This window comes from Chlorogloea sp. CCALA 695, assembly GCF_003003885.1.
GTDB lineage: Bacteria > Cyanobacteriota > Cyanobacteriia > Cyanobacteriales > Chroococcidiopsidaceae > Aliterella.
This window is the reverse complement of sequence record NZ_PVWN01000021.1, coordinates 1-57,671: the sequence shown is the minus strand read 5'-3', so window position 1 is coordinate 57,671 and position 57,671 is coordinate 1. Positions and strand designations below refer to the sequence as shown.

Annotated in this window: 55 protein-coding genes, 1 other RNA gene and 3 pseudogenes (1 of these 59 running past the window's edge); 35 read left to right on the top strand and 24 right to left on the bottom strand. The window is 42.7% G+C overall.

Going from position 1 to position 57,671, the window contains the following annotated elements; genetic code table 11:
* A protein-coding gene (gene hisD / locus C7B70_RS12905; protein WP_106369443.1) for a histidinol dehydrogenase crosses the window boundary here: on the bottom strand, positions 1–640 show its start. The gene continues 677 nt to the left of window position 1, outside the view; the window shows 640 of its 1,317 coding nt (coding positions 1–640); the start codon lies at positions 638–640; the stop codon falls past the left edge of the window.
* Positions 641–674: 34 nt separating this feature from the next.
* The gene (locus C7B70_RS26340) at positions 675–818 is read right to left on the bottom strand and encodes a hypothetical protein (protein WP_158260488.1); all 144 of its coding nucleotides are present in this window, start codon (positions 816–818) and stop codon (positions 675–677) included.
* Positions 819–861: 43 nt separating this feature from the next.
* Between C7B70_RS26340 and rpsT the strand changes: the two genes are divergently transcribed.
* From rpsT to C7B70_RS12875, 7 genes are all read left to right on the top strand, one after another.
* On the top strand, positions 862–1,167 hold the full coding sequence (rpsT, locus tag C7B70_RS12900; protein ID WP_106369442.1) for a 30S ribosomal protein S20: 306 nt from the start codon (positions 862–864) through the stop codon (positions 1,165–1,167).
* Between the two features lie 54 nt (positions 1,168–1,221).
* Positions 1,222–2,007, top strand: a complete 786-nt coding sequence (locus tag C7B70_RS12895) for a TatD family hydrolase (protein WP_106369441.1) — start codon at positions 1,222–1,224, stop codon at positions 2,005–2,007.
* Between the two features lie 124 nt (positions 2,008–2,131).
* The gene (locus C7B70_RS28340) at positions 2,132–2,257 is read left to right on the top strand and encodes a hypothetical protein (protein WP_255409333.1); all 126 of its coding nucleotides are present in this window, start codon (positions 2,132–2,134) and stop codon (positions 2,255–2,257) included.
* 186 nt (positions 2,258–2,443) lie between these two features.
* Positions 2,444–5,776, top strand: a complete 3,333-nt coding sequence (gene rpoB / locus C7B70_RS12890) for a DNA-directed RNA polymerase subunit beta (protein ID WP_106369440.1) — start codon at positions 2,444–2,446, stop codon at positions 5,774–5,776.
* 78 nt (positions 5,777–5,854) lie between these two features.
* Positions 5,855–7,723 (top strand): DNA-directed RNA polymerase subunit gamma, encoded by a 1,869-nt coding sequence (locus C7B70_RS28335; protein ID WP_106369439.1) that lies wholly within the window; start codon positions 5,855–5,857, stop codon positions 7,721–7,723.
* A gap of 56 nt (positions 7,724–7,779) precedes the next feature.
* Entirely contained in the window at positions 7,780–11,811 is a 4,032-nt protein-coding gene (locus tag C7B70_RS12880) for a DNA-directed RNA polymerase subunit beta' (protein ID WP_199192243.1), read from the top strand.
* 136 nt (positions 11,812–11,947) lie between these two features.
* Positions 11,948–12,550: a tetratricopeptide repeat protein gene (locus C7B70_RS12875; protein ID WP_106369437.1), complete on the top strand. Its 603-nt coding sequence runs from the start codon at positions 11,948–11,950 to the stop codon at positions 12,548–12,550.
* Positions 12,551–12,630: 80 nt separating this feature from the next.
* Here C7B70_RS12875 and C7B70_RS12870 read toward each other — a convergent pair whose 3' ends face one another.
* Complete coding sequence (locus C7B70_RS12870) at positions 12,631–13,947, bottom strand: GIY-YIG nuclease family protein (protein WP_106369436.1); 1,317 nt, start codon at positions 13,945–13,947, stop codon at positions 12,631–12,633.
* 184 nt (positions 13,948–14,131) lie between these two features.
* Here C7B70_RS12870 and deoC point away from each other — a divergent pair, with 184 nt between their 5' ends.
* From deoC to C7B70_RS12850, 4 genes are all read left to right on the top strand, one after another.
* Positions 14,132–14,809, top strand: coding sequence for a deoxyribose-phosphate aldolase (gene deoC, locus C7B70_RS12865; protein ID WP_106369435.1), 678 nt, complete (start codon positions 14,132–14,134; stop codon positions 14,807–14,809).
* Positions 14,810–14,868: 59 nt separating this feature from the next.
* Complete coding sequence (gene recO / locus C7B70_RS12860; protein ID WP_106369434.1) at positions 14,869–15,768, top strand: DNA repair protein RecO; 900 nt, start codon at positions 14,869–14,871, stop codon at positions 15,766–15,768.
* A 230-nt stretch (positions 15,769–15,998) separates the two neighbouring features.
* Positions 15,999–17,351, top strand: coding sequence for an MFS transporter (locus C7B70_RS12855; protein WP_199192241.1), 1,353 nt, complete (start codon positions 15,999–16,001; stop codon positions 17,349–17,351).
* Positions 17,352–17,435: 84 nt separating this feature from the next.
* Entirely contained in the window at positions 17,436–18,575 is a 1,140-nt protein-coding gene (locus C7B70_RS12850) for a glycosyltransferase family 4 protein (protein WP_106369432.1), read from the top strand.
* Positions 18,576–18,614: 39 nt separating this feature from the next.
* Here C7B70_RS12850 and C7B70_RS12845 read toward each other — a convergent pair whose 3' ends face one another.
* The 4 genes from C7B70_RS12845 to C7B70_RS12830 all read right to left on the bottom strand — a co-directional run bounded on the left by C7B70_RS12845 (position 18,615) and on the right by C7B70_RS12830 (position 23,153).
* Positions 18,615–19,382 (bottom strand): peptidase, encoded by a 768-nt coding sequence (locus C7B70_RS12845; protein ID WP_106369431.1) that lies wholly within the window; start codon positions 19,380–19,382, stop codon positions 18,615–18,617.
* 3 nt (positions 19,383–19,385) lie between these two features.
* Entirely contained in the window at positions 19,386–19,619 is a 234-nt protein-coding gene (gene secG, locus C7B70_RS12840) for a preprotein translocase subunit SecG (protein WP_009634152.1), read from the bottom strand.
* Between the two features lie 95 nt (positions 19,620–19,714).
* Positions 19,715–21,310 carry a 2,3-bisphosphoglycerate-independent phosphoglycerate mutase gene (gene gpmI, locus C7B70_RS12835; RefSeq protein WP_106369430.1) on the bottom strand — a complete coding sequence of 532 codons (1,596 nt, stop codon included), beginning with the start codon at positions 21,308–21,310 and terminating at the stop codon, positions 19,715–19,717.
* 157 nt (positions 21,311–21,467) lie between these two features.
* Complete coding sequence (locus C7B70_RS12830) at positions 21,468–23,153, bottom strand: ABC-F family ATP-binding cassette domain-containing protein (RefSeq protein ID WP_106369429.1); 1,686 nt, start codon at positions 23,151–23,153, stop codon at positions 21,468–21,470.
* Between the two features lie 300 nt (positions 23,154–23,453).
* Here C7B70_RS12830 and C7B70_RS12825 point away from each other — a divergent pair, with 300 nt between their 5' ends.
* The 10 genes from C7B70_RS12825 to C7B70_RS12780 all read left to right on the top strand — a co-directional run bounded on the left by C7B70_RS12825 (position 23,454) and on the right by C7B70_RS12780 (position 29,972).
* On the top strand, positions 23,454–24,884 hold the full coding sequence (locus C7B70_RS12825; RefSeq protein ID WP_106369428.1) for a form I ribulose bisphosphate carboxylase large subunit: 1,431 nt from the start codon (positions 23,454–23,456) through the stop codon (positions 24,882–24,884).
* Positions 24,885–24,976: 92 nt separating this feature from the next.
* A complete protein-coding gene (locus C7B70_RS12820) occupies positions 24,977–25,384 on the top strand; it encodes a chaperonin family protein RbcX (protein WP_106369427.1) in 408 nt (135 codons plus the stop codon).
* A 124-nt stretch (positions 25,385–25,508) separates the two neighbouring features.
* The gene (locus tag C7B70_RS12815; protein WP_106369426.1) at positions 25,509–25,832 is read left to right on the top strand and encodes a ribulose bisphosphate carboxylase small subunit; all 324 of its coding nucleotides are present in this window, start codon (positions 25,509–25,511) and stop codon (positions 25,830–25,832) included.
* Positions 25,833–25,975: 143 nt separating this feature from the next.
* Complete coding sequence (locus C7B70_RS12810) at positions 25,976–27,322, top strand: AAA family ATPase (protein ID WP_106369425.1); 1,347 nt, start codon at positions 25,976–25,978, stop codon at positions 27,320–27,322.
* A 54-nt stretch (positions 27,323–27,376) separates the two neighbouring features.
* Positions 27,377–27,473, top strand: an RNA gene (gene ffs, locus C7B70_RS12805) — signal recognition particle sRNA small type.
* A gap of 26 nt (positions 27,474–27,499) precedes the next feature.
* On the top strand, positions 27,500–27,868 hold the full coding sequence (locus tag C7B70_RS12800; RefSeq protein ID WP_106369424.1) for a phasin family protein: 369 nt from the start codon (positions 27,500–27,502) through the stop codon (positions 27,866–27,868).
* A gap of 103 nt (positions 27,869–27,971) precedes the next feature.
* Positions 27,972–28,370 (top strand): hypothetical protein, encoded by a 399-nt coding sequence (locus tag C7B70_RS12795; protein ID WP_106369423.1) that lies wholly within the window; start codon positions 27,972–27,974, stop codon positions 28,368–28,370.
* Between the two features lie 67 nt (positions 28,371–28,437).
* Positions 28,438–28,809, top strand: coding sequence for a preQ(1) synthase (gene queF / locus C7B70_RS12790; protein WP_199192240.1), 372 nt, complete (start codon positions 28,438–28,440; stop codon positions 28,807–28,809).
* Positions 28,810–28,833: 24 nt separating this feature from the next.
* Positions 28,834–29,289 carry a hypothetical protein gene (locus tag C7B70_RS12785; protein ID WP_106369421.1) on the top strand — a complete coding sequence of 152 codons (456 nt, stop codon included), beginning with the start codon at positions 28,834–28,836 and terminating at the stop codon, positions 29,287–29,289.
* A gap of 50 nt (positions 29,290–29,339) precedes the next feature.
* A complete protein-coding gene (locus C7B70_RS12780; RefSeq protein ID WP_106369420.1) occupies positions 29,340–29,972 on the top strand; it encodes a glutathione S-transferase family protein in 633 nt (210 codons plus the stop codon).
* A 99-nt stretch (positions 29,973–30,071) separates the two neighbouring features.
* On the opposite strand, the gene C7B70_RS12775 is transcribed toward C7B70_RS12780, so the two are convergent.
* The 8 genes and pseudogenes from C7B70_RS12775 to C7B70_RS12745 form a co-directional block, all read right to left on the bottom strand.
* On the bottom strand, positions 30,072–31,478 hold the full coding sequence (locus C7B70_RS12775; protein WP_106369419.1) for a cytochrome c biogenesis protein: 1,407 nt from the start codon (positions 31,476–31,478) through the stop codon (positions 30,072–30,074).
* Positions 31,479–32,207, bottom strand: a complete 729-nt coding sequence (locus C7B70_RS12770; protein WP_106369418.1) for a cytochrome c biogenesis protein CcdA — start codon at positions 32,205–32,207, stop codon at positions 31,479–31,481.
* Between the two features lie 73 nt (positions 32,208–32,280).
* Positions 32,281–33,462, bottom strand: a complete 1,182-nt coding sequence (locus C7B70_RS12765) for an FtsW/RodA/SpoVE family cell cycle protein (RefSeq protein ID WP_106369417.1) — start codon at positions 33,460–33,462, stop codon at positions 32,281–32,283.
* 152 nt (positions 33,463–33,614) lie between these two features.
* A complete protein-coding gene (locus tag C7B70_RS12760) occupies positions 33,615–33,818 on the bottom strand; it encodes a phycobilisome linker polypeptide (RefSeq protein ID WP_009634167.1) in 204 nt (67 codons plus the stop codon).
* A gap of 244 nt (positions 33,819–34,062) precedes the next feature.
* A complete protein-coding gene (gene apcB / locus C7B70_RS12755) occupies positions 34,063–34,548 on the bottom strand; it encodes an allophycocyanin subunit beta (protein WP_009634168.1) in 486 nt (161 codons plus the stop codon).
* Between the two features lie 44 nt (positions 34,549–34,592).
* Complete coding sequence (apcA, locus tag C7B70_RS12750) at positions 34,593–35,078, bottom strand: allophycocyanin subunit alpha (RefSeq protein ID WP_009634169.1); 486 nt, start codon at positions 35,076–35,078, stop codon at positions 34,593–34,595.
* A 379-nt stretch (positions 35,079–35,457) separates the two neighbouring features.
* Positions 35,458–35,943 (bottom strand): annotated as a pseudogene (locus C7B70_RS27725) (phycobilisome rod-core linker polypeptide); the annotation flags it as partial.
* A gap of 222 nt (positions 35,944–36,165) precedes the next feature.
* Positions 36,166–38,856, bottom strand: a pseudogene (locus C7B70_RS12745) (phycobilisome rod-core linker polypeptide); the annotation flags it as partial.
* 425 nt (positions 38,857–39,281) lie between these two features.
* Between C7B70_RS12745 and C7B70_RS12740 the strand changes: the two are divergent.
* On the top strand, positions 39,282–39,488 hold the full coding sequence (locus tag C7B70_RS12740) for a hypothetical protein (RefSeq protein ID WP_106369415.1): 207 nt from the start codon (positions 39,282–39,284) through the stop codon (positions 39,486–39,488).
* A 35-nt stretch (positions 39,489–39,523) separates the two neighbouring features.
* Here C7B70_RS12740 and C7B70_RS12735 read toward each other — a convergent pair whose 3' ends face one another.
* Complete coding sequence (locus tag C7B70_RS12735) at positions 39,524–40,801, bottom strand: glycosyltransferase (RefSeq protein ID WP_106369414.1); 1,278 nt, start codon at positions 40,799–40,801, stop codon at positions 39,524–39,526.
* Positions 40,802–40,867: 66 nt separating this feature from the next.
* On the opposite strand from C7B70_RS12735, the gene C7B70_RS12730 reads away from it, so the two are divergent.
* The 9 genes from C7B70_RS12730 to C7B70_RS12690 all read left to right on the top strand — a co-directional run bounded on the left by C7B70_RS12730 (position 40,868) and on the right by C7B70_RS12690 (position 48,153).
* Positions 40,868–42,079, top strand: a complete 1,212-nt coding sequence (locus tag C7B70_RS12730) for a class I SAM-dependent methyltransferase (protein WP_106369413.1) — start codon at positions 40,868–40,870, stop codon at positions 42,077–42,079.
* Positions 42,080–42,255: 176 nt separating this feature from the next.
* Entirely contained in the window at positions 42,256–42,606 is a 351-nt protein-coding gene (locus C7B70_RS12725; RefSeq protein WP_106369460.1) for an ATP synthase subunit I, read from the top strand.
* A gap of 60 nt (positions 42,607–42,666) precedes the next feature.
* Positions 42,667–43,425, top strand: coding sequence for a F0F1 ATP synthase subunit A (gene atpB, locus C7B70_RS12720; RefSeq protein ID WP_369831862.1), 759 nt, complete (start codon positions 42,667–42,669; stop codon positions 43,423–43,425).
* A gap of 83 nt (positions 43,426–43,508) precedes the next feature.
* The gene (gene atpE, locus C7B70_RS12715; protein ID WP_106369412.1) at positions 43,509–43,757 is read left to right on the top strand and encodes an ATP synthase F0 subunit C; all 249 of its coding nucleotides are present in this window, start codon (positions 43,509–43,511) and stop codon (positions 43,755–43,757) included.
* 156 nt (positions 43,758–43,913) lie between these two features.
* Positions 43,914–44,339, top strand: coding sequence for a F0F1 ATP synthase subunit B' (locus C7B70_RS12710; protein WP_106369411.1), 426 nt, complete (start codon positions 43,914–43,916; stop codon positions 44,337–44,339).
* Between the two features lie 62 nt (positions 44,340–44,401).
* Positions 44,402–44,968 (top strand): F0F1 ATP synthase subunit B, encoded by a 567-nt coding sequence (locus C7B70_RS12705; RefSeq protein ID WP_106369410.1) that lies wholly within the window; start codon positions 44,402–44,404, stop codon positions 44,966–44,968.
* On the top strand, positions 44,968–45,528 hold the full coding sequence (gene atpH, locus C7B70_RS12700) for an ATP synthase F1 subunit delta (protein ID WP_106369409.1): 561 nt from the start codon (positions 44,968–44,970) through the stop codon (positions 45,526–45,528). The genes C7B70_RS12705 and atpH overlap by 1 nt, the downstream gene beginning before the upstream one ends.
* Before the next feature lie 93 nt (positions 45,529–45,621).
* Positions 45,622–47,142, top strand: a complete 1,521-nt coding sequence (gene atpA, locus C7B70_RS12695) for a F0F1 ATP synthase subunit alpha (RefSeq protein WP_106369408.1) — start codon at positions 45,622–45,624, stop codon at positions 47,140–47,142.
* A 63-nt stretch (positions 47,143–47,205) separates the two neighbouring features.
* On the top strand, positions 47,206–48,153 hold the full coding sequence (locus tag C7B70_RS12690; protein ID WP_106369407.1) for a F0F1 ATP synthase subunit gamma: 948 nt from the start codon (positions 47,206–47,208) through the stop codon (positions 48,151–48,153).
* A 203-nt stretch (positions 48,154–48,356) separates the two neighbouring features.
* Here the strand turns inward: C7B70_RS12690 and C7B70_RS12685 are convergent, their stop codons facing one another.
* The 3 genes and pseudogenes from C7B70_RS12685 to C7B70_RS27720 form a co-directional block, all read right to left on the bottom strand.
* Positions 48,357–48,746 carry a type II toxin-antitoxin system VapC family toxin gene (locus tag C7B70_RS12685; RefSeq protein ID WP_106369406.1) on the bottom strand — a complete coding sequence of 130 codons (390 nt, stop codon included), beginning with the start codon at positions 48,744–48,746 and terminating at the stop codon, positions 48,357–48,359.
* The gene (locus tag C7B70_RS12680; RefSeq protein WP_106369405.1) at positions 48,736–48,945 is read right to left on the bottom strand and encodes a hypothetical protein; all 210 of its coding nucleotides are present in this window, start codon (positions 48,943–48,945) and stop codon (positions 48,736–48,738) included. The genes C7B70_RS12685 and C7B70_RS12680 overlap by 11 nt, the downstream gene beginning before the upstream one ends.
* A gap of 369 nt (positions 48,946–49,314) precedes the next feature.
* Positions 49,315–49,539: pseudogene (locus C7B70_RS27720) on the bottom strand (glycosyl hydrolase family 57); the annotation flags it as partial.
* A 184-nt stretch (positions 49,540–49,723) separates the two neighbouring features.
* Between C7B70_RS27720 and C7B70_RS12665 the strand changes: the two are divergent.
* Together C7B70_RS12665 and C7B70_RS12660 are read left to right on the top strand one after the other, a co-directional pair.
* On the top strand, positions 49,724–50,401 hold the full coding sequence (locus C7B70_RS12665; RefSeq protein WP_106369404.1) for a TrkA family potassium uptake protein: 678 nt from the start codon (positions 49,724–49,726) through the stop codon (positions 50,399–50,401).
* Between the two features lie 5 nt (positions 50,402–50,406).
* Positions 50,407–50,949, top strand: a complete 543-nt coding sequence (locus C7B70_RS12660; RefSeq protein ID WP_106369403.1) for a DUF3124 domain-containing protein — start codon at positions 50,407–50,409, stop codon at positions 50,947–50,949.
* Here the strand turns inward: C7B70_RS12660 and C7B70_RS12655 are convergent.
* Together C7B70_RS12655 and C7B70_RS12650 are read right to left on the bottom strand one after the other, a co-directional pair.
* Complete coding sequence (locus tag C7B70_RS12655) at positions 50,946–52,493, bottom strand: sodium:proton antiporter (protein ID WP_233220917.1); 1,548 nt, start codon at positions 52,491–52,493, stop codon at positions 50,946–50,948. The two genes, C7B70_RS12660 and C7B70_RS12655, sit on opposite strands and share 4 nt — an antisense overlap.
* 77 nt (positions 52,494–52,570) lie before the next feature.
* Positions 52,571–54,031: a glycosyl hydrolase family 57 gene (locus C7B70_RS12650; protein WP_106369401.1), complete on the bottom strand. Its 1,461-nt coding sequence runs from the start codon at positions 54,029–54,031 to the stop codon at positions 52,571–52,573.
* An 80-nt stretch (positions 54,032–54,111) separates the two neighbouring features.
* On the opposite strand from C7B70_RS12650, the gene C7B70_RS12645 reads away from it, so the two are divergent.
* Entirely contained in the window at positions 54,112–54,687 is a 576-nt protein-coding gene (locus tag C7B70_RS12645) for a zeta toxin family protein (protein ID WP_106369400.1), read from the top strand.
* Positions 54,680–54,871, top strand: coding sequence for a hypothetical protein (locus tag C7B70_RS12640; protein ID WP_106369399.1), 192 nt, complete (start codon positions 54,680–54,682; stop codon positions 54,869–54,871). The genes C7B70_RS12645 and C7B70_RS12640 overlap by 8 nt, the downstream gene beginning before the upstream one ends.
* 82 nt (positions 54,872–54,953) lie before the next feature.
* On the opposite strand, the gene C7B70_RS12635 is transcribed toward C7B70_RS12640, so the two are convergent.
* The 3 genes from C7B70_RS12635 to C7B70_RS12625 form a co-directional block, all read right to left on the bottom strand.
* Positions 54,954–56,300: an OB-fold nucleic acid binding domain-containing protein gene (locus C7B70_RS12635; protein ID WP_106369398.1), complete on the bottom strand. Its 1,347-nt coding sequence runs from the start codon at positions 56,298–56,300 to the stop codon at positions 54,954–54,956.
* Positions 56,293–56,631: an LAGLIDADG family homing endonuclease gene (locus C7B70_RS12630; RefSeq protein WP_106369397.1), complete on the bottom strand. Its 339-nt coding sequence runs from the start codon at positions 56,629–56,631 to the stop codon at positions 56,293–56,295. Before C7B70_RS12630 ends, C7B70_RS12635 begins: the two co-directional genes overlap by 8 nt.
* 234 nt (positions 56,632–56,865) lie before the next feature.
* Positions 56,866–57,525 carry a group II intron maturase-specific domain-containing protein gene (locus C7B70_RS12625; protein ID WP_339376714.1) on the bottom strand — a complete coding sequence of 220 codons (660 nt, stop codon included), beginning with the start codon at positions 57,523–57,525 and terminating at the stop codon, positions 56,866–56,868.
* Positions 57,526–57,671: the final 146 nt, after the last annotated feature.

Here is a 57,671-nt window from a genome sequence, read left to right as displayed (position 1 = left end):
TTCCTGGCCCTGTAATTACATTTACTTTGGGAATTGTCTCGGTTCCGTAAGCTAAAGCCGCGATCGCTTGCGCTCCACCGACGCGATAAATTTCTTGTACTCCTGCCTCTTGCGCCGCTACTAATACTGCGGCGTTGATTGTTTTCCCTATTCCTGGCGGCGTAACAATTACTCGCCTAGAAACTCCGGCTACCTTCGCTGGAATCGCATTCATTAATACCGTACTAGGATAAGCTGCTCTACCCCCAGGCACGTACAAACCTGCTCGATCTACGGGGGTATAACGTTTACCCAATACCACGCCCTGCCCAAACTCTACCCACGACTTAGGGACGCGCTGACGATGGAATGCTTCGATATTTTGACAAGCTAGGCGAATTGCCTCTAGCAACTCCTTTGATACTTGCTGATAAGCCGCATCTAATTCCGAGCCACTGACACGCAAATCTTCTACCAAAAGTTCTTGGTTGTCAAACTCGGCTGTATAGTGCAGTACAGCTTTATCCCCCTGGCGTTTTACTGCCTGGAGAACTTCTCTTACTGTCGCCTCTTTATGTTGCACCTGGTCGTCTTGGGTGCGATCGCAGATCCTTTGTAGTTCTGCTTGTACCTCGCCTTGCTGAGTAATAATTCGCAGCATGAAGTTCGCAATACAATCAATTTTGGATTTAGTGCTAATAGTCGCAAGTTTCGCGCCCTTGTTCGTCAGTTATTGACGCTTCAAGTTTGCCGATTCTTGCTACCCATACATAGCTTAACGCGGATTTTTCTTTTATATCTCTACCAATTGTGGCAATATTGATGCTATATTGGTACATCTAGTATTTTGTCTATATAACCGTAGTTTTTCCTTAATTAATTGTGGCAAATATCAAGTCTGCTATCAAGCGCATCCAAGTCGCGGAAAGAAATCGCTTGCGTAATAAAGCTTATAAGTCAGCCGTCAAAACACTGATGAAGAAGTACCTCACCGCCGTAGATAGCTACGCGGCGAATCCTACTCCTGAAGCCAAGCAAGAAGTAGACCAGCATCTGTCGGTAGCGGTGAGTAAAATTGACAAAGCCGTGAAATGCAAAGTTTTACATCGCAACAATGGCGCAAGGAAAAAAGCACTCTTAGCCAAGAGTTTGAAAAGAAAAGAAGCCAGCCTCATCAACGCCAAGTAAACGCATCTTTAGCGTTAGAATGCTCCAGCAACTAAGGACTAACAGCTAAAAAAAATGAAGCTGATTGACTCTCACGTTCATCTAAATTTTGATGTATTTGAGCAAGATTTAGAGTTAGTGCGATCGCGTTGGCAAGAAAACGGTGTAGTCAAGCTTGTACACTCTTGCGTACAGCCTGATGAATTTACCCGGATTCAACAGTTAGCTAACACCTATCCTGAAATTAATTTTGCCGTGGGTTTACATCCCTTAGATGCAGACAAATGGACAGAAGCAATGGCTGAGGAAATTACGGCGTTAGCTAAGTCTGATACCAAAGTAGTAGCGATCGGCGAAACCGGGTTAGATTTTTACAAGGCAGATAATGAAGCCCAGCAGCGCCTAGTGTTTGAATCTCAACTAGAAATTGCTTATTCATTAAATCTTCCTGTAATTATCCACTGTCGGGATGCGGCGGTGCAATTAAAACAAATTTTGCATTCCTTTCAAGCCAACCACTCCGATCAAATCCGGGGTGTAATGCACTGCTGGGGGGGATCGCCGGAAGAAACTCAATGGTTTTTAGACTTGGGCTTTTATATTAGTTTTAGCGGTACAGTGACTTTTAAAAATGCTCAACAGATTCATCAAAGCGCTCAAATTGTCAGCCTCGACCGTTTATTAATCGAAACCGATTGCCCTTTTTTGGCTCCCGTACCTAAAAGAGGGACTAAACGCAACGAACCAGCTTTTGTACTGCACGTAGCTGAAGCTATTGCTCAATTGCGCGGTGAAACGGTAGAAAAAATTGCTCAAATAACGACAGCTAATGCTTGCAAACTTTTCAATCTCTCAGTTTAAGTTTAAAGCAACGCCTAGAGGGGAAAAAAGTCATAATAGTTAAAAGTCGGGCAATAGAATCAAATTTTGCTAGGAAAATTTTAAAACGTACCAATTCAAACCCTTAAAGCTCTACAACCAAGGGATGCAAGAGCAAAACAGTAATGGCGATAAATTGCCACTTCACAAAAACGTTGAGGGGCAAAAATTAAGTACGCGATCGCCTAAGCGGATAGCAGCTAAAACCACCGTCGCAAAAGTTACACCCTAAAATGACAATACTATGAATCATTGCCTAAGTATAGAGCGTCAGAATTTACCAATTCCCAACTCAAGGGAACTAAAACCTAAAAAAGCTTCTTGTTAGCAATTACTGCGTAACTGTTAGACAAAGCGCAATTGCGTAGAAGATTTCCGCCCGTTGAGTAAATACCAGCCGCAATAAGTATAAAAACGCATGACCACCGACCAATACATTGAACCTGCCTTTTTGTTACCTGACCTAATCGACATTCAGCGTTCTAGCTTCCGTTGGTTTTTAGAAGAAGGATTAATAGAAGAACTTAATAGCTTCTCGCCAATTACTGACTACACGGGGAAATTAGAACTACATTTTTTAGGTAATAATTACAAACTCAAGCAACCGAAGTACGACGTAGACGAAGCCAAACGGCGCGATAGCAGCTACGCAGTGCAAATGTACGTCCCCACCCGGTTAATTAATAAAGAAACTGGGGAAATCAAAGAGCAAGAAGTATTTATTGGCGACTTGCCACTGATGACCGATCGCGGCACATTTATTATTAACGGTGCAGAACGGGTAATAGTCAACCAAATTGTCCGGAGTCCTGGAGTTTACTACAAATCTGAAGTAGATAAAAACGGTCGCCGTACTTACTCAGCTAGTTTAATTCCTAACCGGGGAGCTTGGTTAAAATTTGAAACTGATCGCAATGGCTTAGTTTGGGTCAGAATCGATAAAACCCGCAAACTGTCAGCGCAAGTGTTATTAAAAGCTTTGGGATTATCAGACAACGAGATTTTTGAATCTTTGCGCCATCCAGAGTATTTCCAAAAAACGATTGAAAAAGAAGGGCAATTTAGCGAAGACGATGCCCTAATGGAGTTGTACCGCAAATTGAGACCGGGCGAACCTCCCACAGTCTCCGGCGGTAATCAACTACTAGAATCACGCTTTTTTGACCCCAAACGGTACGATTTAGGGCGGGTAGGACGCTACAAAATTAATAAAAAGCTGCGGCTTTCGATTCCCGATACAACAAGGGTACTTACACCTATTGACATTTTGGCAGCCGTTGACTATCTAATCAACTTAGAGTTTGACATGGGTAGCATCGACGATATTGACCATTTGGGCAATAGACGGGTAAGAAGTGTCGGAGAATTGCTACAAAACCAAGTCAGAGTAGGTTTAAATCGTTTAGAGCGGATCATCCGCGAACGCATGACCGTATCTGACCCCGATACCTTAACACCAGCTTCTTTAGTCAACCCCAAACCCCTAGTAGCGGCAATTAAAGAATTTTTTGGCTCTAGCCAATTGAGCCAGTTTATGGATCAAACCAATCCTTTAGCTGAACTTACGCACAAACGCCGCTTGTCAGCCCTGGGCCCTGGAGGCTTGACCCGCGAACGTGCAGGCTTTGCGGTGCGAGACATTCACCCCTCACACTACGGACGGATTTGTCCGGTAGAAACCCCTGAAGGTCCAAATGCGGGATTAATTGGTTCCTTAGCAACTCATGCGAAAGTCAATCAGTATGGCTTTTTAGAGACACCCTTTAGACCTGTAGAAAAAGGCATTGTCCAATTTGACAAACAGCCCGTATACATGACGGCGGACGAAGAAGACGACCTGCGCGTAGCTCCTGGCGATCTTCCTATCGATGAAAATGGTCAAATTTTAGGCAAAAAAGTTACTGTCCGCTACCGTCAAGAATTTGCCAGCACTACCCCCGATCAAGTGGATTATGTGGCGGTATCTCCGGTACAAATTGTCTCGGTAGCAACGAGCTTAATTCCCTTTTTGGAGCATGACGACGCTAACCGGGCGCTGATGGGATCGAATATGCAACGGCAAGCTGTACCGCTACTTAAACCAGAGCGCCCTTTGGTGGGAACGGGTTTAGAAGCACAAGCTGCGCGGGATTCGGGCATGGTGGTAGTTAGCCGGACTGATGGCGAAGTAATCTATGTAGATGCGACAAAGATCCGCATCCGGGTAAAAAGCAAAGAGATTACAGGAGAATCCCAAACCACTGCTACACCTCAAGAAATTGAGTATCCGATCTCCAAGTATCAGCGTTCAAACCAAGATACTTGTTTAAATCAACGACCTTTAGTTAGATTTGGCGATCGCGTAGTTGCTGGACAAGTCCTTGCTGATGGTTCCTCTACTGAAGGCGGAGAACTAGCGCTAGGACAAAATATCACCGTAGCTTATATGCCTTGGGAAGGTTACAACTACGAGGATGCGATCTTAATTTGCGAAAAACTCGTCCAAGATGATGTCTACACCTCAATTCACGTTGAAAAATATGAAATAGAGGCAAGACAAACCAAGCTAGGGCCAGAGGAAATTACTAGAGAAATTCCCAACGTTGGTGAAGACGCTTTACGCCAACTCGACGAACAAGGAATTATCGGTAAAGGTGCTTGGGTAGATTCGGGCGATATATTAGTCGGTAAAGTTACCCCCAAAGGCGAATCGGATCAACCTCCCGAAGAAAAACTGTTACGGGCAATCTTTGGCGAAAAAGCGCGAGATGTCCGCGATAACTCACTGCGCGTACCTAACGGGGAAAAAGGAAGAGTTGTAGACGTGCGTGTGTTTACCCGCGAACAAGGAGACGAATTGCCACCGGGGGCTAACATGGTAGTCCGGGTGTATGTAGCGCAAAAGCGTAAAATTCAAGTCGGCGACAAAATGGCAGGACGACACGGCAATAAAGGGATTATTTCGCGGATTTTGCCTGTAGAAGATATGCCTTATTTGCCCGACGGATCGCCCGTAGACATTGTTCTCAACCCTTTGGGCGTACCTTCGCGGATGAACGTCGGACAAGTATTTGAATGCTTGTTAGGTTGGGCTGGAGAAAACCTAGGGTTGCGGTTTAAGATTACTCCCTTTGATGAAATGTATGGGGAAGAATCATCACGAACAATTGTGCATGGCAAGTTAGCCGAAGCGCGAGAAGAAACCGGAAAAGATTGGTTATTTGACCCCGAACAACCAGGAAAAATTCAGTTGTACGACGGTCGGACGGGAGAACCCTTTGATCGCCCGGTAACAGTAGGTATCGCTTATATGCTGAAATTGGTGCATTTAGTCGATGACAAGATTCACGCCCGTTCTACAGGTCCTTACTCCCTGGTTACACAGCAGCCTTTGGGCGGTAAAGCGCAACAAGGCGGTCAGAGATTTGGAGAAATGGAAGTGTGGGCGCTGGAGGCTTTTGGCGCAGCTTATACCTTGCAAGAATTGCTAACAGTCAAGTCCGACGATATGCAGGGACGCAACGAAGCCTTAAATGCGATCGTCAAAGGTAAAGCCATTCCCCGCCCTGGTACGCCAGAGTCGTTTAAAGTGCTGATGCGAGAATTGCAATCGCTGGGCTTAGATATTGCCGTCCATAAAGTAGAACTTCAATCTGATGGTAGTTCTCTAGACGTGGAAATTGATTTGATGGCAGATACCGGGGGTCGTCGCACTCCTAACCGTCCTACCTACGAATCTCTCAGCCGCGAAGCACTCGAAGAAGAAGTATAGCTAAAAGGTAGAAGTAAGAATTTCTACTTCTACCTTTTAGTGCGATCTATTCCCTTTCTCCCCATCCTTACTTAACTTATGAGAACGCCACAAATCACGCAATTTGATTACGTCAAAATTGGCATCGCCTCCCCAGAGAGAATTAGGCAGTGGGGAGAACGAACCCTACCTAATGGTCAAACAGTAGGAGAAGTTACAAAGCCAGAAACTATTAACTACCGTACTCTAAAGCCAGAAATGGATGGCTTATTTTGTGAACGGATTTTTGGCCCGGCTAAAGACTGGGAATGTCATTGCGGTAAGTATAAGAGAGTTAGACATCGCGGTATTGTTTGCGAACGCTGTGGAGTGGAAGTAACTGAAGCTAGAGTTCGCCGCCATCGCATGGGTTTTATTAAGCTTGCCGCCCCTGTCGCTCACGTTTGGTATCTTAAAGGGATACCTAGCTATATTGCGATTTTGCTAGATATGCCTTTACGGGATGTGGAGCAAATTGTTTACTTCAATGCTTACGTGGTTCTATCCCCAGGCAATGCTGATACTCTCGCTTATAAGCAATTACTGACAGAAGATCAGTGGTTAGAAATAGAAGACCAACTTTATAGCGAAGAATCGGAACTAAGTGGAGTTGAAGTAGGTATCGGCGCGGAAGCTTTGGCGCGGCTGTTATCAGATATTAAATTAGAAGCTGAAGCGGAAAGCTTACGCGAAGAGATTGCTAATGCCAAAGGGCAAAAACGCGCCAAGTTAATTAAGCGTCTACGAGTAATTGACAACTTTGTTGCTACAGGTTCATTGCCCGAATCAATGGTAATGAAGGTAATTCCCGTCATCCCGCCAGATTTGCGCCCTATGGTACAGCTAGACGGCGGACGTTTTGCAACTAGCGACTTAAACGATCTTTATCGCCGAGTGATTAACCGGAATAACCGTTTAGCCAGATTGCAAGAAATCTTAGCACCAGAAATTATCGTTCGCAACGAAAAAAGGATGTTGCAAGAAGCGGTGGACGCTTTAATTGACAACGGGAGACGCGGACGGACGGTAGTAGGCGCAAACAACCGCCCCTTAAAGTCTTTGTCAGACATTATTGAAGGCAAACAAGGTCGTTTTCGCCAAAACTTACTCGGAAAACGGGTAGATTATTCTGGGCGATCGGTAATTGTTGTCGGGCCAAAGCTGAAAATTCATCAGTGTGGTTTGCCTAGAGAAATGGCAATTGAGCTATTTCAACCCTTTGTGATTCATCGGCTGATTCGCAGCAATGTAGTTAACAATATTAAAGCTGCCAAAAAGCTAATTTCTCGCGGCGATCCTAGCGTCTGGGGTGTTTTAGAAGAAGTAATTGAAGGACATCCTGTATTGCTTAACCGCGCTCCTACTTTGCATAGATTGGGAATTCAAGCTTTTGAACCAATTTTAGTAGAAGGTCGGGCGATTCAACTGCACCCCTTAGTATGTCCGGCTTTTAACGCTGATTTCGATGGCGACCAAATGGCGGTACATATTCCCTTGTCGTTGGAAAGTCAAGCAGAGGCACGGCTACTGATGTTGGCTTCTAATAATATCTTGTCTCCGGCAACAGGCAGACCGATTGTAACTCCAAGTCAAGATATGGTGTTGGGTTGCTATTACTTAACGGCAGAAAATCCCAATAGTAATGATGGGGGAGTTCGCTATTTTGCTTCTTTAGACGACGCAATCATGGCTTACGAACAAAAGCAGGTACATATCCATGCCAAAGTTTGGGTTCGCTTTGATGGCTTAGTAGACTCGGACGATGACGGCGTAGAAAAGGTTGAAAAGCAGAGTGATGGGACGCGGGTGATTACAAACAATAATATCCGCCGTCGTGAAAACTCCGACGGAGAACTAATTTCTCAGTTTGTGCGTACTACTCCCGGCAGGATTATCTACAACAAAACCATTCAAGAAGTATTGCAGTAAATCTGACAGCTAGTTGACTAACATAAGGGAAAGCAAAAATGGCAGACGGCAAAGAAATGATTTTTCGCAATCGCGTGGTAGATAAAGGTCAACTCAAAAAGTTGATCGCCTGGGCGTTTACGCACTATGGCACTGCCAAAACCGCCGCGATCGCCGACCGATTAAAAGATTTGGGTTTTCGTTACGCTACAGTAGCCGGAATCTCAATTAGCGTGGACGACTTGAAGGTTCCCCCTACCAAAAAACTGCTTTTAGAAGCAGCAGAAACGGAAATTTTAGCGACCGAGGAACGCTATACGCGCGGCGAAATTACCGAAGTAGAACGCTTCCAAAAGGTAATTGATACTTGGAATAGTACCTCGGAATCCCTTAAAGATGAGGTGGTGGAGCATTTTAAAGCTACAGACCCCCTCAATTCTGTGTACATGATGGCGTTTTCTGGTGCGAGAGGAAATATCTCTCAAGTCCGCCAGCTAGTAGGAATGCGGGGTTTGATGGCTGATCCCCAGGGAGAAATTATCGACCAACCGATTAAAACAAACTTTAGAGAAGGGTTGACGGTAACAGAGTACATTATTTCTTCTTACGGAGCTAGAAAAGGGCTTGTAGATACAGCGTTAAGAACGGCGGATTCTGGTTATTTAACTCGCCGCTTGGTAGACGTAGCTCAAGATGTGATCGTGCGCGAGTTAGATTGTGGTACGACACGGGGAATTATGGTGCGTCCAATGGTGGAAAACGATCGCATTATGATTCCTTTAAGTTCGCGCTTGTTGGGGAGAGTACCTTTAAATGACGTAGTTCACCCTAAAACAAAAGCCGTAATTTGTCCCAAAAATCAGTCAATGTGTGACGAGACGGCGATCGCCATTCAAAAAGCTGGGGTAGAAGAAGTAATGGTGCGGAGTCCTCTAACTTGCGAAGCGGCGCGATCGGTGTGTCAGCACTGCTACGGTTGGAGTCTGGCTCATGCCAAGCTAGTAGACTTAGGGGAAGCAGTGGGAATTATTGCCGCCCAAAGTATCGGCGAACCTGGAACCCAGTTAACAATGCGGACATTCCACACTGGGGGCGTATTTACTGGAGAGGTAGCGCGTCAAGTCCGCAGCGAAGAAAAAGGCACGATTCGGATTCCCAAAAAGCTGCGGACAAGACCTTTTAGAACTCGTCACGGTGAAGAGGCTTTATTTGTAGAAGCTAATGGCGACTTGATGTTAGAAGCAAGTGGCGGCAAACCTGTGACTATTCCTGTAACCCAAGGTTCAACCATCTATATTGTGGATGGTCAAGAAGTCAAAGCTGATCAATTGCTCGCTGAAGTTGCGATCGGTAGCCGCACAAACCGCGCTCACACCGAAAAAGCAACCAAAGACGTATCTTCAGACTTGGCGGGAGAAGTCAAGTTTGCCGAATTAGTACCAGAAGAAAAAACCGATAGACAAGGCAATACGACGACCACCGCGACTAGAGGCGGCTTGATTTGGATTTTGTCGGGAGAAGTGTATAACTTGCCCCCAGGAGCCGAACCTAGCGTAGTTAATGGCGATCGCGTGGATGAAAATAGCGTCTTGGCTGAAGCAAAAATTCATACTCTCCACGGCGGGATCGTGCGATCGGCTGCCGAAACTCCAGATTCGGGTCATAGCTCCCGTGAAATTGAAATTATCACAGCGTCCGTAGTGCTAGACACTGCCACTGTGCGCGTAGAGCAATCTTCTCGTCAAGGCGACCACTACATCATTGAAACCAATCATGGGGCAATGTTTTCGCTTCTAGCCACCCCAGGAACGAAAGTTCAAACAGGTCAAGTAGTCGCAGAATTAATTTCTGAAGAATACCGCACTAATACTGGAGGTTTGATTAAATACTCTGGAATTGAAACTGCCAAAAAAGGTAAAGGCAAACAAGGCTACGAAGTAGTTAAAGGTGGAACAATTCTCTGGATTCCTGAAGAAACCCACGAAGTTAATAAAGACATTTCTTTATTGCTAGTTGAAGATGCCCAGTATGTAGAAGCAGGAACAGAAGTTGTTAAAGATATTTTCTGCGAAACCAACGGCGTAGTAGAAGTAACTCAGAAAAACGACATTTTGCGCGAACTGGTGATCAAGCCCGGCGAGTTGCTGATGCTAGATGACCCAGAATCAGTATTAAACCGCGATGGCACTTTTACTCAACCAGGAGAGGAGTTGATTCCGGGCTATATTGCTTCTGATTTGCGCTACATCGAATACATAGAGTCATCCTCTAACGGCCCAGCTTTATTACTTCGTCCTGTTACCGAGTTTTCCGTCCCCGATTCTCCCTCAGTTCCCAGTACAAAATCAAGCACTGGCGAAGGGCGCTCGATTGAACTAAGGGCAGTTAGTCGCTTGCCTTACAAAGATTCTGAGCGCGTGAAATCTGTAGAGGGAGTCGAACTATTGCGAACTCAGTTAGTGCTAGAAATGGATCAAACCCATTCGGCGGAATATACTGGCGGTTCTCCCATCGTGGCAGATATCGAACTTGTAACAGATGCGGTAAATTCTGAAGTCAAACGCCTGCAATTAGTGATTTTAGAATCATTAATTATTCGCAAGGACATTCCCGCCGATGTTACTCAAGGCAGCACCAGTACCAAATTTAATGTAGTTGAAGGGCAAGAAATTCTCCCCAAAGCTGTAGTAGCAAAAACGGAAGTTTTGTGCAAAGAGTCTGGGATTGTGCGTGGTGTCAGAGAAGGCGCGGAAGCGATTCGCCGCATCTTGATTCTTAGAGAAAAGGATTGTTTCACCATAGTTACAAATGAAAAGCCCCGCTTTAAAGTGGGTAGTTTGTTAATTGCTGGTAGTGAAATCGCTCCGGGTGTATTTACAGAAGAATCCGCTCAAGTCATTGAAATTGCTGCCCAAGGCAAACAAGAAACCGCTCAAGGCAACAATCAACTCTCCACGAACACTTATAAAGTTACTCTCCGCATCGCTCGCCCTTACCGGGTTAGCCCTGGAGCAATGTTGCAGGTAGATGATGCGGGATTAGTTCAACGGGGAGACAACTTAGTATTGCTAGTATTTGAGCGGACTAAGACTGGGGATATTATTCAGGGATTGCCAAGAATTGAGGAGCTATTAGAGGCACGGAAGCCCAAAGAAGCTTGTATTCTAGCTGTTAGACCGGGAACTGTAGAACTAACTAGGGTAGAAGACGAAACCCATGCCATTAAGGTAATTGAAGATAACGGTACGATTACTGATTATCCTCTAGGGCCTGGACAAAACCCTGTAGTTTCTGATGGTTCGGTAGTAGATGTAGGAATGCAGCTAACCGACGGACCAGCCAATCCTCACGAAATTTTGGAAGTGTTCTTTAACTACTATTCCGCTCAAAAAGATGCTACCCCATCCACTAAGGCTTTGCAGAAAGTGCAGAACTTCTTGGTAAACGAGGTGCAGTTGGTTTATCAATCCCAAGGAATTGATATTGCTGATAAGCATATTGAGACTATTGTGCGGCAGATGACAGCTAAGGTGCGGGTAGATGATGGTGGAGACACGACAATTTTACCTGGAGAGTTGATTGAGCTACGTCAAATCGAACAGGTGAATGTAGCAATGAGTATTACGGGGGGCGCTTTAGCTCAATACACGCCAATGTTATTGGGGATTACTAAGGCTTCGCTCAATACTGATAGCTTCATTTCTGCGGCATCTTTCCAAGAAACTACTAGGGTACTAACCGAAGCTGCTATTGAAGGGAAATCTGACTGGCTGCGTGGTTTGAAGGAAAACGTTATTATTGGGCGCTTGATTCCTGCGGGTACGGGCTTCAATGCTTACGAGGAGCCATTGTCGGTTTCTGAGGAACCAACTTTAGAGGCTAGTAGCGTATTTGAAGAAGGCGACGATCCTTTAGACGTAGTGTTAGACGATCGCACGGCCCGCGCTTATAGCTTTGAAAGCGGCTTGGGAGAAGGGTTTAACTTTGATCGCGGTGCGACGGTTGCTCCAGAGGAGGAGGAACTGGTTGATGATGAAATAGACGACTTAGAGGACGATGACGACGAAGATGATGATGATGATGATGATTTTGAAGATGATGACGAATAAATTTTAAGTTATCTTCTAACTTAAGGAGCCTAGCGATCGCTAGGCTTTTTTACTTACAACCTGCTATCTACAACGATCGCTCCATAATGAGGGCAAATTGCCTACAATGTTCTAATAGTTTATTATCAAAATCTTTATGCAAAAAAATATTGTGGCAGTAATATTAAGCATAATGAGTACAGCTATACTAGCTCCACCGATATTTGCTTCAGAGTCAATACCTGTAGCAATTAAACAAAGTTCTCAACTTGAAGCTAAAAAAATCCAAGCAGCCCAAGCCTACAACGAGCGTGGTGTCACTTTAGCAGAACAGGGAAAATTTAACAGTGCGATCGCAGCTTTTAATCAAGCTATCAAAATTTATCCCACTTTTGAAAATGCCCACAACAATTTAGGACTGGCTTTGAGCAGTCAAAATCAATTTGCCCAAGCTGTTACAGCGTTTAAACAAGCAATAGCTATTAATCCCCAAAACTTAGAAACTTACAATAATTTAGGCATTGCTTTAGGTAGTCAAGGCAATTTTGTCGAAGCAATTAGCGTATTCAACCTTGCAGTTCAGATTAACCCCAGCGAACCAACTTCTCATCAAAACTTAGGTGTAGCGTTTTGGAGTCAAGGTAAAGTACCCGAAGCTGTCGCCTCTTTACAAAGAGCAAAAAAACTCTACTTATCGCAAAATAAGCTTACAGAAGTACAGCAGGTAGAAACGATTATGCAACAAGTGCGATCGCGTTAGTAGCTATATATCTTAGCTAATGTTAATTATGTTACACAGCCTTATAAATCGTAGATAAGTTACAAGGCTGTATAGTTTGTTTAGACTTTGTTGGTTTGGAGCAGTGATGATAATGAATTATGCTGTAACCACGCACATAGTTTTATCCTTGCTCCATCTTCCGGTTTTGACTTGTATTCACCACTTTCCATCTCTTGTAAAAGCTTGCCAGCAAAATGTGACTTGGCATTTTTCATTAGGTCTTCAAACATCGTTAGTGGTAGCAGTATACTCTCTACTTCTACATCATCCTCATTAAATACAATGGTTTCAAGCCTAAATCTATAACCAGACCATCTAATAGTAGGCAATGTATCTACGAATCTTTTGAAGTTTGTTACTAAGTTGTTACGCTCTGGATCTTTCTGATTTTGTGATATCCACCAGTAAACGTTATGTCTAACAAAGTGCTTCCCATTTTCGTTAGTACATACTTCTACTTCTACGCCGTCTACATCCAAAAACTGGCGATTCATTTCTCTAACTTCACCTTCAGGCATAGGTTCTAATTCTTCCCAGGGTTCAACTTCAACAACGCTCTTATTATTCCCATTACTAGCCGGAAGTTTATCAATAAACTTCATTGGTATAGGATCTTCCTCTACAGCTTCTAATCCTGGAGAGTCTTCTTTAATCTCTGGTACACTTTCTATAATTGTCTCTAGCTGCAAGACACTAAGAGCCATGAACGTTACTCCTGCAATAGTTTTACGAGTTGCGTCTTGCATTATATTAACTAAGCCTTCACTGGGACTCAAATCTATTTTTATACCATTGTATTCAGTTTCCCAGAATCCGAATTTGCCAAAAGATTTAGGTTCTGTATGATACTCTTTCCATTTCAACGAACTAGCTTTTTTGTTAATGTTGCGTAACGCAACTCTTACACTCCCTGACAGTCCTCGTTTACCGTAAACGGGATAATTCAAATATATAGTCGGCTTTTCTTCCGCTATGGAATCAAATCCAAAAATTACAGTATTCAACTTTGCTAATTGCTGGAGACTTTGTTGCAGCGCTGTCTCAACAGGAGTAATTTTTCTTATAGGTTGTACTACTTTTGACCAATTTAGCGGCGGCTTATATAAGTTTATAAACTCATTTTCCAGCTTTGAGAGCGTACTAAGATCGTTACTACAATTCAACCAGCTAATACTAAGAAGATTCTTGCGATTAAACCTTTTTAACTGATTAAATCGATGATGATCTTTCCATCTAGCAACTAAGTTTACTGTTCTGCCAATATAAATAATTTGTCCATTACTGTCAGTTACAAAATATATAGCTGCACAGTTAGGTAATCTATTTTTATCTAATAAATGAACTGATGGTAAGTCAGCAATTGTAATTTTTGACAACGTAGTATGCTTAAATTATTCATAAAAATATTGTTTTTTGTATTTTGACAGCTTATTAAAACTATCGCTTATAACAATAAAAATCAATTTTAATGTATCTGAATCTTTACTCTGATAAGTTAAGATGTAATTTATGTAAAGTTTTCTGATAAAACTTAATAAGATAAACGTGTGAGGCGACCTAATGGCGGCAGATTATCCAGATATTGATATTGCTCCTTTAATCGATCACACCCTGCTAAACCCCTTGGCAACACCAGAGCAAATAGAAAAACTGTGTCAAGAAGCGGATAGATATCAGTTTGCGGCGGTTTGCATATATCCCTGTTATGTGCGTTTAGCCGTCGAATTACTCCAAAGGAAGAATCCTAAAGTATGTACGGTTATCGGCTTTCCTAGCGGTGCAAATACCTCCGCTACCAAGCTCTACGAAGCGCGAGAAGCGGTAGAAAATGGGGCAACAGAACTTGATGTAGTAATCAATTTAGGCTGGCTCAGAATGGGCAAAACTGAAGAAGTACACCGAGAAATTGCCCAAATATGTGAAGAAACTGGAGTCACAGTTAAGGCAATATTAGAAACTAACCTACTGACGGATGCAGAAAAGCGCATTGCTGCGGAACTATGTATGGATGCAGGCGTAACATTTTTGAAAACAAGTACAGGCTGGAATGGCGGAGCAACGGTAGCCGATGTAACGTCGCTTTACGAACTAGCAAAAGAGCGCGTAGGAATTAAAGCGTCGGGGGGGATTATCAAAATTGAGCAAGCTTTGGATTTAGTAGTAGCTGGTGCAACTCGCTTAGGTACATCTCGCGGTGTCGATTTACTACGTCAACGCGATACTGTGGAGAAAGACTAAGTTTAAAATCGTTTACTTAACAAAAAAATTAGCCTCCACCCACTGCTATTAGCTAACTAATGAGTCGAACTTATAAAGCAACTGGAATTAATCTTAAAAGTATGCCGCTAGGTGAAGCCGATCGCCTGGTTACAGTTTTGACGCAAGAATATGGTTTGATTCGAGCCATAGCACCAGGGGCGCGTAAGCAAAATTCTAGCTTAGGCGGTAGAAGCAGTTTGTTTGTAGTGAACGAGTTATTGATTGCTAAAGGGCGATCGCTTGATAAAATTACTCAAGCTGAAACGATTACAACTTACCCTCGTCTTAGCCGCGATTTGGGCAAGTTAGCCGCGTGTCAATACCTAGCAGAAATGGTATTGTGTCAAGCTTTGAGCGAACAACCTCAAGTAGAATTGTTTTGCCTATTTAACGAACATTTGAAAAGACTAGAGCAATTGCCTAGCAATGGCGAGTTTTTGGTTTTGGCTTATTTGTGTCAAGCAGTTTTTCACTTGCTCACGATCGCTGGAATTACCCCGCAAGTTCAACAATGCCAATTGACCCATGAAACTATTATTCCTGACTCTAGCCTTCGCACAACCGAGCAAGTGGGGTTTAGTATAGCTGCTGGAGGGATAATTAGTATAGATGCTTGGGAAAGCTTGCGATCGCAAAACCTAGCTGCAATTTCCCCCCGCGCCAAGCCAGTAACAACTAGCTTGGTAAAAGAAACGGAGACACATTACCGCACAAATCCAGCACTACCACAATTAAATGCTCGTTTTAGTAGTCACGAACTCTCTTTAATGCAGCAATTAGCAGATACCGAGCTAAGTCAAGTAGAACAATCTAATCCTAGCTGGCTATCGATTGAAAAGATTTTACGTCAATACGTTGAGTACAATTTTGATCGCCCAATTCGTTCGGCTGCCTTAATTGATAGTTATTTTGCTCCTATTTGCGTCCCAAAAGTATGACTCAAAAGCCCGATTCAAATACAAAAATAATTTCCTCTAATCATAAATCTATTACCGATTCATCTTTTAAATCTAAAAAGTCCCAGTCAAAGACATTTAATAAAAAATCTCAAAAAATGCCCTCATCTAACTCCACTTTTGAGCAAAAAAATAATCGCGTGTCAGACGACAAAAAGCTTACAGTTGAACAGTTAAACCTAAATAAAGGTGCAGAGGCAATAGACCCGCCGATGGATAATAGCTCATCCTACATTGCGCCGCAATCATTCGCCGAGCAAGAGCCTGGTTTTCTCCCCGTTTTAAAAAATCGTAACTTTTTAACCCTGTGGAGTGGTCAGGTTTTTTCGCAATTAGCCGATAAAGTTTATTTAGTGCTGATGATTGCAATTATTTCTAGCCGCTTTCAAGCCAGCGATCAAAGTATTAGCGGCTGGGTATCGGCGATTATGATGGCATTTACTATCCCCGCCGTGCTATTTGGTTCTGTAGCTGGGGTATTTGTTGATCGCTGGTCGAAAAAAACTGTTTTAGTATCAACAAATATCTTGCGTGGCATTTTAGTATTATCGATTCCAGTATTGCTGTGGATAACTCAAGACTGGAAAGCAATTGCCGGATTGCCTGTAGGCTTTGGAATTTTACTCCTGCTATCGTTTTTAATTTCTACCTTGACACAGTTTTTTGCTCCCGCCGAACAAGCGGCAATTCCCTTAGTTGTAGAAGAAAAGCATTTATTATCGGCTAATTCTTTATACACCACAACCATGATGGCTTTGGTAATTGTCGGGTTTGCAGTGGGGGAACCGTTACTTGCTTTTGCCGATACTATTACAAATCAAATCGGGGTAGGAGTGGGAATTGGCAAAGAATTAGTCGTAGGTGGTAGTTATGCGATCGCCGGAATACTGTTATTACTGCTAAAAACTGGTGAAAAAGAGCCGAAACCCGAACAGGAACAAAACCACGTTTTTGAAGATTTACGCGACGGTTTCCGCTATTTAGGCGAAAATAAACGCATTCGTAATGCTTTAATTCAACTTGTAATTTTATTCTCAATTTTTGCCGCCTTAGCAGTTTTAGCGGTGAGAATGGCGGAAATTATCCCCGGCTTAAAATCATCCCAATTTGGCTTTTTACTAGCAGCAGGGGGCGTAGGAGTTGCCGCCGGAGCTACTCTTTTGGGGCAATACGGGCAGAGTTTTTCTCATGTCCGATTGAGTTTGTACGGCTCTACTGGGATGGCGATTTGCTTAATTACTTTATCTATATTTACTAAAGAACTGTGGATTATTTTAACGGCACTCACCCTGTTAGGGGTGTTTTCGTCGTTGGTGTCTATTCCCATGCAAACAACCATTCAACAAGAAACTCCGCCTCAAATGCGGGGTAAAGTCTTTGGGTTGCAAAATAATGTAGTAAATATTGCTCTGAGTTTACCTCTAGCTTTAGCTGGAGTAGCCGAGACAATGATTGGATTGCAAGCAGTTTTTTCAATTTTGGCAGCAATTGCGATCGCAGGAGGCATCTTAACCTGGTATATTTGCCGTACAGAAGCAGAAAATTTACCACATTTAGATAGATAATTTCTATTGAATGCTTGTAAATAACTGAAATTTGGCGATCTTACGTGCGATCGCTAAAGTTTTTAAACTCAAAGTGCTTAAAGAATGCATATTGCTTGGCTTGGAAAAAAAACCCCTTTTTGTGGCAATGTCACTTACGGTAGAGAAATTACTAATGCTCTTTTAGACCGAGGACACCAAGTAAGTTTTCTTCATTTTGCCCAAGAAGACGCTATTAGGGATACCGATTCTGACTGCGCGGAATTTTCGTTACCGTTTCTCTACAAATCTCAGGTTTATACAATTCCCTCTTTTAAATCGAGTAAAGTTTTAAGCGACTTTCTGCGTCAGCTAAAGCCGGATTTGGTTCATGCTTCGCTAACTTTATCGCCCTTGGATTTTCTTTTACCAGAAATCTGCGCCGAACTAAATTTACCGCTAGTTTCTACTTTTCATACACCCTTTGCAGGTAAAGGAGCAAAGTTTAAATCGGGAACCCAACTTTTAGCCTACCAACTCTACGCGCCGTTTTTAGTTAACTACGATCGCACGATTGTTTTTTCCCAAGTACAGCGAGAAGTTTTAGCACGTTTGGGCGTACCTGCAAACAATGTAGCGGTAATTCCTAACGGCGTAGATGTGCAAAGATATTCTCCTGGTGCTTCGGCAATTAAAGCGGAGTTTAATGCTCAAACCTTATTTGTCTATCAAGGAAGACTAGCCGCAGAAAAGAACGTAGAGGCACTTTTAAGAGCTTGGAAGCAAGCCGAAATGAAGCCAGAGAGTAAACTATTGATTGTAGGGGATGGCCCTTTAACACCTTCTCTAAAGCCTTTTTACGGCTCCGAACATGGCATTATTTGGTTAGGATTTGTAGCCGACGAAAAGCGGCGAATTGAAATTCTTAGAGGCGCAGATGTATTTATCTTGCCTTCTTTAGTAGAAGGGTTATCCTTGTCCTTATTAGAAGCAATGGCTTGTGGGATTGCTTGTTTGGCAACCGATGTCGGCGCTGATGGGGAAGTATTAGAAGAAGTGGGGGTTTTATTAAATACTCGCCGCGTCGGATCGCAGTTGCAAACATTGTTACCATTATTTCAAGATCACCCTGAAATCGCACCAATGCTAGGCAAAAAAGCCCGACAAAGAGTGTTAGAGCGCTATACTCTCAACTACAACATTACGTGTTTAGAGCAGTTGTACACTCAAGTTTTACAGCAACGGCGAGTAAGGGTAGGAATATAAAAGTTTTAGCCTTTAATTGGCACAATTGTCATAATAGTTTTATTTGCTTTCTACCTTCCACCCTAAAAGGGTTGGCTGTTGATAAATTTGTTTGAGAGTATTGATATCTCTAGGGGAAATACGCGGCGGATTTGATACTTGGGAAAAATATAAAGCATCGCTAGCAACTAAACTATGCCCCCAAATTCCTAAAGCATGACCTAATTCATGCAAAGCGGCAGCTTTAATGTATTTGCTGGGCTGATTGGGACTTAATATAATTGTGCAACGGTGAGCTAAAACTGAAGCAGAGTTAGAAAAGAGCTTAATATATAATTCATACTGAGTTAAAGCTGATCGCGCCCGTAATACTTTCGTTCCTAGAGGCGGAGTCTTAAACGATATCCTAACATCAGCGATATCTGGCTTTTCAACTACTTGCAAGGGTAAATAACTATTCCACTCTTTGACGGCGGCTTTTACCTGCAACCACGTTTCAACTTGAGTGTCATCTATATAAACTTTGATAGGAAACTGCGACCAAATTAAATAGCCAACTTCCGTTAACTTTACTCGATCAAAGTAGTCACCGCTATCTGTTAAATCTTGCCACTGATTTAAGCTAATTGGTAACGGATGGCTTTTAGTTGCAGCTAAAAAATTAACAGGTTTTGCCGCACTAAACTCCGTAGAAGTTAGAACTATCAATAACCCTGTAACAATAGCTACCCAAATTACTAATTGCGATCGCTTTAAGTGTTGCCAAGGTTGTACCCGTGCGATAACGCAAGCGCGCCCGGTTACGGGCTTCGCATTTCTCAACGGCATCAACTATCTAGGAATCCAGTTTGCACTTAAAACTAAAGACAATCCCAAAAAAATCACTGTTAGCGTCCAAGTAATTCTATTTAAGGTACTTTCGGCACTCTTGGTACTGCTAAACAATTGAGCTTGTCCGCCAATCGCGCCAATTCCATCACCTTTAGGACTATGAAGCAATACCAAAATCGTTAAACCTACCGCAGAGATTGACCAGATTGCTTCTACTATTTTATATAACGTCATTTAACAAGTTCCTAAACCAACAGTTTTTTCTGGCAACCTTTACTACTAGCTGCCAGCATTTCAAATTTTAACCTAATTGCGCTCGGCACACTCAACTACAAACTTAGTTCTACCGGAGTCCGAATTGCTGACAATTGATACTGAGATGGCTCTAACAAAGAACGCCCAGTCATTTCTACGGGTTGTGGTAGCTGTAAAATTTGTAAAATCGTGGGAGCAATATCACCTAGCGCTCCATCATTTCTTAGTTCTACTTCTGCGCCATAGCCGGGTATTTTTGCTTGTTCACCTTCAATCAAGATTAAAGGTACAGGGTTGGTAGTATGAGCCGTCCACGGGTTCCCTTCGTCATCAATCATAGTCTCGGCATTACCGTGATCGGCAGTAACGATCGCTGTTCCGCCCACTTTGCTGATACTTTCAAGCAATCTTCCCAAACAGCGATCCACCGTTTCTAATGCCTGAATTGTGGCGGGTATTTGTCCTGTATGCCCTACCATATCTGGGTTGGCGTAGTTGATCACAACTAAAGAATAGATGCGTTTTTTAATCGCGGTGGTGGCGATATCGGTTACTGCCTCGGCTGACATGGCCGGAGCGCGATCGTAAGTAGCTACCATTGGACTCATGACCAATTCTCGATCTTCCCCCTCTAATGGCTCCTCTAAGCCACCATTAAAAAAGTAAGTTACATGGGCATACTTTTCTGTTTCTGCGGTGCGAAACTGCTTTAAACCATGTTGGGCGATTACTTCCCCTAGGATATTGTTCAAGTTTTGCGGTTCAAAGGCAACTTTTACGGGCAAATCTGGCTCGTACTGTGTGAATGTAACAAACGATAAAGGCTTAATTTGCTGGCGATCAAAACCGTTAAATTCTTTATTTACCAATGCTTGAGTTAATTGTCTTGAGCGATCAGGGCGGAAGTTGAAAAATATTACCCCATCTCCTGATTCAATCGCTCCAGGGGCTACCCGCGTGGGCATAATAAATTCATCGGTGATGTTTTGGGCATAGGATGACTGGATTATATCTAATGCCGAACCGCCGATTTCTCCATTTCTCGTCATCACATCGTAGGCTTTTTGGACTCTATCCCAACGGCGATCGCGATCCATTGCGTAATAACGACCGCTAACCGTGACAATCTGCCCTACACCTATACTATCAATGTGTTTTTGAACTTTCTCAATAGCCTCTATCCCTTCGTTTGGACTTGTATCTCGTCCGTCTGTAATGGCGTGAATGCAAACATTACTAATTCCTTGAGCCTTAGCTAAGTCAAGCAATCCTAACAAATGGCTCAAATGAGAATGTACGCCGCCTTCGGAAGTTAGTCCGATTAAGTGCAGTTTGCTCTGGCGATCGCGTACTTCTGTACAAATTTTGACTAACGCCGGATTTTGCAACAGCGTTCCATCTTCCACCGCGTCTGAGATCCGCACCAATTCTTGGGGTACTACACGCCCAGCGCCAATATTTAGATGTCCCACTTCAGAGTTACCCATTTGTCCTTCTGGCAAGCCTACAGCCTTACCAGAGGTCTTAATTAAAGTGTGAGGATAGGCAGCCCAGAGGCTATCCATGACAGGAATTTTTGCGTTGGCGATCGCATTGCCATCCTTTTCCTCGCGGTAGCCCCACCCGTCTAGAATGACTAGCACCACGGGAGCGACAGGTGCTTGGGTCATAAGCCTATTGCCCTCTATTTAATAGTTTGAACTCACCGCAATAATACCATTGCTGGCAACTAATGTAACCAAATTTACTTGGTTTTTTTTGATGTTTTATTAGATTTTTAGTTCTTATCTCTTTTTGCTTGCTCAAAAATTTTAAAAATCTCTAAATTTATTTACGCTTCGACGAGGTTTTAGCAGCTTTTTTTGCCGCTTTTTCGGCGGCGGCTTTTTCTACCATTGCTTGCTCTTTTTCTTCAGCAATTTTATCTAAATAGTAATGATAATCCCCGCGATAGATGCGAAATTCGCCATCACGGATCTCTACTATTTTGTTTGCCACCTGAGAAATAAAGTAGCGATCATGAGAAACTATTACTACCGTACCATCATAGTTTTGGATTGCTTCTTCAAGCATTTCTTTAGCTGGAATGTCTAGGTGATTAGTTGGCTCATCTAAAATTAAGAAGTTAGCTGGGCGCAGCAACATTTTTGCCAAAGCTAAACGGGCTTTTTCTCCACCACTTAAAGCCCCTACTTGTTTATATACAGTGTCACCACTAAATAAAAATCTCCCTAAAATTGCTCTAACTTCTTCGTTAGTCCAATCAGGTACTTCGTCATGGATGGTTTCCATTACCGATTTTGCCAGATTTAGTGCTTCTGCTTGATTTTGTTCAAAGTAACCAGGTATAACATTGTGATCGCCTGTTTTTACTATGCCTTCAGTAGGAGGTTCTAAGCCCATTATTAACCGGAGCAAAGTAGATTTACCCGCACCATTAGGTCCTAAAAAAGCTATGCGATCGCCTCTTTCTATTAATAAGTTTGCGCCTAAAAATAATACTTTGTCATCATAAGTATGGGTAAGTTCCTCAATTGAGGCTATTTCTCTACCACTGCGCGGCGAAGGCGGAAAACGGAAATGTAAAGTCCTCATCCCCCCCGTAGGCGCTTCAACTCTTTCAACTTTATCTAGTTGTTTCTCACGGCTTTTTGCTTGGGTGCTACGAGTCGCACTAGCTCGGAATCTATCTACAAAGGCTTGTTGTTTCTCTAATTCTTTCTGCTGGCGTTCGTAGGCGCTTAATTGAGCTTCTTGAGCCTCATGTTTTTGTTGCAAGTAAGCTGAATAATTGCCCAAATAAGTAGCGGAAACTCCTCTTTCTGTTTCAACAACTTGGGTGCAAAGACGATCTAAAAATTCTCGGTCGTGAGACACAATTACCATTGGGGTCAGTAACTTTTTGAGATATATTTCTAACCACTCAATTGTCTCTAAGTCTAAGTGGTTTGTCGGCTCGTCTAGTAATAATAAGTCGGGCTTTTGCAGTAAAATTTTGCCCAAACTCATCCGCATTTGCCAGCCGCCACTAAAAGCACTAACTAGGCGATCGCCATCTGTAGCATCAAAGCCCATTTCTGGCAGTATTTTCTCGATTTGCGCCTCTAAATTGTACCCATCTAAAGCTTCAAATTTCCTTTGCAAGCGATCCATTTTATCGATCAACTTGTCTAACTGTTCGGGGTTGGCGCTTTCCATCGCCCGATGTACGTCTGATAAAGCTTGGTGTACTTGGTTTGCTTCATCGAAGGCTTGCCAAAATTCTTCTTTTACTGTCCGTGTTGGATCTACTTCAAATTCTTGGGTTAAATAAGCTATGTGCAAACTTGCAGGACGGACAATTTCGCCGCTAGTAGGTTCTATTTCTCCAGCAATGATTTTGAGTTGGGTAGATTTCCCTGCACCGTTAACGCCAACTAGCCCCGTGCGATCGCCTGGTTTGACTTCCCAGTTTACATCTTTGAGAACTTCGCCTGTAGGGTAAATCTTACTGATATGTTCTAGTCGCAGCATTAAAAATCTCCAAGAGAGGAAAGGCGATCGCACTTTAGTCGCATTAATCTTAACAAAATTTATTGACTAGAAGCAAAAGCTGCTCCTGTCTCCGATTAATTTCTTATAATCGCAACTTGGCATTTTTGGCAATAGGTATCTGTACTATTACCGTATATTTTCACAATAAGCAATAAATATAAAATATTCTTATGGTTACGTTGAGTAAATTAAAATTTTAACTTATCAAATTCTTGATATATTATGAAGCAGCTTGTAAAGCGAGCAAGTACCAGTGATCGACTTCTTTAGAAGAAAAATATGTCTTACTCCCAAACAAAAACTCAGACAAAAACTGGCTATCAAGCTGGTGTAAAAGATTACAGACTTACTTATTACACTCCTGATTACACGCCTAAAGATACAGATATTTTGGCGGCGTTTCGCATGACTCCCCAGCCTGGAGTACCCCCAGAAGAAGCAGGAGCAGCAGTAGCAGCCGAATCTTCTACAGGTACTTGGACAACGGTATGGACAGACTTGCTTACTGACCTCGATCGCTACAAAGGTCGTTGTTATGACATCGAACCCGTTGCTGGCGAAGACAATCAGTATATCTGTTACGTTGCCTATCCTTTAGACTTGTTTGAAGAAGGTTCTGTAACAAATATGTTGACCTCAATTGTAGGTAACGTATTTGGTTTCAAAGCATTACGGGCTTTGCGCCTTGAAGACCTCCGCATCCCTGTTGCTTACCTCAAAACTTTCCAAGGACCTCCTCATGGTATCCAAGTAGAGCGCGATAAACTCAACAAGTACGGTCGCCCCTTATTAGGATGCACGATCAAGCCGAAATTGGGCTTATCTGCCAAAAACTACGGACGGGCAGTTTATGAGTGTTTGCGTGGTGGTTTGGACTTCACCAAAGACGACGAAAACATCAACTCTGCACCATTCCAAAGATGGCGCGATCGCTTTTTGTTTGTAGCAGAAGCTATCCACAAAGCTCAAGCAGAAACCGGGGAAATCAAAGGTCACTACCTAAACGTTACCGCCCCCACCTGCGAACAGATGCTAGAACGGGCTGAGTACGCCAAAGAACTCAAAATGCCCATCGTCATGCACGACTACCTGACGGCGGGTTTTACAGCCAACACAACCTTGGCTCATTGGTGTCGTAAGAACGGTATCTTGCTACACATTCACCGTGCTATGCACGCCGTTATTGACCGTCAAAAAAATCACGGCATCCACTTCCGCGTTTTGGCAAAAACCCTCAGAATGTCTGGTGGAGATCACATCCACACCGGAACTGTTGTTGGTAAGCTAGAAGGCGAACGCGGCATCACGATGGGATTTGTTGACTTGTTGCGTGAAAACTACGTTGAGCAAGACAAATCTCGCGGTATTTACTTCACTCAAGACTGGGCTTCAATGCCTGGTGTAATGGCTGTTGCTTCTGGTGGTATCCACATTTGGCATATGCCCGCCTTACTAGAAATCTTCGGCGATGACTCCGTATTGCAGTTTGGTGGTGGAACCCTCGGACACCCTTGGGGTAACGCGCCTGGTGCTACTGCTAACCGCGTAGCTTTAGAAGCTTGCGTTCAAGCTCGTAACGAAGGACGCAGCCTAGCTCGTGAAGGTAATGATATTATCCGCGAAGCTTGTAAGTGGTCGCCTGAACTTGCTGTTGCTGCCGAACTATGGAAAGAAATCAAGTTCGAGTTCGAGGCAATGGATACAGTTTAATAAGTAAGTAGGTCGAAGTATGAGCTAGTTAGTTTTGAGTTAACTTAACTTAATAGCTCATACATCACTACATTTAGGGCTGGGGCGCTAGTATGGATCTCAAACAAATTGCGAAAGATACAGCTAAAACACTACAAAGCTATTTGACTTATCAAGCAGTAAGAGTGGTACTAGCTCAATTGAATGAAACCGATCCGCCTTTGGGGTTTTGGTTGCATCACTTCTCCTCAAGAGAAAAAATCCAAGATGGAGAAGCATACATTCAAGCGTTGTTTCAAGAAAAACAAGCTTTAGCCTTGCGAATATTGACTGTGAGAGAACACTTAGCGCAAGAAGTAACGGACTTTTTGCCAGAGATGATTTGCACAGGGATAGCCGAAGCCAATATGGAACATCGCCGTCAGCAGCTAGAGCGGCTCACGCAATTAAATGTATCAAGCTCCAGCCTGACGCAAACTCCTACTGTTACCGAATCTCAACCGGATAGCCAATCTAGTTAAGACTTTTACAGGCGGCGATCGCCTTTAATTTACCCTTGCTAGTTAGTGTTATCTCAAGAAACAATCTCCTTCTTGGCAAAGAAGGGGAAAACGATTTGTCCCACTATCCCCACATTTTTAAATCATGCAAACTCTACCAAAAGAGCGTCGCTTTGAAACCCTGTCTTATTTGCCCCCTTTATCTGACGCTCAGATTACTAGGCAGATTCAGTACATTTTGACTCAGGGTTATTTCCCCGCCATTGAATTTAACGAAACTTCCGATCCAACAGAATTGTATTGGACAATGTGGAAGTTGCCTTTGTTCAACGCTAGAAGCCCTGAAGAAGTGTTGAGTGAAGTTCGCGCTTGTCGTTCTGATTATTCCAACTGCTACATCCGCGTAGTTGGTTTTGACAACATCAAGCAGTGCCAAATTCTTAGCTTTATCGTTCACAAGCCTCGCTAGAGCGCAACGTTTTGTGTTTCAAATAAACCTGAAGCGATAGTTTAAGTTATTGTTTCATACCCTAGGAGAGGTGGACTTGTCTGCCTCTCTTATTTACTGTGTAAAAAGTAAAAATAAATTAGCAGCATTATTCAACCACAGTTATGAGCTATTACATTTCTCCTAATTTTCTAGATAAACTTGCGGTTCACATTACTAAGAACTTTTTGGAGTTACCGGGCGTGCGCGTACCGCTCATTTTGGGCATTCATGGACGCAAAGGCGAAGGCAAATCCTTTCAATGCGAATTAGTATTTGAACGCATGGGCATTGAAGCGATTTATATGTCCGCCGGAGAACTAGAAAGTCCTGATGCGGGAGATCCGGGACGATTGGTGCGTTTGCGCTACCGTGAAGCCTCCGAATTGAGCAAAGTACGCGGCAAAATGTGCGTGTTGATGATTAATGACTTGGACGCGGGGGCGGGAAGATTCGATCGTGGTACTCAATATACCGTCAATACGCAGTTAGTCAATGGCACATTGATGAATATTGCCGATAATCCTACCGACGTACAGTTGCCAGGTTCTTACGATTCTACGCCTCTCCAACGCATCCCAATTATTGTCACGGGAAATGATTTTTCGACTTTGTACGCCCCATTGATTCGGGATGGAAGAATGGAAAAGTTCTTCTGGGAACCTAACCGCGATGACAAAGTGGGGATTGTGAGCGGGATATTTGCACCTGATGGATTGCCAAAAAGCGATATTGAAAAACTTGTTGATACTTATATCAACCAGCCTATAGACTTTTTTAGTGCTTTGCGATCGCGCATTTATGACGAGCAAATTCGCTCATTTATTCACAGTACGGGTTTTGAAAAGGTATCTTTGCGCGTAGTTAATAGCACTGAAGGCGCACCTACTTTTGCTAAACCCAATTTCCAACTACCGCGCTTGATGGAATACGGCAACTTGATGGTACAAGAACAGCAAAGAGTAGAAAACTCTGGCTTGGTTAGAGAATACAATCAAGTTCTCCAAGATAGAAGTTTTCCCCCCTCAATAAAGAGCGATCGCCCAGAATCCAAACCATCGATTACACCCGAGCGTACTAATATTAGCAACTATTCCGAAACCCCTACATCGGATTCAACTTTTAATCCGAATCGATTTACCTACCCAATCAAACCCGCTAACTATAATACTCATGTTGATCCTAGCCGTCATAACGATGTTCTTTCAACCCGCATCGGCTTAGAAACCCTCGAACGGATGCGGACAGATTTAGCCCAAGGTCATAATATTGGGATTGAATTTGTCGATAAACGCCGATTTAAGATGAACTCGTGGCAAAATTACGGTTCTGTAGTGGTGGGAGAATCAGAGGCAATTATTGCTTTAGAATCTTGCCTAACAGAACATGAGGATGATTACGTGCGTTTGTTTGGGATTGAATCAATAACTAGGCGGCGGTTATGGGAAAAAATCGTTCAGCGCCCAAATTAAAGGAAATAGACAACAAAAATTGCTAGTGGCGCTAAAAATGCTATATTAAATTTAGACCTGGATCCATGCGATCGCAACGCCCAAATCTTGTCAGAACCGGAAGGTAGCAGCAATACGGGATGCTTGTGGTAGGCGTGGTCTCCGGGTTCCCTAGTTTTCAAGAGAGCAAAAACCGCCATGCCTGGTTTTGGAGATATTGTACAAAAAGCTTTTTATCTCGGCGTTGGTCTAGCTTCCTACGCTGGCGAAAAAGCTGGGGGAATTAGAGCGCAAGCCCAAAAATTAGCGGATGAAATGGTTTCTCGTGGTGAAATGAACACCGAAGAAGCTAAAAAGTTTGTTGAAGATATGATGCAGAAAGCTCAACAAGCTGCCCAAACGCCTAACGCTGAACCAACTAGCACCCCCACCGAACCGCGCCGAATAGAAATTATCTCGGAAGACGAAAGCGCCACGACTCCAGAGAAAGTTCAAGATGTAGACAATCTCCGTCAACAAGTTATGGGATTGCAAGAAGAACTAAAAAATCTCAAGCGCGATAAGTAAAGTAAATTGAATTTAAAACCTTAACTTGTAAGCATTCGCTATACATAGAATAGGGTGATCGCCGCAAGTAAAACTTTTAATAGCTTAAAACGCTTAAAAGCGGATGGAAAACTGGCAAAAAGACTTTTTAGAAATTCTTGAAGATGTCACCGATGAAGTAGAGCATTTCTTTGTCGGAGTTACAGAAGTAGTAGACTCATTTTTTGAAGTATCAGAAACAATTGCCTCACAACTGCAAAATACAATTGAGATAGAGTTCGATTTGTATTTGCAAGATTGGGCAGAACCACTCTTTGATGTTTACAGCGACCTTGAAGACGTGATGAACGATTTGGAACAGCCTTTTCCTCATTTAGTGGAACCTACAGACACTAGGCATCCTGCTTGCAAAGGTTGCTCTCAATATCATGGACAAGTTTACAACGGTAACTTGTTAGTATGTGGAATGCACCCTTACGGCTGGGAAGATAATAATTGTCCAGATTGGCAGAGTAGCAATTAAGCCGATGACTAATGACTCTTTAGCTGGGCAACAAAGTGCAGAAAACAAACAGCCTACTACAGTAGAAATGAAGTATGGCGAACGCGAGATTGCTAAAGGCGAACTAATTACCTTTCCCAATCCACGTATAGGGCGCAGGTACGATATTCACGTTACCTTACCAGAATTTACCTGTAAGTGTCCGTTTTCTGGCTACCCTGACTTTGCAACTATCTACATTACTTACGTTCCTGATCGCTTAGTTGTGGAATTAAAGGCAATTAAACTGTATATCAATAGTTACCGCGATCGCTATATTTCTCACGAAGAATCAATTAACCAAATTTTAGATGACTTTGTAGTCGCTTGCGATCCATTGGAAGTCTATATTAAAGGCGATTATTCTCCACGCGGTAACGTCCATACAGTAATTGAAGTTAGGCATCAAAAGGCAAATTAAAAATACTGGCGGTGCGCCTAGACTATGCAAAAATGGCAGGCTGTGGCGGGAATTATCGCCCGAGGGCATCAAGTAGCGTCAGGGATGGCAAAAAATAGCCCTTATCCTAGAGGGACTATAGAAATGCAGACCCCTTTTTTTCAAAAATTGGGGCTTGACCTGAGCGCTTTTTTCCCTGGCACATTAAATATATCGATTAGTCCTAGAAGTTTCACTATCAAGCAGCCGGAATATACATTTAAAAACATTCAGTGGCATCAGGAATACCCCTCTGAGGACTTTTCCTTTTCACCATGTAGAGTTATCTTTCAAGAGATTACCTACTTGGGATTAGTTTACTATCCTCATCCTGAGACAAAAATTGGACACTTTCAAGCTCCGGCAATTGTAGAAGTAATAGTAAGTTCGTTGATTCCTCAAATACATTATGGCGATCGCCTAATTTTGGAAGTCAACCCCAGGGCAGTTGTAATTAGCTAATAAACAGCAATCGCATTTCTTTACCAAATATACAATCTAAAAATCACTATATGATCGTCGTACACCATTTAAACAACTCTCGTTCTCAGCGCATTCTCTGGCTATTAGAGGAACTTGGGCTTGATTATGAGGTTAAGCGTTACGAGCGAGACTCAAACACCATGCTGGCTCCAGCAGCCCTTAAAGAAGTGCATCCTTTGGGCAAATCTCCTGTTATTACCGACGAGGGGCAAACTTTAGCAGAGTCGGGAGCAATTACTGATTACTTGGTAGAGCGTTATGGCGAGGGTAAGCTTGCACCCCCATTAGGCACACCAGAGAAATTGCGATACGATTACTGGTTGCATTATTCTGAAGGCTCGGCAATGCCTTTATTAGTCATGAAACTCCTGCTTGATAATTTTGGATTAGGGGATAGCTCCGTAGCTGGCCAATTTGTTACACCCCAAATTAAACTTCACTTTGATTATTTAGAAAGCGAACTTAGTAAAAACGAATGGTTTGTGGGCGAAGAATTTACCGCCGCCGATATCCAAATGAGTTTTCCTGTAGAGGCAGTAGAAGCCCAAGCAGGCTTAGATGCAAGTCGTCCAAAGCTTAAAGCCTTTCTCGAACGCATCCACACTCGTCCAGCTTACCAGCGCGCGCTAGAACGTGGTGGCAAGTACGAGCTTTTAACTTAATTTAGGCGGATTACTGGTTAACTATATGAATAGAGACGTTGCATTGCAACGTCTCTACATTGGTTTTAAAATTACGCAAAATCATTGCCATTGAGGCTTTTAAGATTTAGCCGCAAGTTCTGACTTAATCGTTGAGTCTTCAACCTGCTTTTGGGCAGTAAGTTGAGCCAAAATATCGAGTATTTCTTGCTCAAAACCTACCTGCGCCCGATTAGTTTTGCCACCTACATAAAAATGTCCATCTTGCTGCAAAGCCCAAATTTGCGAGTGAGAAACATAGCTCATCACCACACCTAGCATTAATAGCACGAAGCCAGTATAAACAACTGGTATGCTGGGGTCAGCTTTAATTTGCAATCCCGTACTGCCAACTAGCTCGTCAATATACAGAGTTACGCCGTTAACTTGAGTCGACATTCCAGGGCGTAAGGTAGATATCAACTGCCCTTTGACATCGTAAAGTAGTAGCATTCCTTGTAAATCTCTAGTTAGTAAAGAAACGCCTTCACTCATATCTGTTTTTGTCGGAATCCAAGTTGCCCAAATCCGCCCTTGCCCGTTGGTATTTAGTTTAGCCATTGGTAATTGCAAAACCGGGCTTTTGTTCACACGGATGCGAATGCTAGAAACTCCCCAATCGGTTTGGTACAAAGTTACGCCTTTGTAACGCAAGGGTTCGTTAACAAAGATTGTTTTTCGCTTAACTTCTTGCCCTTGCTTGTCTAAAACTGATAAGTCAGAGTAAAACTGATCAATGCCGCCATTAGGCGTGTAATCAATCCAAAAACGATTGACTCGCAAAGACCAATCTTGAGGAATTTGGGGCGCTGCCCAGGGCCCAGCATCTACTATATTTTTAACAGCAAAACTCTCCCCGCTAGGAACCAACTCTTGAGCGATGAAGCCTGTCATTGCGCCCCCAATACCACCTAATAAAATGGCAACGATGCCAATATGCACGACAATCGGCCCAATGCGTCCAGCAATGCCTTTACGGGCATATAAATTATTATTTTCTCCAGCAAATACTAAGTAGCGGCGGCTTTGGAGTTGTTGAGTTAAATCTGATAGGGTTCCTGTATCGAGTTCGGCACTTAGAGCCAATTTTTCAAACTGGCGGGGTTTATCGTAAAACTTCCATGTGCGTGAAGCTTTTAATGCTGGCAATTGTCTTGTAAAAGTACAAGCCGTTAAGCTAATGCCAAATAGTATTAGTAAGGCTAAATACCACCAAGTACGATAAACATGGTCAAAACCCGCCGCTAGAAGCACTTTCCAGCTAAGAAAACCAAATAAAGCTGGATCTTCGGGATAATTGGCTTGGTAAAAGGCGACAGGTTGCCCTTGCTCAATTACTGTACCGCTAATACTAAAAAGCGCGATCGCAAGTAGCAGCAAAATCGCCAACCGTAAATCTGTAAGTACAGGTAATAGTTCTTTTTTTATGAATCTTTGCGGAGCCGACCAAATAGAAGGTTGGGCTTCAGGTATATTATCTAAAGTCATTTAAAATATTCCTACAGGAAGCCGAAATAACAAGGAAAATACACCAAAACCTACCATAATAGCCCCGCTTACGGGGGTAATCCATCCTGACCACCGCCGCAACTCTAGTAAACTTTTAATGGCGGCGGTAAAAGTTCCTGCCAAAATTAACGGCGTAACGTAACCCACCGTATAAGCAAGCAGCAAACCTGCACCTAAAACTAAGTCATGGGTACTAGCAATCCAAGCGAGTAAAGTTGCCAGCACTGGCGTACTGCAAGGAGAAGCCACTACCCCAAAAGTTAAGCCGATTAAATAAGAACGTACGGATGGAGGGAAATCTTTAGAAATCCAGTTCATTCCCCCAAAAGACGGCAATTGTAAGGGCAATGCTTCTAATAAATTTAGCCCCATTAAAATAGCAATAATGCTAACAATAATTGGTAAACCTATTCCTACTTGCCCGTAAACCTTACCCACAAAGGCAGCAACTATGCCTAGGGCTGCTAAAGTAGTGGCAAGACCTAAAGCAAACCAAGTAGATGCGATCGCAGCTTGCAAGCGGTTTTTTGTTTCATAGCCGCCAATATAACCAATTGTGATTGGCAGCATCGACAGCATACATGGGGTTAAGCTCGTAAGCAATCCGGCTGTAAAAATAATTACAATACTCGTCAAATTTAGATGAGTTAGTTGGCTCGTAACTAGATTATTAGCAAAGTGTTCTAGTTCGTATATATAAGTTTGCATTCTTTTCGAGCATGAAATGCTGATTACTGCTCAATTTTAACTTAGTTATCCAAAACTTATAGCTGCCATTAATCTAAAAACGCGATCGCCCCTTTACAGAACTACGCTGCGGTAAAGACACAACTTGTCCCTCACTGCTTTCTCTAGCGACGCGAATTAACAACCCAGCTATCAGCAAACTCGCAATAATTGAATTACCACCATAGCTAACCAAAGGTAAAGGTAAACCCGTAGTAGGTAAAGCACCCGCAGCTACGCCAATATTTAACAATGATTGTCCTACCAAAAAAATCATTGCGCCAATAGCTACCAAGCGATGCACCGGATTTGTAGTTTTAAATGCTACGAATAAAGCGATCGCCCCATAAACTACCAACAATAGTAAAAACAACGTACAGCCAACAAAACCAAATTCTTCGGCAAATACTGCAAAAATAAAATCTGTATACTGAATTGGTAGATAAAATAATTTTTGCTGAGATAGCCCGTATCCCATCCCCCAACTACCGCCAGACCCAATAGCCAGCAAGCTTTGTACCAATTGATAACCATTGTTCAACGCATCTTCCCAAGGATTGAGAAATGACAGTACCCGTCGTTTTTGGTAGTCGTGCCTGCTAATACTACCAAAAGCCAGCAGTACGCCCCCTATAGCCGTCATAGTCAAATAAGTATAAGGCAATCCCCCCGCCAGTGCTATTAGCCACAAAGCCATCCCACACAAAGCGGTTGTACTCAAGTTTGGCTGGGCTAAAATTCCCCCTAGCACCAAAGCAAAAATACTTAGCCAAATCAGCCGGGATTGCCACTTTAATTTATGCCATTGCCCAAATAAGCGCGCGCTTTGCAGCACTAAAAACGGCTTAATTAATTCTGAAGGCTGCAACTGAAATGAACCCAAAGCTATCCAACGCGCTGCACCATTAGTATTTGTTCCTACTCCTGGAATTAAAGTTACAAAAATCAGTGCTAAAAACAGAAATACAAACCAGTGCGCCATGCCTAAAATTCGCCGCAACGGTGAATGTATCACCCAATTGAATACCACTAAGCCAATAATTATTGAGATAATTTGCCGCTTAAAGTAGTACCACCCATCCCCAAATTCTGCTTCGCCCACAGGATAAGAGGCGGAAAACAAGATGACTAAGCCGATAAATACCCAAAGTAAAGTTAGCCAGCGCAATAACCGCGCCAAAGTAGCCCACCGGGAAACAGAAGTATCAAATAAGGGGATTAATTGGCGTAATTCCACAATAAATCAAAGGACTTCACGACATTAGGAGTTTGACACTGGTTGCTCTATAGCGCAAGTGTAATTTGATAGTTTTAAATTTTACATCCAATACAACAAAAAAAGGAGGCTGTAACACCTCCTCAAACGCAAATCTACTTTAATTAAAGTAATTAGGCTAAGCCAGTATTCATACCAGGCTTACCAGTTGCTAGTTCAACTTTCATAATTTTGCCGCCCATTTTCATAATGCGCTGCTGTTCGCGGAACCAATTTTCATAAGGAACTAACTTAGTAAAATAAGTATTTTGTAATTCTCTTTGGGTGCGAATCCGTGTTTGACTGGGAACGCAAGCCGTTATTTTAAACATTCGCATCGGTAAGAATCTCCTGTGGCTTAATAAAAAAATTTTGATTTCAATGGTTGTAAGTAAAGTCCTATGCGATCGCCTTTACTCTACTCTTATCTATAGTTTGATCGAAGGCTGGGAGTCAACTCGTCAATACTAGACTGTCTGTACTCATTGACTAGCTTTAGTCAAGATAAGCAACAAAACTTTCTAGCACTCACAAATTAACTCCCAGACCTCAAATAAAGATGCTACTTAGCTTGTACAGCTATTAGCTTAAACCAGAGCAAATGTAGTCAAAGTAAACACCCATTTCTTTGCCAGCATCAGGGCCAACTAAGCTTGCGGTTACTTCTTTCATTGCTTGGATAGATTGAACGGTTGCACCGATGGGTACGCCTAACGAATTGTAGGTTTCTTTCAATCCGTTGAGTACGCGCTCATCGAGGATTGAAGGATCTCCAGCTAACATTGCGTAGGTTGAATAACGCAAGTAGTAGTCTAAATCGCGGATGCAAGCAGCATAGCGACGAGTAGTGTACATATTGCCACCGGGACGAGTGATGTCCGAGTACAACAAGGACTTAGCTACTGCTTCTTTTACAATCGCTGCGGCATTAGCGCTGATTGTACTGGCTGCACGAACGCGAAGTTCGCCAGTTTGGAAGTAGCCTTTTAACTTCTCCATGGAGGAGTTGTCAAGGTACTTACCTTGAACGTCTGAAGAATTGATTACAGAAGTAATTGCGTCTTGCATAGTCTTGATTCCTTTAGCAATTTTTTGAGTAGTTTTGCAGCTACTTACTGCATAGCACCGACTAAGTAGTCGAAGTAAGATCCAGCTTCTGCGGAGTCTTCACCAGACATCATTGAAGTAGCAACGTTTTTCATGGCGCGGATGCCTTCAGCAACGCCTTCAATTGGAGTACCGAGAGAGCGATACATTTCCCGAACGCCTACAACACCAATTTCTTCGATGGGTGTAACGTCGCCAGCTACTACTCCGTAGGTGATCAAACGTAAGTAGTAATCCATGTCTCGGAGGCAAGTAGCAGTCATTTCTTGACCGTAAGCATTTCCACCAGGAGATACTACGTCAGGACGCTTTTGGAACAACTGATCGCCAGCTTGTTTAACAATCCGCTCGCGGTTCTCTGTCAAAGCTTGAACGATCCGTAAACGGCGCTCTCCACTACCAACAAAGCTTTTGATCCGATCTAGCTCGCCGGGGCTGAGGTAGCGAGCTTCGGCATCCGCATTCACGATTGATTTCGTGACAATACTCATTAACCGATTCCTCCAAAAGAATAAACCAATGTTTTAAACTGGTTTGGGCTTAAATTATTTAACTGAGTTTATCTAAAATAGCGTGTATCTCTACACAACTACTGCTTTAATGACAGTAATTCTTTTTAGGTGCTTGCGTAAACCTATACACAAAACTTTTAAACTCATTTACCTTCCGCAAACATTCTCCTGCATTTCGTTCACGTTTTGACTCACCTCTTAATACTTATTAATATATTTTTCATTTAGACGAACAATTACATACTTTCTTAATCTTTTACGGCATTAATTAGCGGCAAAAACTGGTACTGAACGACCTCAATAGAAAAAACCAGCAAAGTCTTTGCTGGTTTTTATGAGTAAGTGATTTTAAGGCAGTTTAGCGCCCGGTAGAGCCTTGTGTAAGCGACGAAGGCGACAGATCCGACCACGACTGCTTAACTAAGTCTGCCGCCGCTTTAACGCTGCCTAGGTAGTTACCCGCAGGTAGCGATGGGTAGCGGGGGTAAGGGGCAACATCTTCACCAAAATACTGCGCGTATTCGGTACTATCGACCATTGCATCTACGGCTGCTTTTAATCCGCCATCCGCGAGTAGCTTGTTGTAAGAGCGAATCTCGCTTTGAGTAGCAGGAGCGCGACCCAAAATGTGACGGAATAAAAATTCAATCACTTTGGTATTGGGGTAAGGCGTATAGAAACGCTGACGGTAGGTACTAGAACTTGCTAGAGTGCGGACAAATTCTCTAACATTGATTTCACCGTTACGCAGTTTGCTGTCTAAATCAGAAATTCTTAGCCCATCAGGAACCTGACCGCTAAAGATATCCATCACTTGACAGTAGATAGCATTGATTGCCAGTTGAGTTTCGGCGGCGTTATTGCCGTTAGTAACGCGATGAATCCGTGCAGGTTTGCGGCGGGTTGTACCAACACCAACTTCCACTGACTGACCTCTACCGTTATTAAAGGAGCGGCCAAGTTCGATAAATAATGGTTGAGTTTTGTCAGCTTGACGGGCTGCAAAAGCCATATCGGCGATCGCTTTTGCCATCATCGGCATCTTGTCTGTTGCCATCATCGGCTTTACAGGCTCAAAGCTAGGTACAACTACATCGTCATTTTGCTTCGTTAGCTGGTTGTACAACTTCTCAGTATTGGGGAAGTTAGCCGCAGGTAAAGTTGGGAAGCGACGGTAAGGAATCGTATCTTCACCAAACATCTCAATGTACTCAGCGCAATTTACCATTGCACTGACGAAGCCACGAATACCCGCAGAAGCAAGAATTTGGTTGTACTCTCGAATCTCTGCTTGATTTTTGGGCGCACGTCCTAAAAAGTGCTTGGTTCCGAGTTCAATTACCTTGGTATTGGGGTAAGGCGTGTAAAACTCTTTGATATACAGGCTTGAGCTACCCAAACCTTCGATAAATTCCTTAACGTTAATTTCCCCATTGCCTAGCTTACTTTCTAACTCTGTAAACTCGTTTTTAGTAATGTAAGGTTCAATGTCGCGCTCAAATACCTGACGATAGGCGGCTCGAATTGCAGTTTTTAAGGCAACTTTGTCGCTGGTATTGGTGAGCTTAAAGACTTTAGTTTGTTCGCGCTGCTTGTTAACGCCTTGGTTGACACGGAACTGGATATCGGGCTGCGTCCGCATTTCCTTGACTTCGCCTAATTCGACAAAGCGTGGAGTTTCAGCTTGCTCTACCTTAGCGCTGACAATATCTTGATTGATACTACCAACTCTAAGACTCCGCGATGCGACACCACCAGGAGTTAAATAACGCTCATAAGGAACGGTATCTTCTCCAAAAGCTTCGTTGTATTCTGGGCTGTCAATTAGGGCATCAATTAAAGCATAGAAGCCTTTTTTGGCACAGATATCAAAGTAGCTATTAATTTCCGCTCTGCCATAGGTAGGACGACCCAACAAGCGGCGGTGAATGTACTCTACAGCTTTGGTTACGTACAAAGAAGTCCAGTAAAGCTTGCGGAATAAATCTGATTTAGCTAATTGACGTATAAACTCCCTTACTGGAATTTCGCCATTTTCGAGCTTAATTTCTGCTACTTTTAGGCGCTGTCCTTCGTAGACATCTCGCCCAAATACTTGCAAGTATGCGCCTTTAATTACCGCTTGGGTGGAGCTTTCCGAGTATTTAACACTCGCTCCTTTAGCTGACTTGCTGCTTCTTGTACCGGGAAGTTGATCTAAGCGGAATACTTTGGGACCTAGAGAGCCTGGGAACTCTCCTCGCGCTTGAGGAGTGCTGTTTTGGTTGTTGATACCGGGGCCTTGGTGAATCAAGATCCGCTTAGTATCTTTACCAAAAGGAGCGGGACTTGTACTAGGATTACGGGTTTCTTTAGGGAAAATTGCCCCAAATTGAATTTCTAAGGGGTCGTTACCCGAACCGTAGGGATGTTGATCGGGGAGAGGCTTTTCGTAAGCCGCAAATAAAGTAATAAACTGCGGTACTTTGCGGAAAGGGGCGCTGTAATTGAGTAAGTCTTGCTGCGCTCCCCAGTTGCGACATTCTTGGGCTTCCTGACCTAATCCGCGCAGGTATGGTACAGTTTCTTCGCCAAAGTAATCGGCGTACTCTTTAGAATCAACTAGCGCATCAACTAAGGCTGGTAAACCACCACTAGAGACGATAGAGAAGTATTTTTGCACTTCTTCACGGCTAGAAGGCCCTCTGCCCAAAAAGTGACGGAAAGCAAGCTCTAAAGCGCGGCTGTTAATAAAAGGTTGAAAAAATTGTTTTTGGTAAAGAGGAGATTTCCCAACGCGGCGGACAAACTCTTTCATTGAGATGTCGCCGTTTTTTACTTGGGATTCTAAGTTAGATATCGACTGGCTGTAAGCGCGGGTAATGTCGCGCTCAAAAATTTGTCGATAGGCGGCTTTGATTACTTCTTGCTTTTCTCCGGCGGATAAACCCGTCTTCATGACGAATTTAGGGCGACGCTCGGCGGAGTTGAAATATATTTGTGGTAACTGTAACCCTTGTAAGTCACCAGAAGGACGTTGCCTGACCTTTTCTGAAGGCGTAGGGGCTTTAAATTCTGTAATTAGTACGTCCATGTACTGACTGACAATATCTGTCGCCTCTGTATCCTTACGGAAGTAAGACAACGATGCTTGCTTAATTTCTTGCAGAGCGACAATTGTTGCTTCACCAGAACAAGCATTTTCAATGATTTCTCTTAATCCCCGGACGTTGACAGAGATGATGTTGGGGTCGCCAGCAACGATCGCATAAGTTGCGTAACGTAGCATCCAGCTTAAGTCCCGTAAGGACTTTTGCATATTGCTAGGCCCGTAACGAGCGACGTTGATTGGTCGAAAGTTTGCTGGAACTGCACCACCACCGCCAGAGGTGTTAAATAGCGATCGCAATCCCTCCAGAAAACCACCCCGGCTATCTACATAGGTTATATTTCCTAACTGCATCCCGGTTTTGATGTCGTCTGGCGCGCCTACGGTGGCTAATTCTAATTCCTTGGGCTTTTCTAAATAAGCCATCGGCGAACCACCAACAAAAATGCGGTTAGCAGCGCGAGACACAATTAGTTCGGCATTTTTGCTTAGTGTCTCGGCAATTTCTAATCGTTTTGTTCCCGATGCAAAATAGTTTGACAGTTCGTTCAGTTCGCCACGCTCTACAAAGCGGTCTTGTTGTTCCGCTTGGTTGATTGTTGCGACTGCTAGTGTTTGATATAGTTGCGGACGAGCAACTGAGCTTCCACCACTTGCCTTAACACTCATGCGATTATTTAAACTCCCATCATATTTTTTACTGTATTAAACCTGACCGGGATACCAGTAAACTTTCTTTTGAGCTACTTCAAAACTTGACAAATCGCCGTTTTTACCCTTGTGTTAAGGAACTTCGATTTTTATATTGCTGGCTGGTAGCAATCGCTGTTTAAAATTAACTCGGTCAGTTCCTACCTTAAAACGTTTTGAGTAATTTCCGCTTGAATATTAAGAAGTGTGTATAATTCCCAGGATTAGGGGGAGTTTTACAAGGATAAGTTGGGGTTATAAGTGCGAGCGCGCTTTTAGTTAGGGAAAATGAATAAATTACTTGCTGTTATCTCACAGTAAGTACTTACGCTTACTAGCCAGTAGAGCGCCAAATAGATTGAGAAAAGTTTAGATATAACTTTTAAGGTGGAGCAAAAAAAGTAATGAATGCCAATTTAGTTGAGTCTTTAATCCAAATAATTTTGTCTCTCTCGCCAGCAGAAAGACTACTTTTAGAATCAAAACTTTTTTATGAAGGCTCGGAACCGAAAACTTCTGAGCTAATGCAAATGGCTCAAAACAACGGAAGTTTTAACTTTTTAAGTGAAGAACCCGATCTTTATACGCTCGAAGATGGAGAGCCTATTTAGTGGCGTTAGTCTCGGATTAAATGCGCGATCGCACTTCATAAACTCAAATACGCTTCAATGCGATCGCACGCTACCTTTACCCCATCCTCTGAGCGAATTTGCTGCCCTATTAACGCTGCTTGTTGAGCGTACTTTGGCTCGTGCAATAACTGTTTTAACTCGGATGCTACAGCGATCGCCTGATACTTGTTACGCTTAATAGTTCGGGCTACACCTAACCTTTCTGCCCGTGCAGCATTATCGGGTTGATCGTGACTGTAGGGCATAACTAGCATAGGACGACCGGATCTTAAGGCTTCGGCGGTTGTGCCAACTCCACCTTGATGTACAATAACTGAGGCGTAGGGAAATATTTTAGAGTATGGCGCGTAGCTGAAAGTAACAATATCTGCTGATAATAAATTTTCTGGTAGTTGATTGCGCGTATCCTCTCCAATTATCAATACAGCACGGCATCCTAACTGTTTAGCTGCGAGCGCACTTTCAATGTAAAAACTACCTGCATCATTTACAGCCGCAGAACCCAAAGTAAAAACAATCGGCGGCGAACCGGATTCAATAAATTCTAATAATTCTGGCGATAGTTCTGTGGCTTGGCGATCGTAGAAGGGAAATCCAGTAACGGAAGTTTTCTTGTACCAATCGGTTTGAGGTTGAGCAAAAACTTGAGAAAATAAAGCTAGAACTAAATCCGGTGAATGTTGGTCTTGAAAAAAAGGATCTTTTGCTGGTGATAACCCTAATTCAGCCCGAAGTTCTTGTATGGGTAAACTCCAAGAAAAAATACTAAGTTTGCCTAAATACATTAGTAATTTATTGATGGGAGTAGAAAATAGCCCTAATTCAATGCGACTAATGTTATTTCCTAAGACTGGCGGATCGTAGGCTGATAAAAAGGAAATTGGCGCTAATACCGTAGAAATCCAATTTATGCTCGTTTTTTCAGCTATCAAAGCACCCGCGACACTTGCAGGATTAGTGATAAGTAAGTCCGCACCCGGTAAAGCTTGCACTAGATCGTTGTAGCTGTCTTTCAAGTAGGGCAAAATTAACTGGCGTAAGACGTACTCTGTTCCCTTTTGTTCGTCCATAGCCTGCTTAATAGCTACTTGAGCTTCCTCGGTGTTTTTAGCTGGCAAGTCGGGTCGGACAGGGTAAAAATCAAGATTTTCTGCTTCAACTCGATCTCGATAAATCTCGCTTGTAGCGATCGCCACACTATGACCCCGTTGCTTTAATTCCACTGCGATCGCCATGTAAGGATGCAAATCGCCTAAAGAGCCATAAGTAGCAAATACAATACGATTACTCATAATTTTATTAATAGCCTTAGTAGTCGGACATTCGTTAAACTACGGGATGCTGCAATTTTCCTTACTATGCCAGATCCTCAAAGCGTTAGCGCTGCTGTTGCCAAACTCTACGATACTTACCCATTTCCCCCCGAACCCTTGCTAGATGAGCCGCCACCGGGTTATAACTGGCGCTGGAATTGGCAAGCGGCTTACAATTTCTGCACCGGACAAAAGCCCCAAAAACAAGATATTCGCATTCTTGATGCTGGCTGTGGTTCGGGTGTAAGTACAGAATACTTAGTACACTTAAACCCCCAAGCTCAAGTTGTTGGTATTGATATCAGTGAAGGTACTTTAGCGGTGGCTAAAGAGCGCTGTCAAAGGTCAAAAGCCGATCGCGTTCAATTTCGTCAATTAAGCTTATACGACGCAGACCAGATTGAGGGAGAGTTTGATTTAATTAACTCTGTTGGTGTACTGCACCACTTAGAAGATCCCATTCGCGGGATTCAGGCTTTAGCTAAAAAGTTAGCTCCCGGTGGGTTGATGCACATTTTCGTGTATGGAGAGTTGGGACGCTGGGAAATTAGTTTAATGCAACGCGCGATCGCACTGCTGCAAAATGACAAAGGCGATTACCGCGACGGTGTAGAAGTTGGGCGCAAACTATTTGCCTCGCTACCAGAAAACAACCGCATCGTCAAGCGCGAAAAAGAGCGTTGGTCAATGGAAAACCAGCGCGATGAATGTTTTGCTGATATGTACGTCCATCCCCACGAGATTGACTACAATATTGAAACTTTATTTGAACTAATTGATGCTTCAGGATTGGACTTTTTAGGCTTCTCTAATCCTAAGTTCTGGCAAATAGAGCGACTTTTGGGCAAAGAACCTTCGTTACAGGAAAGAGTAAAGAAGTTAAGCGATCGCGCCACTTTCCGTTTAATTGAATTATTAGATCCCGAAGTAGCTCATTACGAATTCTTTTTAGGACGTGCGCCTTTACCTAAAAACGATTGGTCTATCGATGAAAAGCTTTTAGCTGCAATTCCTGAACGTCATCCTTGTATGGAAGGCTGGGAGAATAAGTGCTTATTTAACTACGATTACCAAATTGTCAACTTATCAGAACCAGAATTTGAGTTTATGCAACAGTGCGATAGCGCAAGCACGCCCGGTTACGGGCTTCGCAATTTAACCAAAACTGTAGGCGAAATCTTGACCCAAGTACCGTTGGAGTTAAATCAGGTGAGAAGTTTACTTACTCAGCAACTAATTATGCTCACGCCTAGTTAATTATTTTTTAAGAATCGTTACCGCGACGTGATACGATATTTTCTGGCTCTAACGAGTCAAACCAATTATTTAAAAGGTTTGCGAGTCCTGTGAGCTTGCTAAACGAACCCACAACCACACCCGAAGTAGAAGAAAATTCTCCGCCAGATTCTGTCCCTTCAGAATCGGGAAAATCGATGCAGGAATTTTATCAACTCTCCCAAGAGTTGCTACTAATTACCTTGGTTTTGACCGGGATAATTTTTATTTCTGTATGGATTTTTTACTCACTCAACATTGCCCTAAATTATCTGATCGGGTCATGCACTGGTGTGGTTTACTTGAAAATGTTGGGTAAAAACGTCGAGCAAATTGGCGCAGAAAACCCCAAGTTTAATAAAAATAGATTGGCGTTGGTAGTTGGATTGCTAGTTTTAGCAAGTCAATGGAATCAATTGCAAATCTTGCCAGTATTCTTGGGATTTCTGACCTATAAAGCTACGCTCCTCGTTTATACTCTCCGCACGGTTTTGACTCCTGACTCATAAGTTAGATCGAGAAAAAATCGCAAGTTAACTCCTAATATCTTAGGATTGTAAACTTCCGCAATGGAAATGCTCAGTGTGTTAAACGCCTTTAACTATAAGTTTCTCGCCGCCTTAGAAGTCGGTCAGCATTTCTACTGGCAATTGGGCAGTCTGAAAATTCACGGACAAGTTTTTCTCACGTCGTGGTTTGTAATTGCCCTTCTAGTTATAGTTTCAATTGCTGCAACTCGAAACATCCAACGAATCCCTAGCGGCATCCAAAATTTTATGGAATATGCCCTAGAATTTATTCGGGATTTAGCAAAAAATCAAATCGGCGAAAAAGAATACCGTCCCTGGGTTCCATTTATTGGAACTTTATTTCTGTTCATTTTTGTATCAAATTGGTCAGGCGCTTTAATACCCTGGAAGTTGATTAGACTTCCAGAAGGCGAACTAGCCGCCCCCACCAACGATATCAATACCACAGTAGCTTTAGCCTTACTGACTTCTTTGGCGTACTTTTACGCGGGTTTTAGTAAAAAAGGTTTGAGGTATTTTACAAAATACATCGAACCTACACCGATACTACTACCGATCGCCATTTTAGAAGATTTCACCAAACCTCTTTCCCTAAGCTTCCGTTTATTTGGTAACATCTTGGCGGATGAACTGGTGGTAGGAGTATTGGTTTTACTTGTTCCCTTGTTTGTACCACTGCCCGTAATGGCTTTGGGTTTATTTACTAGCGCTATTCAAGCACTGGTTTTTGCTACCCTAGCCGCCGCGTACATCCATGAAGCCCTAGAAGGGCATGGTGGGGAAGAAGAAGGACATTGACACAGTTTGTCATTTCCACGCTTACCCCACCAATCAATTAACCGCTTGTTTAGTTTTGTACATTTAAAGTAAGGAAAATCATCATGGATCCATTAGTCGCTGCTGCTTCCGTAATCGCTGCTGCTTTAGCAATCGGTTTAGCTTCCATTGGCCCTGGTCTTGGTCAGGGAAATGCTGCTGGGCGCGCTGTAGAAGGTATTGCTCGTCAACCAGAAGCTGAAGGAAAAATTCGCGGTACTTTGCTACTAACCTTGGCTTTCATGGAATCATTGACCATTTACGGTCTAGTTATTGCTCTAGTGTTGCTGTTTGCTAATCCTTTCGCTTCTTAAGAGCCAAATTTAGAGACGTGGAAATCGCGTCTCTAGCCAAAAGCCAGTTAATTTCGAGCGATTAAGGTAATTACCCGATTGGGTTTATTGAATTTATCAAAGGTTGAATGATGTTGCCTGTAATTAAAACTGCTGTTCTAGTTGAAAGGGAAAACAATGTTTGATTTTGACGCTACTTTGCCGTTAATGGCATTGCAATTTCTCCTTCTAGCAGCCGTATTGAACGTAATTTTCTATAAGCCACTTACTAAAGTATTGGACGAGCGCACAAATTTTATTCGTACCAGCAAAACGGATGCCCGCGAAATCCTGGCTAAAACCGAGCAATTGGCAGCCCAGTACAAGCAGCAGTTAAACGAAGCCCGGAAACAGGCTCAATCAGTCATTACTACTGCCCAAAACGAAGCTCAAACCATTGCTAATCAAAAAGTTGCTGAAGCTCAAAAAGAAGCTCAAAGCCAAAGAGAGCAAGCACAACAAGAAATAGACGCGCAAAAGACTGAAGCAATGCGCTCATTGGAGCAACAAGTAGATGCTCTAGGTCGGCAAATTATGGACAAACTGTTAGAGCCAGCTAGATAAAACAATTGCCACGCACTAACAACAAAATTTATTTTATTAGCAATCGAGCAGGGCAGTTGTAGATGAGTATAATCGGAAGTTATTTACTAACCGCCGCCGAAGCAAGCTTTGCCCACGCATCGGAAGTAGAAGCAGAAGGCGGTTTTGGTCTAAATCTTGATATTTTTGAAACAAATATCATTAATCTAGCAATTTTGATTGGGGCATTGGTTTATTTTGGCAAGGGGCTGTTGACTAAGATTTTGACAGAGCGCAAAGCCACGATCACAACCGAAATTCAAGCGGCGGAAAAAAGTGCCAAAGAATCAGCAAAAGCCTTGTCGGAGGCGCAGCAAAAGCTAACTCAAGCTCAAGCTGAGGCGCAAAGAATCCGCCAAACTGCCGAAGAAAATGCCCAAATTGCCAAAGAAGCAATTTTAGCTCAAGCAGCCAAAGATGTAGAGCAGATGAAACAAATGGCGGCGAATGACTTGAGTACGGAAACCGAAAGAGCGATCGCCGATTTACGTCGCCAAGTAGTCGCCAAAGCTTTGCAGAAAGTAGAATTAGAGTTGCGTCAGCGAGTAGACAGCAACGTCGAGCAAAAATTATTAGACCGTAGCATAGCGCTATTAGGGAGTGAAGCCTAATGAAAGGAAATAGCGGTATAAATTCGGAAGTAGTAATGCCTTACGCTCAGGCGCTAATGTCTTCGGCAAAATCGCAAAATATTACTGAGGAAATTGGCGAAGATGTCCGATCTTTACTGAACTTGCTCCAAAGTTCCGACCAGTTACAGAGTTTTGTAGCTAATCCTTTTGTTAAAGAGCAAGACAAAAAGCACGTACTAGAGCAAGTAATTGGCGATCGCGTCCATCCTTATTTGCGTAACTTTTTGCGAATACTCGTAGATCGGCGGCGAATTGTGCTGTTAGAAGGCATTTGTCAGCAGTATTTGAATCTTTTGCGTCAGCTAAATCAAACAGTTCTCGCTGAAGTAATTTCGGCAATAGAATTAAGCGAAGCTCAACAGCAATCGATTAAAGATAAAGTTAAAGCGATGACTAATGCCCGCGAAGTCGAGCTAGATATGAAACTCGATACAGAATTAATTGCTGGAGCAGTTGTTAAAGTTGGCTCTCAGGTAATTGATGCTAGTCTTCGAGGTCAGTTGCGCCGCTTGTCTTTAAGCTTAACTAGCGCTAGTTAAGGTTTTAAATATTCCTTGATTAGCTCAAGGCAATTTGAGCGGGAATTAAATCCCCTTTAACAGTCAAACAATCCTAAATCACAAAAGATAAACATGGCTATTAGTATTAGACCCGACGAAATTAGCAGCATTATCCAGCAGCAAATTGAGCAATACGATCAAAATGTTAAAGTCGATAACGTTGGTACGGTATTGCAAGTAGGAGACGGTATTGCCCGGATCTATGGCTTAGAAAAAGCGATGGCTGGGGAATTACTCGAATTTGAAGATGGCTCGATTGGTATCGCCTTAAACCTCGAAGAAGACAACGTAGGCGCGGTATTGATGAGCGAAGGGCGAGATATTCAAGAAGGTAGCACCGTTAAGGCTACTGGAAAAATTGCTCAAGTCCCTGTTGGCGATGCAATGATTGGTAGAGTTGTAGATGCTCTAGCTCGTCCCATTGATGGCAAAGGCGATATTCAGACGACAGAAAGCCGTTTAATTGAATCCGGCGCACCCGGAATTATTGAGCGTCGCTCGGTATACGAACCGATGCAAACTGGGATTACAGCGATTGATGCGATGATTCCTGTAGGACGCGGACAACGGGAATTGATTATTGGCGATCGCCAAACTGGCAAAACATCCATCGCCATCGACACAATTATTAACCAAAAAGGTGAAGATGTAGTTTGTGTTTATGTAGCGATCGGACAAAAAGCTTCTACGGTAGCCAATATTGTCAACGTGTTGCAAGAAAAAGGCGCGATGGAATACACCATCGTTGTAGCAGCTAATGCTAATGCTCCCGCTACCTTGCAATACTTAGCTCCTTATACAGGCGCGAGTTTGGCTGAATACTTCATGTATAAGGGCAAAGCAACTTTAATTATTTACGACGATCTTTCCAAGCAAGCCCAAGCTTATCGTCAGATGTCGCTATTGCTACGTCGTCCACCAGGACGGGAAGCTTACCCAGGCGATGTATTTTATCTCCACTCTCGCTTGCTAGAACGGGCAGCAAAATTGAGCAACGAACTCGGTGAAGGTAGCATGACAGCGTTACCAATTATCGAAACTCAAGCTGGAGACGTATCGGCTTACATTCCTACTAACGTAATTTCGATTACGGATGGACAAATCTTTTTATCTTCCAACTTGTTTAACTCTGGCTTGCGTCCGGCGGTAAACCCTGGTATTTCAGTATCAAGGGTAGGTTCGGCGGCTCAAACTAAAGCAATGAAGCAAGTAGCTGGAAAAATCAAGCTAGAACTAGCTCAGTACGACGATTTGGCGGCTTTCGCTCAGTTTGCGTCAGATTTAGACCAAGCAACCCAAAATCAACTATCACGCGGTAAGCGCTTGCAGGAACTCCTCAAGCAGCCTCAATACTCGCCCCTATCGGTCGGCGACCAAGTAGCAATTCTGTACGCGGGAATCAACGGCTATTTAGATGACATTGCTGTAGACCAAATAGCTGCTTACACTCAAGGACTGCGGGATTATCTCAAGAGTAGCAAAGCCCAGTACGGCGACTTGCTCCGCAGCGAGAAAAAGCTCGGTGATGAAGCTGAGAAGCTCTTAAAAGAAGCCATCAGCGAGTACAAGCAAACCTTCATGGCATCGGTATAAAGCTGTTAGCAATTTAGCGGTTAGATGGCTAATCGCTAGATTTCTATTAGAGGTAATAAAAATATGGCTAATCTCAAAGCAATTCGCGATCGCATCAATTCAGTCAAAAACACCAAAAAAATTACCGAAGCCATGCGCTTAGTAGCGGCGGCTAAGGTGCGGAGGGCGCAACAGCAAGTAATTGCAACTCGTCCTTTTGCTGATCGCTTGGCTCAAGTATTATTTGGTTTACAAACTCGTTTAAAGTTTGAAGAAGCGGATCTGCCACTTTTTAAACAGCGTCCAGTTGAAACTGTTGGCTTATTAGTCATTTCAGGCGATCGCGGTTTATGTGGCGGTTACAATAGCAATATTATCCGCAGAGCAGAAAATCGCGCTAAAGAAATCAAAGCTGAAGGCAGGAACTACAAGTTCATCATAGTTGGTCGTAAAGCCTCGCAATACTTCCAGCGCCGCACCCAGCCTATTGAGGGCGTTTACACGGGCTTAGAGCAAATTCCTACGGCGGCAGAAGCGTCTAATGTTGCCGATCAACTGCTGTCGTTGTTTTTATCTGAGAATGTAGACAGAATTGAATTGGTTTACACTAAATTCGTTTCGTTGATTAGCTCTCGCCCCGTAGTTCAAACTTTACTACCCTTAGATCCTCAAGGATTAGAGGCGGCGGATGATGAAATCTTTAGATTGACAACTCGCGGCGGTGAGTTTGAAGTTGAAAGGCAAAGAGTTACTACCGAAGCTCGTCCTTTTCCCCGCGATATGTTATTTGAGCAAGATCCGGTACAAATTCTTGATGCTTTGTTGCCTTTGTACTTAAATAACCAGCTACTAAGAGCGTTACAAGAATCGGCAGCCAGCGAACTAGCTGCCCGAATGACGGCGATGAATAGTGCCAGTGACAACGCCAAAGAACTAATTGGCAGCCTGTCGTTGACTTACAACAAAGCTCGTCAAGCGGCGATTACTCAAGAGATTCTAGAAGTTGTTGGTGGTGCGGAAGCATTAACTTAAATAACACATTAATTAAAATTTGTCAAGAGCGCTAGAATATTCTGGCGCTTTTTGTTTGCTTAGTTAGGCAAAAGAGGATAAGATTTTTACACAAACGGTAAGTCAACGGCTTCAAACTATTAGAAACTCTTACCAAAAGATGTTATTCAGTCAGAAGCATGATGTTCGCGTTTAGCTTGTTAACTGGCTACCGTATACCTTAGCTACCAGTGTTCTAACATCAAGCCATCAACATAATCAAAGTCACTATCATCTGTCACCAATATCCAACCATGTTCCATGCACTGCGCGGCGATCCATACATCATTCATGGGAATTGGTCGCCCCTTACGCTTCAATGCTAAACGGGTTCGAGCATAGGTTGTTGCGGTTTCTCTTCCTAATGGTATAGCGACGCAAGCTGATATAAACTCCAGATATCGAGGCAAATTTTGCAAGGGACGTGTAGAGTTTTCCGCACCAAATAACAATTCTCCGACAACAACGATTGGCAAAACTATTTCTGGTAATGCCAATACTCTTTCAGTAATTACTGTGTCTCCATTCAAAAAACGAACCGCAACAGAAGTATCTAGGGCAATCTCACCACTCATTCAAATCTACCCGCCGACAATCTTTGGCGATCGCTTGTTGTAGTTCTTCTGCCTCTGAGTCACTTAAAATTCCTACAAACTTTCTAAGAGGATGACTTTTGCGTACAGCCTTAATCCGATGTAAAAAATCTAGCATTGTTTGTACTAGCTCGTCAGGAGCCTGTTCGAGTTCCTGAATCAATTGCTCTCGATCTGTCATGTTTTCGAGGTTTCCTGGCAAAGTAAACTTCAATAAATACAGTATATCTAAACACTAAATTTGCTTGCTGATACTAAACACTAAAAAAGCGCGATCGCCCTGCCGCAAAATTATTTAAACCGCTTTGAACTTGGGGGATTGTTTCAGTAGAATTCTGTAATTCCCACCAGTAATAAAATAAATCTACATAGCTTTGATTGCCCAGTCAGATTTAATTAGCTTAGTTGAAAAAGTTTATTTACTGAAAAGCGCTGCTAACGCTCATCGCCTCTTGGAGGCGATCGCTTACTACTAAAAATTATCTGTCAATATCTTTTCACCGCGTCTGTAAATTTCTCGCGCGTAATCTGTCCACACGCCTTGTCCTCAATAACGAAAACAACTGGTTTGTAATAAAAGATTGTGTAGCAACGCTTGACAATAGTTAGATGACTGGGTATTTGCCGGATCTACCTTTTGGTGAAACAAAGCGCTAAGTTGATTTATAGGAGTTAAAACATTTTCGTAACCCTTCACCCAACTTAAATTGTTAGTCCAAGAAGCGCCATCGACATGAAAATTTGGGTTATTTTGCTTAAGAAAAGCGATCGCCTGCCTCTGTAAATTGCGAGACTTTTGACTCTACTTAAACAAAAGCTTTTCACTTGAAAAGGTTACAAAACCTTGTAGGTGACTAAGGCTTGGTTGCGAATAGCTGATAATTAAGACAAATGGATACAGCCAAAATTTTTTGGTTGCTTGTAGACTGAAGCAAAGAAAGCGTTAAAGGGCAACTACCATGTACGTGCTAATTGGTGGCGGCGGTTTAATTGGGCTGAGTTTGGCACACAGGCTTGTAGAATTAGGTCATACAGTGGCGGTAATTGATATCGATCCCGTTGCCTGCCGTTATGCCCGCGAACAAGTAGGAGTGATGGCGTTTGTTGGCAGTGCTGTAAGTACCGAAGTATTGTTAGAATCGGGCATTGGTAAAGCTGACTCGGTAGTAGCTGCATTGCGGAGCGATGCCTTAAATCTAGCGATGGTAACGCTTGCCAAACACTACGGAGCGCCGCACATTGTGACTCGGATGCGCCACCGCGATTTTGCCGAGCCATTACGCATAGTCGGAGCAAATCATATAGTTAGTACGGTGGATTTGGCAGTATCAACGATGGTAAATGCGATTGAATATCCACAAGTAGAATCAATGATGCACTTTGAGCAGGGACAAATTGAAGTGCTAAAACTTGCAATCCCAGAAAATTGTTATGTTGCTGGGCGTAGCGTTGCCGAAATTGCTCTTGATTCTCGCTTTCCTACAGGCTCCTTAATCATTGGCTATCAAGCTCATGTTCATGAAAACTTGATAATTCCTAACGGTAGTACGGTATTAGAACCTGGTTCAACAGTTCTAATTGTTACAAAACCAGGCTCACTGCATCAAGTCATTGATTTTATCGAAGGTTGTAAATAATTCGGATGAAGCCATACCGCCTAATTTGTATAGAATTCGCGCTAATTTTTCTGACTGCTTGTACCCCATCGGAAGTTCCACCGCCGCCAATCGTTTCATCTCCAAAAGTGGTGATTTTAGAGCAAAATTTTCAAGCCGCAATGGGACAAACTATTTATGTGCCGATTTATTCGCATATTTATTATGAAAATCGGCAAAAGTATTTCGATTTGGCGGCTACATTGAGTATTCGCAATACAGATTTAACTAACCCCATGATTGTTACGGCGGTACGCTACTATGACTCGAATGGTAAATTAATCCGGCAGTATATAGAACGTCCCATTCAACTTGATGCACTAGCTTCTACAAATTTTGTAGTAGATAGAAACGATACCAGTGGCGGTAGTGGGGCAAATTTTATTGTGGAATGGGTAGCCAAAACAGATATTTCTGAACCAATAGTAGAAGCGGTAATGATTGGGAGTGCTTTACAACAAGGAATTTCTTGGATTAGTCCGGGTAAAGTGATTATAAATCAAACAACCCCTCAGAAATCGCCTATCTAATCATCTTCGAGTTTTAGCAGTTGCTCGTCAATATTTTGCAAACGCGATCGCACAATTTCAGGCGAAAGAATTTGTTTGCGGATAGCTTCACCCAAAGCTCCTTTTTCTGCCAGCAGTAGGCGGCGGCGAATAGCATCAAGTTTAGTGCGATCGCCTGTGGTGGCATCCGATGTATCTGGGCGGCGGTTATAGATTTCCCGCAGTGCTTTTTCTGCTCCTGCTACTCGTACCTGATAACCTGCGCGCATTTCTTCATAAACGGCTTTAGGCAATACTCCTGACTTCAACAAGCTATCTAATTCATCTTGAGCGGCTTTACCTGTAATTAACTGAGCTTGCAACTGTTCAATTTGCTGGCGAGTTTCGGAAACATTAGCTAATTTTAAGCGTTTTACTAGCCAAGGCAAGCTTAAACCTTGACCTACTAAGGACACCAACACGCAGCCATAGACTAAAACAATCAGATATTCTCGCCCTGGTAAATTGGTAGGTAAGCTCAACGCTAAAGCCATTGAGAGCGAACCTTTGATGTTGCCGATAAAAAGTAAATGTTTATAGCGTAAGGGAATTGGGCGATCGATCCAGCGTATTCCAGCAAGCAACGGGTAAACAGTAAGAACCCTACCCACTTGGTAAACTGCAACTGTAAGTAAAACTGCGGGCAAAATCTTAATGAGCGTGATGGGGTTTATTTCTATGCCAATGAGCAGAAATATAAAAGTATTGACTCCAAAACCAGCATATTCCCAGAAGCTTAATAGTGTAAGGCGATCGCCCGCAGAATTAGTTTGAGAAAGTCCCAGATTACCAAAAATTAGCCCCGCCACCACCACCGCCACCGGGCCAGATACACCAAGAAACTGCCCCGCCTGAGAGGTTCCCAAAGCAACAGCAACCGTTAATAACAGACTGCTGAGAGGATCGTTTAAACGGGCAAATATAGGTATGCTCAAGTAGCCTAAAACTAAACCTACTAGGCTGCCTCCCACCGCCACAAATAAAAATTCTTGGACTCCTTCTAAAAAGGTCAAAGAACCCGTTGAATATACTTTTACTATTAGGTTGAATAAAACTAAAGCGGCGGCATCGTTAAATAAAGTTTCGCCTTCAACAATAGTTGAAAGTCGGGCAGGAACAGGAATATCCTTAAATACGGCAATCATTGACACCGTATCTGTATTTGCCAGAATTACGCCTAAAAACAGGGCAGGTATCCAGTCTAATGTCAGCCCAAATTTTAAGAGTACGGCGATAATAGCAGTGGCAAGCAATGCCCCAGGGCCCGCCAATAGAGCAATGGGTTTAAAAGTGCTGCGGAGACGGCGAACATCGGTATTAATGCCAGCTTCAAAAATTAAAATTGGCAGAAAAAGGTTTAAAACTAGGTAGGGATCTAACCCAACACGACGGGACAATAGCTCGGTGATGGGCAAACCTGCTAAAACTAAACCCGTAACATAAGGGATTCTTAGCCGCCGCGAAACCAAGGCGACGGTAGTAGCAATCAGCAACAAAATAATTAGAATCGGGACTAATTCAGGCACGTATACATCAGTTAAAAGTATTTGTAAACGAGTGTAAACTCAAAAAAATGTTGTTGCAGATCCTACCTATCTATTAGTTAAAAATTATCTGTCAATATCTTTTCACCGCGCCTGTAAATTTCCCGTGCGTAATCTGTCCACACGCCTTGTCCCCAATAACGAAAACAACTGGTTTGTAATAAAAGATTGTGTAGCAACGCTTGACGATAGTTAGATGATTGAGTATTTGCTGGATCTACCTTCTGGTGAAACAAAGCGCTAAGTTGATTCATCGGAGTTAAGACATTTTCATAACCCTTTACCCAACTTAAATTGTTAGTCCAAGAAGCGCCATCTACATGAAAATTTGGGTTATTTTGCTTCAGAAAGGCGATCGCATTATTCACCGCATCGGGTGCGTACTTAGAATTTACTTGCTCCCAAATCTGATGTTGTCCTACAGCTTGACAGGTGGGAAAATCCTCCGCAGTACAACCAATAGACGAAATCAATTCTAAATACTCTGTACCCGTGACGCTAACAACATCATTACCCATTTCTTCCCAAGCTCTCATAAATGCGCCGGGAAACTCATTCATCATCACGCCACCATTTTCGCCATCACCAATTTGAGTAACTATTGGTGGTACAGAAACATTGCCTAAAGTTTGCCTTGATAAGGTTTTCGCCTCATAATACGGCTGCATCTGCGCGACTAATTTAGTATCCGATCCTTGAGTTTTAATTAAGGCTGTAATACTTAAAGTTTCCCCTTGAGAATTACGCGCTACTAAACGGTGGGGTAAATGCTTGTACTGTAGAGGTTGCCCAGTTAAAGTTTCTATAGAATGCTCTTGTACCATCACCCAACGGTAGCCGCAGTCTAGTAAAGCTTTGACAAATTCAAACAAAGTATCGGGATGGTTAGGTAAGTGCATCTCTGGCGGAGAAAACCCTTTAACTCGTGCTAAAGCCTCCCAGCCAAAAATTGCTGCAAAATGATGTTGCCAAGCGCGAATATGCAGTTTAATATCGGGAATTGGAGTAGAGGGAACTACAGCATGACTCCACATTGTCCCTAGCCATTCTACATAAGGTTGATAGGTGCGATCGCACGTTATCCGTTTAAGATTGTCTATCACATCCCCTCGTCCCATTTGCCGCAATCCCCATAGCAAATTACCGGAATAATCCAACATTACACGCGGATTTTTGCCTCTACTGACAAGATCGCAAATCATATCCGCCATGCGACTGTAACAATGAGCAAAAGGCGCAGCATTATGGTTATCTCCTTCAGAGGAATGCTCAAACATATATTGCAAATTGCTAATTAATTCGCCATTGCTTCCCGCCGGAATTATCGGTTGCTGCATATGTAAGGCGATCGCAAAGGTAGCTTTTACGTTTTGAATATCTATATTACTTGTGGGTAAAAATACTGGTCTATCGTTTTTAACTACCGTTTCAACCAAAGATTCTGAACCACAAATATTTGGCAATCCATCAATTATTTCTGGTAAAGTCGGTAAGGTTAGCGATTCTGATGCTGCAACCATTTTTATTAATTTTAGTAAGATAAGTTTATGTTACTAAATTTTCAACTTTCCTAACTAAAAACTTAGTGAAACTATTGGTAATGTCTAATCTTTATCTTATTGGTGGTGCAAATGGTTCAGGAAAGACAACTACAGCTAAAAGATTATTACCCAACTTTCTAGGAGTTATTGAGTATATTAACGCCGATGAAATTGCTGCGGGGCTTTCAATGTTTAACCCAGAATCCGTTGCTATTCTCGCCGGAAGGTTAATGTTAGAAAGATTAGAAATACTTGCTAATTCTGGTACTGATTTTGCTTTTGAAACTACTCTTGCTGCTCGATATTTCGCTAGTTTTTTAAGAAAATCTAAGCTAAAAGGTTACACTATTAACTTAATTTTCTTTTGGCTACAAAGTCCTGAATTAGCAATAAAGCGAGTACGCAGGCGAGTAGAGAGCGGCGGGCATAATATTCCTGAAGATGTCATTCGCCGCCGTTATATAAGAGGCATTAAAAATTTACTAGAATTATATTTACCGTTATGTGACACTTGGGTTATATATGATAACTCTAGTCCGGGTTCTCAAGTAGTTGCAGTTTGTGACATTGAGAAAAAACCGCTTATTTATCAACCTGAAATCTGGAATCAGATAATAAAAATTACCGATGAATGAACAATCATTAATAGAACTATATCAAAAAATTGATGCTGGGGTGAAATTAGCGATCGCTGAAGCTATAGAAAAGCACCGCAAACTAGGAGAATCAATTAGTATTTGGCAAGATGGTAAAATTATTACTCTAACAGCAGATCAAATTCCTCCTCTCGAACCAGAGAAAAGCCATTTGCAGGAGTAGTAGTTAATTTTAAATACTCAAACCTTTTAGATGGTAGTGGGAAAAATATGCTGGGTTTAATTTTGATGGAAGTAGGCGACTTCTAGGTAAAATTGGTTAAAGGTTGAGCATAAGCCATAAAATTTGCAGTGGTGAGCGACTGTACCGCAGCATTGCAGTTTTGTACCCAATACTGACGACCAAAACGGACTAATTGACGGTTATTTATTGCTGTGACGATCGCAAGTACGGGAGTATTGGCTTTATCTTTGTCGCCAGATTGCTCTTGCAGAATGCTTCTTAACTGGTTTTGCTTTGAAGTGTCTACGGCTTGTTCGATTGTTAATTCCACCATTAACATTTGCACTTTGTCAATCAATTGAGCATTTTCAATAATTAGCTGAAGCTCATCATCATCTTTGCGATCGAGTTTACCCCAAACAATTAGGCGCGCATCGGTAACTAGCAACGAGCCAATTTGCTCGAAGGTTCTCGGAAATACTACAGCTTCCGTTTGTCCTGTCAAGTCTTCGAGTTTTACAATCGCCATGCGATCGCCTTTTTTGGTGGTAATTGGTTTAATGCTACTAATCATCACTACTGCACACAGTAAGGCTTTTTTGCTTTGCGCTTCTAATTCGCTTAAATTAATTGGTGCTAAAACTTGCATGGCGGAACGCACAGATTTTAGGGGATGATCGGAAACGTAAAAGCCAAGTAATTCTTTTTCTTTATTTAGCTTTTCTTGTTGAGAAAAATCCGCTACTTTTGCAGCTTTAGGGACGGAATCAAACTTATTACTTGCTTGCTCGTTATTTTCTAAACCGCTCCAATCAAAGAGGTTTACTTGCCCACTGGCGCGTTCTTTGAGGCGCGATTGCGACCAATCTAAAACTACATCTAAATCGTGGATTAATTGGTTGCGATTAGGCTCAATTTTGTCAAAACCACCGCATAAAATCAGAGTTTCCAAAGCGCGACGGCTGACTGTATGCAAATCTACGCGATCGCACAAATCGGCTAATGACTTAAACTCACCACCATTATTTCTTGCTTCTAAAATACATTCACTTGCACCTAATCCAAGATTTCGCACCGCACAAAATCCAAACAAAATTGTAGTGTCAAGAGGCGCAAAATCTATAACCGAATGATTGATATCTACTTGTTCTATAGGAATATTCATTGTCAAACAAGTAGCAATATACTTTTGCACCTTATCTGTATCGCCGCTATTTGATGTTAACAACGCCGCCATATATTCCACAGGATAATTTGCTTTCAAGTAAGTTGTTTGATAAGTTACATAGGCATAAGCTGTTGAATGAGATTTGTTAAAGCAATTTGAAGCAACTGCTCCATTTTCTAATATAAAATTATGATTTTTTTCGACTCCAATATCATATACAGTTTGAATACCTAACGATTTACAACTAATTATTTTAACCACGTTTGTAGCCCTCTAATATTTGCTCGATTTTTTGTCTTTTTCGTTGTAACCCTAAACTTTGATTTGTATACACAAAATTATAAAATGATTGTATATGTTCGCGGCTAAAAATTCTCCAGTAGTAAACTTTCTTTGATTGGTGTTCTTGTACAGAACCCATATTTAAAATTCTTGCTAATTCGTAAGTAAATTCCCAAGCACCAACAATACAAACAAGACCTCCACTTCTACCTTTATTGACATAAGCACATCCATCGCCATCAAAATAGCCCAATAGATAAGCAGCTAAATATTCTAACTTTTTAGGAAAGTAATAATTAGCTGTAGACATCCTTCCCGTCACTACACCATATCTACTTAGCGCACTTGCTAACCTTAGCGACGAAAAATTTATTCGATAATGAGGTGTGTAAACCCCAGGTTGAATAATTCTCATTTCCCCAGAGTATTGAAGCTCATCGATTAGTATTTCTGTTAGTTAGAGTCGATGGGGGCTATTACAACCCCGCACCTCTCCTACAGATCCGGGCATGAAACTTTTGCCTCACCCGGCTCCCAGATATTCTTAGGGTTGTTGTTCCCTTTTGCCCATGTGGACGTAGTTATGACAAGATTCATGTAGAGCTACTAGATTTTTATTTCTCCAGTTGCTATGATTCCCGTCTATGTGGTGTAAATGTACCCGCTCGTCGCTGAGACACTTCATGCCGCAATGTCCGCACGTATGGTTTTGCCGTTTTAAGGCTCTAGAGGTGTGGTCGTCGTATAACTTACTGTTGCGTTCGCTCCAGTAGATTATATCTCCGTCGTAAGGTGATTTGTTTCCTTTGACGTTGACAAATTTGTTTTCGGAGTAGGGAACTGCTGGGAACGCCTTGTCTAGTAATTTCTTGCTAGAATGGCGGTCTAGTTTGGCTTCCTTGTTAAATACCTTAAAGGCTCTGTTTTGAATGTGGTATAGCGAGAACCGCGACCCATCCATCTTGCAGAATTTGTGGTAATTTCTCCAGCCTCTAACTAAGGGGGCTAACCTGGTTGCCTTTTCCTTAGCTCCATAATTCGAGCAGTTGACGATTGCTTTTACCTTCTGGCGGAATTTCTTGAAGTTCTCCACTGAGGGGGTACATCTAAATTTTCCGTTGCTTTGCACTTTAAAGTGCCAGCCAAGGAAGTCAAAACCCTCTGTCGTAGCGGTTATCTTTGTCTTATTCTCACTTACCTTCATTCCTCTGATGGCTAGAAACTGACTAATCCTTTCGAGTATCTCCGTCGCATTATCTTGTGGTCGTATGATTAGTCGGGTAGGGCAGGAGCATTACTGCTCCCTTCCCCCCTAGAAACCGGACTTACAAGTTTCCAAGTATCCGGCTT

Coding starts and splice junctions, on each gene's coding strand:
- C7B70_RS26340 (WP_158260488.1), bottom strand. CDS start 818: ATGTACCAATATAGCATCAATATTGCCACAATTGGTAGAGATATAAAA.
- C7B70_RS12895 (WP_106369441.1), top strand. CDS start 1,222: ATGAAGCTGATTGACTCTCACGTTCATCTAAATTTTGATGTATTTGAG.
- C7B70_RS28340 (WP_255409333.1), top strand. CDS start 2,132: ATGCAAGAGCAAAACAGTAATGGCGATAAATTGCCACTTCACAAAAAC.
- rpoB (WP_106369440.1), top strand. CDS start 2,444: ATGACCACCGACCAATACATTGAACCTGCCTTTTTGTTACCTGACCTA.
- C7B70_RS28335 (WP_106369439.1), top strand. CDS start 5,855: ATGAGAACGCCACAAATCACGCAATTTGATTACGTCAAAATTGGCATC.
- C7B70_RS12880 (WP_199192243.1), top strand. CDS start 7,780: ATGATTTTTCGCAATCGCGTGGTAGATAAAGGTCAACTCAAAAAGTTG.
- C7B70_RS12875 (WP_106369437.1), top strand. CDS start 11,948: ATGCAAAAAAATATTGTGGCAGTAATATTAAGCATAATGAGTACAGCT.
- deoC (WP_106369435.1), top strand. CDS start 14,132: ATGGCGGCAGATTATCCAGATATTGATATTGCTCCTTTAATCGATCAC.
- recO (WP_106369434.1), top strand. CDS start 14,869: ATGAGTCGAACTTATAAAGCAACTGGAATTAATCTTAAAAGTATGCCG.
- C7B70_RS12855 (WP_199192241.1), top strand. CDS start 15,999: ATGGATAATAGCTCATCCTACATTGCGCCGCAATCATTCGCCGAGCAA.
- C7B70_RS12850 (WP_106369432.1), top strand. CDS start 17,436: ATGCATATTGCTTGGCTTGGAAAAAAAACCCCTTTTTGTGGCAATGTC.
- C7B70_RS12845 (WP_106369431.1), bottom strand. CDS start 19,382: ATGCCGTTGAGAAATGCGAAGCCCGTAACCGGGCGCGCTTGCGTTATC.
- secG (WP_009634152.1), bottom strand. CDS start 19,619: ATGACGTTATATAAAATAGTAGAAGCAATCTGGTCAATCTCTGCGGTA.
- gpmI (WP_106369430.1), bottom strand. CDS start 21,310: ATGACCCAAGCACCTGTCGCTCCCGTGGTGCTAGTCATTCTAGACGGG.
- C7B70_RS12830 (WP_106369429.1), bottom strand. CDS start 23,153: ATGCTGCGACTAGAACATATCAGTAAGATTTACCCTACAGGCGAAGTT.
- C7B70_RS12825 (WP_106369428.1), top strand. CDS start 23,454: ATGTCTTACTCCCAAACAAAAACTCAGACAAAAACTGGCTATCAAGCT.
- C7B70_RS12820 (WP_106369427.1), top strand. CDS start 24,977: ATGGATCTCAAACAAATTGCGAAAGATACAGCTAAAACACTACAAAGC.
- C7B70_RS12815 (WP_106369426.1), top strand. CDS start 25,509: ATGCAAACTCTACCAAAAGAGCGTCGCTTTGAAACCCTGTCTTATTTG.
- C7B70_RS12810 (WP_106369425.1), top strand. CDS start 25,976: ATGAGCTATTACATTTCTCCTAATTTTCTAGATAAACTTGCGGTTCAC.
- C7B70_RS12800 (WP_106369424.1), top strand. CDS start 27,500: ATGCCTGGTTTTGGAGATATTGTACAAAAAGCTTTTTATCTCGGCGTT.
- C7B70_RS12795 (WP_106369423.1), top strand. CDS start 27,972: ATGGAAAACTGGCAAAAAGACTTTTTAGAAATTCTTGAAGATGTCACC.
- queF (WP_199192240.1), top strand. CDS start 28,438: ATGAAGTATGGCGAACGCGAGATTGCTAAAGGCGAACTAATTACCTTT.
- C7B70_RS12785 (WP_106369421.1), top strand. CDS start 28,834: ATGCAAAAATGGCAGGCTGTGGCGGGAATTATCGCCCGAGGGCATCAA.
- C7B70_RS12780 (WP_106369420.1), top strand. CDS start 29,340: ATGATCGTCGTACACCATTTAAACAACTCTCGTTCTCAGCGCATTCTC.
- C7B70_RS12775 (WP_106369419.1), bottom strand. CDS start 31,478: ATGACTTTAGATAATATACCTGAAGCCCAACCTTCTATTTGGTCGGCT.
- C7B70_RS12770 (WP_106369418.1), bottom strand. CDS start 32,207: ATGCAAACTTATATATACGAACTAGAACACTTTGCTAATAATCTAGTT.
- C7B70_RS12760 (WP_009634167.1), bottom strand. CDS start 33,818: ATGCGAATGTTTAAAATAACGGCTTGCGTTCCCAGTCAAACACGGATT.
- apcB (WP_009634168.1), bottom strand. CDS start 34,548: ATGCAAGACGCAATTACTTCTGTAATCAATTCTTCAGACGTTCAAGGT.
- apcA (WP_009634169.1), bottom strand. CDS start 35,078: ATGAGTATTGTCACGAAATCAATCGTGAATGCGGATGCCGAAGCTCGC.
- C7B70_RS12740 (WP_106369415.1), top strand. CDS start 39,282: ATGAATGCCAATTTAGTTGAGTCTTTAATCCAAATAATTTTGTCTCTC.
- C7B70_RS12735 (WP_106369414.1), bottom strand. CDS start 40,801: ATGAGTAATCGTATTGTATTTGCTACTTATGGCTCTTTAGGCGATTTG.
- C7B70_RS12730 (WP_106369413.1), top strand. CDS start 40,868: ATGCCAGATCCTCAAAGCGTTAGCGCTGCTGTTGCCAAACTCTACGAT.
- C7B70_RS12725 (WP_106369460.1), top strand. CDS start 42,256: ATGCAGGAATTTTATCAACTCTCCCAAGAGTTGCTACTAATTACCTTG.
- atpB (WP_369831862.1), top strand. CDS start 42,667: ATGGAAATGCTCAGTGTGTTAAACGCCTTTAACTATAAGTTTCTCGCC.
- atpE (WP_106369412.1), top strand. CDS start 43,509: ATGGATCCATTAGTCGCTGCTGCTTCCGTAATCGCTGCTGCTTTAGCA.
- C7B70_RS12710 (WP_106369411.1), top strand. CDS start 43,914: ATGTTTGATTTTGACGCTACTTTGCCGTTAATGGCATTGCAATTTCTC.
- C7B70_RS12705 (WP_106369410.1), top strand. CDS start 44,402: ATGAGTATAATCGGAAGTTATTTACTAACCGCCGCCGAAGCAAGCTTT.
- atpH (WP_106369409.1), top strand. CDS start 44,968: ATGAAAGGAAATAGCGGTATAAATTCGGAAGTAGTAATGCCTTACGCT.
- atpA (WP_106369408.1), top strand. CDS start 45,622: ATGGCTATTAGTATTAGACCCGACGAAATTAGCAGCATTATCCAGCAG.
- C7B70_RS12690 (WP_106369407.1), top strand. CDS start 47,206: ATGGCTAATCTCAAAGCAATTCGCGATCGCATCAATTCAGTCAAAAAC.
- C7B70_RS12685 (WP_106369406.1), bottom strand. CDS start 48,746: ATGAGTGGTGAGATTGCCCTAGATACTTCTGTTGCGGTTCGTTTTTTG.
- C7B70_RS12680 (WP_106369405.1), bottom strand. CDS start 48,945: ATGACAGATCGAGAGCAATTGATTCAGGAACTCGAACAGGCTCCTGAC.
- C7B70_RS12665 (WP_106369404.1), top strand. CDS start 49,724: ATGTACGTGCTAATTGGTGGCGGCGGTTTAATTGGGCTGAGTTTGGCA.
- C7B70_RS12660 (WP_106369403.1), top strand. CDS start 50,407: ATGAAGCCATACCGCCTAATTTGTATAGAATTCGCGCTAATTTTTCTG.
- C7B70_RS12650 (WP_106369401.1), bottom strand. CDS start 54,031: ATGGTTGCAGCATCAGAATCGCTAACCTTACCGACTTTACCAGAAATA.
- C7B70_RS12645 (WP_106369400.1), top strand. CDS start 54,112: ATGTCTAATCTTTATCTTATTGGTGGTGCAAATGGTTCAGGAAAGACA.
- C7B70_RS12640 (WP_106369399.1), top strand. CDS start 54,680: ATGAATGAACAATCATTAATAGAACTATATCAAAAAATTGATGCTGGG.
- C7B70_RS12630 (WP_106369397.1), bottom strand. CDS start 56,631: ATGTCTACAGCTAATTATTACTTTCCTAAAAAGTTAGAATATTTAGCT.
- C7B70_RS12625 (WP_339376714.1), bottom strand. CDS start 57,525: ATGAAGGTAAGTGAGAATAAGACAAAGATAACCGCTACGACAGAGGGT.